The organism is Acinetobacter lactucae, assembly GCF_013122135.1.
GTDB classification, from domain to species: Bacteria; Pseudomonadota; Gammaproteobacteria; order Pseudomonadales; family Moraxellaceae; genus Acinetobacter; species Acinetobacter lactucae.
In genome coordinates this window covers 518,703-576,373 of the sequence record NZ_CP053391.1, presented here as the reverse complement: position 1 = coordinate 576,373, position 57,671 = coordinate 518,703, and the positions used below count along the sequence as shown (strand labels likewise).

Below are 57,671 nucleotides of genomic sequence, written 5' to 3'. Positions count from 1 at the left end.
CCGAGTTGAATTAAAACTTAGTAAAGACGCCTGAAAAATCAGGCGTTTTTTTTATTTTATTTTTACTATTTCAATTGGCATAAAATTTGTTTAATTTCTAAACATTCCTAAGTAAATAAAAGACTTTACTATGCCTGATCCCAAAAAATATGAGCGCATTCTGGACCGATTTGGTCATTATGCCGTTGAAGCTTTTCATTATTCAGCCTTGTTTATTATCGGGTGTATGGTGGCATGGTCCGCAGCCAATACAGTTTTTGAAATTCTGACCGTCAAGAAGTATGCTTCAATTGATGATATTTTATTATTATTTATCTACTTAGAACTTGGAGCAATGGTTGGAATTTACTTTAAAACCAATCATATGCCTGTGCGCTTTCTGATTTATGTCGCAATTACGGCCTTAACCCGTCTACTCATTTCAGATATTCAACATGACCACAAAGCAGATATCGATCAAGTCATTATTACTGGCTCAATTTTGATTTTAGCCTTATCTATTCTAGTCGTTCGTTTTGCATCTTGGAATTATCCTTCAGTGATGAAAGAGAAACATGCAAAAGCCTCAAACAATTTGAAAACTCCTCAACCACAAGATGACGAGTTAGCATAAAAAAAGGCCTCAATATTGAGGCCTTTTTTATTTTACATTTAACGAACTCGGTAAATATTGTGTCTCGAGTCTACTAATAAGTATTGATTAGGGGTTTTAACCCAGTGGTATCCACGTGGTGGCGCATATAAACGGTGTGCTCGCCAGTCCGAAACATAATAGCGGCTATGGCGATACTGAGTAGGAATACGTTCACCACGTTTAAAAGCAACATAGTTACCATAATGCTTGCCACGATCAGAATTCGACCAAGCTGGTGCTCGATGATCATTACGATAATCATGACGGCGATCATCACGATGCTCATATCGATCATGGTTTTTACCATGGTTATTATCCCAACGGTGTCCAGAATCGGCCATCGCGGTAGCTGATATACCTAACATTAATGTCGAAAGTACAAGAACGATTGGCTTTTTCATGGCCTATTTCCTTTTAATCTTGATATGAAGCTAGATTAGAAGAGACTCAAGGAGAAACCATGAATAAAACAGCTTTGATTGCTAAACTTTGTAATGACTATAAAGAAAATATGAAGAATCTGTATCTGTGCTACCATTAGCATTTTTCAAACTAGGTCAATTGCTGTGTCTGAAATCAGTTTTGAGCGTCTTCATCAATTTTTTTGTAAAGTTCCAAGTGTACAAGAAGCCCGAATTATGGCTCATGGAGCAGATGGCGAACATGCTTGGTGGTTTAAGTTCAGTATTGACGTAGAGCATGCCCTTGCATGGCAAACAGTACAAGAACTTGGTCATGTTTTAAATTATTTATCGACGAATGAACGTCTACCCACATTATTCTTCCCTGTTTCACCACCACCTTACATGAACGGTGAAGCCAAAGATTTTTTATCATGGATTATTCAATGTAATCATCCTGAATTTTCTCCAGATGTTGTCTGTGACTGGCTTGAAGCACGTTTACCGAATCCTGTTGAAGATGAGTCGCAGTGGAAAATTAAGACTGATTTGAGTGAAATAGAGAAGTTAGATGATAAGGCTTTGGATCAATTGATTCCGCCAGCGCCTTAAAATCATATTATTTACTTTTATTCTTCTTATTGCACAGCCGTTACTTACAGTGATGTTCTAATTTCTTTTGTATAGGCTAGTGCCTCACTTTTGAAAGGTCAAAAGTGACAAAAACCTTTGTTTCACTGATGTTGCTTCCCTGCAACACAGTGAAACGGCGACATCCATGTCGCCAATCACCTTGCCAGTTTTTGGAAAATTCCAAGACTGTTTTCGTTAGAAAGTCGACAACCCTGACCATTCCATAAAACGATAAATCCAATACTTCACTTTAGACTCATCTGCATACTTCGCGTAATCCACGCTCATCTGTCTATCTTTTAGGTTTGACCACGAGGTATTGAAGTAATCTTGCGCATCTTTAAAGAGTTGATCTTGAACTTTGCCAATGACCAACATATCCGTTTCAAGGTTATAATTTTTTAAATTACGGGCCGTAAAATTGGCCGATCCTACAATCAACTCAGCTTGTTGGCCATTATATTTCAAAATCATTTTGCTATGGTTTTGCTCACCGTGGGTATCACACCAACGGATTGGAATGCCGGCAGCATGTAACTCTGAAGCTACTTGACGGTTAGGAATACCATTCTTTTGTCGACCAAACGCATCTTTATTTGGGTCAAGCAAAACTCGGACAATAACGCCTCTCTCTTGAGCATTTTTCAGTGCTTGAATAATTTTACGTTCAGACAAATAGAACATACTTAAATCAAGGTGCTCTTTCGGCTTCGCTGAATTAATCAATTTCAATACAGATTGATAAATCGCCCCTTCAGTTAACACCTGAACTTGAGGTTTGGTTACGTCTTTTTCAAAGTCACCTAAAATGAGCGATGGAGAGCTACTGCCTGACATTTGCGCAACAGCAGCTTCAGTTTGAAGAACATCAGCAGCTGTCGCCCCTGTTACAACCAACGCGACATTAGAATGTCTAGAACTGCCATCGTGTGGATTTGCTGAGGTCACCAATGACTTCCAACCAGCATCGGTATCGACCACAACAGTCTTACGGTGATTGGCCTTAAAATTAAATAAGTTTAGATAGCTGCGCAGTGTAATTTTTTCATCACCAAAGGGATTTGGTAACCAGCCCTTTTCAGGATTATTGCCAATGTTTTGACAGCAGATGTACCAGAACCCAGACCAAAACGGGTTAGAAGCACGCAAAGGAGTTAAATTGGTTTCAATCACATCGACGCCTGCCTGACGTAACTGACGGTAGTGTTCGGGGCTTAGACCACCGTAGACTGAGTTAATCGGGTCGGTAATCATAACGATCTGAATTTGGCGGTTCTGTCTTTTCTTACTCACTAATGCATCGGTTAACTCTTGCATTAACGGTCTTTGCTTGAGTTTTGAGTCACCCACTTCAGAATTAAACAAAAACATATCCACCACAATCGTGGTTTTCGCCTCATCAATCATTTTCAAAATTTCATCAAAAATGTGCTGGTCAACCTGCTGTTGCCCTTTTGCATCAAGATAAGTTTTGTCTGCCAAAAATTTAACATCGGCATGTCTAAGCTTGCCACTAAAGTTAATCCCTTGTGGTAATGGTTTTACTGTGTGATAAATTGCTGACGCAAGATATGCAATAGCAACAACGCAAAGTAATACCGCCATATAACGACGCCCTGACCAATTTATTTTTTGATGAATTCGTTGAAAAATACGCATAAAAAAGACCTAACTTGATGGTTTCAAATTAGGTCTTTTGGATTGATTTTTCAAGTTTAGTTTCGTGTTAAAGCCTTAAAAACTAAAATCAACACCTACTGTAAAATTGCGTCCAACTTGTGGAATATTTGATAAGAACGAAGCATGTTGATAAACCTTGTCATCTAACAGGTTATTCGCTTTCATATAAACACGGTAATCTGTTTTTGCACCATATTGTCCAGAATATGCCACACCTAGATTAAGCATGTTATAGCCATCAGTTTCGGTCTCGTAAGCTGCGATCTTATCTTGATTAAAGACATGGTAGTACTCGGCAGAACCGCTAAAGCCATCGCCAAAATCTGCATCAACTTTAGTACCTAAACGTCCCGCTGGAATACGTGGAGCGTTTCCTTCTGCATCAATTTTACCGCGTACATAGTCACCAAAAGCACTGATCTTGTACATTGGGGTAATTTGATAACCAATTTCACCCTCAGCGCCATAGAAACGTGCTTTATCTTGAGTATATTGGACTAAACGGAAGTCTTTATAACGGTCAAGGGTTTGTGCATAGATGTAGTCGTCAAACCAGTTATGGTAAACATGAAGATGATAATCAAGTTTGTCATTATCAAAATGCAAACCTAATTCAACATTATTCGATTTTTCCTTACTGAGTTGATCATTCCCCAACTCATAAGTATTCGTCGCAAAATGTCCACCATTTGCATATAGCTCTTGAGCTAAAGGTAAACGCTCTTGATGTGATGCAACAAAAGACAGTTTATAGTTCGGTGCAAACTCCCAATTCGCAGCACCTGCATAAGAAAATGCCGAACCATCAAAATCTTGTTTAGAGTTATCGTCTACATCAATCTCTTGCTGATCTGCACGGGCAGAAAGCTCAAAATGTACGTCTTTCCATTGTTTATGTTCTAAAGCAAATACACTCCACTTTTTGGTAGTGGTCGGAGCCATAAATGCTTCTTCGCCAGTTAAATCCAATTTCTGTTGACCTAGCTGTGCGCCAATTACTCCTTCCCAACTTGCAATCGGGTTATGTACTAACTCAATACGACCATCATAGCCTTTGTTTTGGAATCGGGTCGCAATTGTTCCTTCTTCAATTTCGTCGTGCTGATAGTCAGTATAGCTCGCTTGTGCACGTAACTTTTGGAAGCCGGCGAATGGATCATTTAACTCGGTTTTAAAATCATAACGCTCAGATTTTAAATCAATCCATGGGCCGCCATGTTCGTGCCCATGTTCTTCATGCTCATGATCGTGACCTTCTTCACCCTCTTCATGTTCATGGTCTCCACAATGCAAATGCGGTCTTCCACCTAGATGAGCACTACAACTTTCGTATTCATGGCTATGCCCTGGTAAGCCATATTGGTCTCTGCGATTGCTATAAGAAATACCCGTATAACCACGGTCATAAATCCAAGACAAACCAACGTTAACTGAATCACCCTGAGCAAAAGTATTGTCTACACGGCGCTCTTTTTCACCTTCATGAATATAATTTGGTGCAATATAATTATTCGCATCACGAGTTAACCCCTCAACACGTAAAGCAACTTGGCTACCCAAGCCAACAGTTACGCCAGCGCTCGCCAGTTTTTCATCACTTCCAGTGTTGTAACGTAAGCCAACTTGTCCTTCATAACCGTTTTCAGGCATTTGCGTAGGGATCTTGTTATCAATGACGTTAACTAAACCACCGACAGTCCCCGCACCAAACAGTAAAGTTGAAGGACCCCGAATTACTTCGACTTGTTTTGCAAGCACAGGATCTACCGTTACGGCATGGTCAGGAGACAACGTCGAGACATCAATATTTTCTGATGAATTTTGGAGTACTTTAACGCGTGGTCCATCTTGTCCACGGATGACTGGACGACTCGAACCAGCTCCAAACTGATTGGCGTAAATTCCTACTTCACTACTCAGTGCATCCCCAATGGTAGCAGCGCCTTGCGTCAAATGCTTTTGATCAACAACAGTATCTGCCACAGCAAAATCTTGTGAAGTTTGCTCAAGTGGATGAGCCTTAATACGAATAGTTTCTAACTTTTCAACATTTTCACTTTCTGCTGCAAATACAGGTATCGATATTGCAGCCAAAATGGATATGGTCAAAATATTTTTATAGAACAACATGAGGTGATTCTCTGATCGCTACGCCTTTTGTTTTGTTATATTATAACATTTCAATTGTTTTGCAATAAAAAACATTTCTAAACAGATGATTCGTTAGACTGCCACTTAAATGATGTGAGTAATTTCTGATTTCTAATGCCTTTTACCATCTCTCATGCCGTTATAGCACCACCTCTTTCAAAGCTTAGCCAAAACACTTTACCAGTTGCAGCTTTAGCAATTGGCAGTATGACACCCGATCTTTACCGCTTATTTACGATGCAATCAGGTATGTTGACTCATCAATGGAAGGGACTTTTCTACCCAAACCTTGCATTAGGGTTATTATTCTGTGCAATTTGGTATTTACTTTACAGGCCTGTAATTTATCGTTTTTTCGGCATTCAACATGATCTTGGCCTCAACTCTTTAAAAGGTATTTTTTTATTTTTTATTGGAACATTACTCGCACTTATTTTAGGAATTGCGACACATTTAATCTGGGATGGTCTAACACACTCGGACTTTCGGACTTTTATATTTAAAGATGTATTAGCAACCACAGTTCATCTTTTTGGGCACCCTTATCCCTTACATCGTCTTTTACAGTTAGGCTCCTCTGCTCTTGCTTTACCTTTTATTGCTTGGATGTGTATTCACTATTATCAGCGCTATAAACAACACTGGAAAGTAAACTATAAAATTAAAAGTTTTGCATGGTGTCTGTTAATTCTATCTACAGTGCTAGGCCTATTTTCTTTTTGGGATTATGCCCGCTATATTCCTCATGAAGTTTGGCATGCCAATACCTATTATTTCACCGGCCGCTCTATTAATGAATTTATGCAAGGCTGGCTAAGTAGCTTTAGCTTAGGATGCTTACTATTCTTGGTTTTAGATCGGCAAAAAAGAATGGGATGAATAACTAAAAGTGCTGCCAAATTGCTCATTTTCGGGTTAATTTCTGCGGTTTTTTGATCTAGTTCTTGTGACAAACCATCCAACAAGGCATAATCGAAAACTTACTTTTTTGACGGTGCGCGGTTTACGCATCCGTCCTTTCAGCCAATATAGTTTGGATAATCTTCATCATGATGCGAACTCATTACTGTGGCTCTTTAACTGAAGCCCAAATCGACCAGACCGTTACACTATGCGGTTGGGTACATCGTCGCCGTGACCATGGCGGTGTTATTTTCCTTGATATGCGTGACCGTGATGGTCTCGTTCAAGTGGTTATTGACCCAGATACTCCAGAAGCATTTGCAACTGCAGATAAAGCACGTTCTGAATATGTATTAAAAATTACAGGTCGTGTTCGTCGCCGTTATGAAGGTACTGAAAACCAAAATATGGTGAGTGGTCAAATCGAAGTTTTAGGCAAAGAAATCGAAGTTCTTGCTGCTTCTGAAACTCCACCATTCCCGTTAAATGATGACACGATTAACGTGTCAGAAGAACACCGTTTAAAATATCGTTTCTTGGACATCCGTCGTCCAGAAATGTTAGATCGCTTACGTTTCCGTTCTAAAGTAACTAACTTGATCCGTAATTATTTAGACGATCACGGTTTCTTAGACGTTGAAACTCCGATTTTAACTCGTGCAACTCCTGAAGGCGCACGTGACTATTTAGTACCAAGTCGTGTACAAAATGGTAGCTTCTACGCACTTCCACAATCACCACAATTGTTTAAACAATTGTTGATGGTGGGTGGTATTGATCGTTACTACCAAATCGCGAAATGTTTCCGTGATGAAGACTTGCGTGCTGACCGTCAGCCAGAATTTACTCAAATCGACATTGAAACATCGTTCTTAAATGACGATGAAATTATGGATTTGATGGAAGGCATGACTGTTAAATTATTTAACGACTTGCTTGGCGTAAAATTTGAAAAATTCCGCCGTATGCCATATAGCGAAGCAATGCGTGACTATGCATCTGACAAACCAGATTTGCGTATTCCGTTGAAACTCGTTGACGTTGCAGACTTAATGCAAGAAGTAGAGTTCAAAGTATTCGCTGGTCCTGCAAAAGATCCTAAAGGTCGTATTGTTGCCTTACGTGTTCCAGGTGCAGCATCATTGCCACGTAGTGCAATCGATGAATACACCAAATTCGTTGGCATCTATGGTGCAAAAGGTTTGGCTTACATTAAAGTTAATGAACTTGCTAAAGGAATTGAAGGTCTTCAATCTCCAATCGTTAAATTCATTGAACCGATTGTACTTGAACTGTTGGAACGTGTTGGCGCACAAGATGGCGATATCGTATTCTTCGGTGCGGATAAAGCTAAAGTCGTAAATGATGCAATGGGCGCGCTTCGTGTCAAGATTGGTCACGACTTGAATCTTTCAACTTGTGAGTGGGCTCCACTTTGGGTTGTTGATTTCCCAATGTTTGAAGAAACTGACGATGGTAAATGGACTTCTGTTCATCATCCATTCACGCTGCCTAAATCTAGCGTAGAAGATGTGAAGAGCAATCCAGGTGAAGCACTTTCTGTTGCTTACGACATGGTATTGAACGGTACTGAAGTTGGTGGTGGTTCACTTCGTATTTACACATTAGAAATGCAAAAAGCGATTTTTGAAGCGCTTGGTATTTCTGATGAAGAAGCAGAAGAGAAATTCAGCTTCTTACTTAATGCACTTCGTTATGGCGCTCCTCCTCACGGTGGTTTGGCATTCGGTCTTGACCGTTTAGTTATGCTTATGACTGGCGCGACTTCAATTCGTGACGTTATTGCATTCCCGAAAACTAAGACTGCTGAATGTCCACTTACTCAAGCACCTGCTCCTGTTGAAGCAAATCAGCTTCGTGACTTGGGCATCCGCTTACGTGAAAAGCCAAAAGCTGAAGAATCTAAATAATTTTTTAGATTTTCAAATTAAAAAACCCTGCTTATGCAGGGTTTTTTATTAGACAGTATTAAACAAACATTCAATTTTCATAAGCTATGCTTTGCGAAAAAGCACGTCAGTGGCATAATAGGCTGCTTTTAATTAAGAGGTCAGCTTTATGGCTATGCGCCCTGATGTACGTCGACATGCTTTAGTGGTGATTGTATTCTCCCTCGCACAATGGTTTTTCATGCGCTATATCCTTGCAAATGAATTATTTAACATGACTACAAATCAACGAATTTTATTTTTCTGTGTAAGTAGCTTAGTTGGTGCATTGCTTATTTTTGTTGCATTGATTTATATGGTTTTAAGAGGAAATTCGGATAAATAGAAAGAAATTTTTATTTGTCATTTTGAGGTCGTCATGGGGTTACGAAAATCTACAAGAAAACTTTTTCGTTATTTAACATTTAATTTAAGGTTCTATAAAGATATAAGATTTAAGAATATTGACTCAGAGAATTTTGCAGATCCAATTATCTTAAATCCTTTGGTTAACCCCCCAATTATTATACCGAAAATAATTTGGATGTATTGGGACTCAAAAATACCTGAACTGGTAAAAAGATGTTTCAATCAAGTCAAGCAATTAAATCCAGAGTATCAAATTCATATTTTAAATACTGAAAATATATCAGAATTTTGTGATTTTGATTTTTCAGCTTATAAAAACTTAACTCCCCAACAGAAATCGGATTTGTTAAGATTTTATCTTCTTTATTATTATGGGGGAATATGGTTAGATGCAAGTATTATAACTTATACTAATCTGGACTGGATTACAGATATTTGTCAGAAAAATAAGACATCTGCTTTTGCATATTATCGAGCTGCAAATACTACTGTACAAGAATATCCAGTTATAGAGAATTGGCTACTTGCTTCAGAAAAAGGAAATATTTTCTTTAAAAAGTGGTTAGATGAGTTATCTTATGCCTTAAAACTTGGTGTTAAAGAATATATTTCTGAGATACGAAATACAAAAGAAAATTATTCAGAATATTTTCAGAATATAGGCTTACTTGAATATCTAATCGCTTATGTAGCTTGTCAAAAAGTCTTACGAGAAGTACCAATTAGTATCTCGCTAATTAATTGTGATAAGAATGCCTTTTTATACCAAAATATTGATTTAAAATGTAATATTTATTTTATTGAAGCTTTAGTCTTAAAACATAGACCAGAACGAATGCCTCATTTGATTAAATTAATTGGATCTGATCGCGCTCTTTTAACACCATATGTACTTAAAAATAAGTTTAAAAATAATTCTTTTTTAGACTTTTAAATTTATTTTTTAGATTTGAAAAAAGAGGTAATTAAATTACCTCTTTTTTCTTTAATTTATTTGTTAAAGGGATATTTTTTATATTTTAATTTCGCAAAATTATAGCTTATAGATTCACCATAACGGCTTTTAGGTAAATCAAATGACTTTACACGTTCTCCTTCAATCGCGCTTAATTGTGTATCTTTTTCACCTATATTAATTACAGGATGATCGATTAAATATGTCATCAAGATATGAGAGTTTTCGTTGAAATCAAATAAATAACTCCAGTCATCTGCTTTTCTAATTAATTGATGATAAGCAATTAAATTTTTTGCCATTTCTCGATCAACCACGTATGCAACAGCATAATTTACGCGATTATAAAAGTGAGGATGTACTTCTAACACCCCTTTATTAAATAATTTCTTTTCTTTTATTATGCCTCTAACTTTTAAACTTTCCTTCATTTGTATGCCACCTAAACTAAATAAAATATTTTGAGGCAAGTTGAAGTTTTTAAGTTCCGTTTCCAAATCTCTTAGGTTTAACTCTACAGGCAAAATAGCATCATCTTCAAAAATTAAAGCAAATTGCTCACTTGTTTCTAGAAACTTTTCTAAAGCTAAAAGATGAGACAAGGTACAGCCTAACTCTGCTGGAGTTAATGGTTTTGAGCGTCCTTTTACAGCTTTTTCAAAATATTCTTTTGCTGAAAGCTCTCCACCTTTAATTCCTATTTTTGTTATCGGCAAATTTCCTTGTTCAAAAAAGTTTTGATTGAGGAATTTACTTAAACGAGGTGATTTTTCATCTTCGATAGTTACAACATAAATCTTCATTAAGCTATTCCCCTTTTAAACAGCGAGTATCATATCTAATGTAAAATAGAGTTAATATATCTTTTTTATTTTCTTGTATTGTCATGATTCGTTCAATTCAAAAAAAATGGTACAAATACCAACAAGCAAAAAAAGCGAAAACTTTTGACTCTCATTGGTATATGCGTTTCGGCTGGCTAGAACAACCTTTTACAACACTTGAGCAATTAGACTCACTCTTTGAGATCCATTCCCCTAGAAAGTTCACATTTGCAGATAGCTTTTATGCTTATGAAAATGACCGTCATTTTATTTTTTTTGAAGAAGTCGATGATCAGCATCCAGTGGGCTTTCTTTCTGTTCTAGAAGTCTTTAAGGATGGCACTTACACACCACCTGAAACCATTTTAAAACTCGATTACCACCTCTCATATCCTTGCGTATTTAAAGTAGAAGACACTTGGTACATGGTCCCAGAAACATCTGCCAATAAAACGATTGAACTTTGGAAATGTACTAAGTTTCCACTGAAATGGGAAAAGCATTCTAATCTGATCGAGAATATCGAAGCGGTCGACAGCACGCCTTTTTATCATGAAGGTTTATGGTATCTTTTTACTTCAACGCGTCGTGATTGTAAGAAGTTTGGTGACCGTTTAGACCTGTTCTTTACCGAGGATATTTTAAATCCTAACTGGCAAGAACACCCAATGAATCCAGTGTGCCGGGGCAGTCAACAGTTCCGTATGGCGGGTAAACCTTTTATTTATAAAGGGCAACTGGTTCGACCAAGCCAAGATTCGTTAAAACGTTATGGCGGCAATATCGAATTAAAGGCAATTACTCAGCTTAGTCCAACAGCTTATGAAGAAAAATTACTAGAAGTGGTTTTACCAGACTGGAATCAAGCAGATGACGGTTGTCATACCATTAATGTAGAAGATAACTTCGTGGTACTTGATGCCATCCGCCTTACGCCAAAAAATAATTAAGTTTTCAGCAGGCCTTTATAAATATTAAGCGTCTGCTCGGCCATGGCTGGTACAGTCAGTTCAGCTTTGGCTCTTGCATATAAAGGGCTAAAATCATTTTGAGCCTCAGGTTGAAGTGCACATTGAATCGCTTTTGCTAAACCTTGTGCATCTCCAATTTCGGCTAGATATTGCTCTGGCAACCACTCGATCACACCGTTCACTTTAGTTGAAGCCATGGCTTTATCTGCCTGCAATGCTTCGACCATAACAAGTGGAAAACCTTCACGGTCTGACGATAAAACAACAATATCAGCCAACTGCACCAGATCACGTGCATCAGTTCTAAACCCAAGAAAAGCGACCCTATTTTGTATGTTTAATTCACTGACTTGTTTCTCTAAACTTGTTCGAAGTGAACCATCGCCTACAATCCATAAATTGGCATCAATCTGTTGCATCGACTCAATCAATAAACTGATATTTTTTACTGGTTCTAGACGGCCAATACACATAACAACTTTTTTCTTAGGGTCTAGCTCAGCAAAATCTTTTTGAATCGATTGAAGCAACTTTTCTTTATTTTCAGCAGTAAGTACGGGTTGAGGATATACACCGTTATAAACCACGTGTGCTTTAGCCTCTGGAATGCCTTGCGTGAGTGCTTGGCTCACCGCAATAACAGCATCACCTGCTAAATAGGCTGATTTATTCTTTTTAGTGCCATGTACCGTCGTTACAAACTTTGGTCCAGATAAAAATGGCTTAATGCGGGCAATCAGTTCTGCCGCCTTTCCTGCTTGTGCATGAACAATGGCAGGTTGAATTTGCTGTATCAGATTTTTAAGTTGCCAGAGTAGAAAAATATTCCAACGGCTACGGGCAAAATCGACCGCATGAAAATGTACTTGTTGGCTAAACTTGTCTACATAGCAAGGATGTGCAATCACATGTACTTCATGATTTAAAGCAAGCTCATTAACAAGGTTAAAAGTGTGCTGCTCTAAACCACCAACTCCACCACTAGTTGCCAATACCTGAACAATTCTCATAGCTTGCCTACTTATTTTTTATCTTTATTCATCGTCTGTTCAAACAGTTTGGCTTCTTTTAGAAATGCATAAAACGCGTTAATCATACTATTTACGAAACCACGCCAACCATTTAAGAAACTACGGCGAATAAAATAAGACTTCATAAAAGTCACTGGCATCACCAAAACCAATTTTGCAACGCTTGGAGACTTTCCTTTTTGGAATTTCTCTAATGCTTTTAAATTGGAATATTGGTTATTTTTTTCGACCTTAACGAAAATGCTCGACTCACCATAATGATAAATGTCGTGTTGGGCACGCTGAGATTCACCATCTACAACCACATTTTCATGGACTTTATTGGCAAGGTCGTAATGCCCTTTGGACTTACGAAAAAAACGCACCTTTGCATGTTTTTTAGTATGTTTACTGTTTGGAACACCTAAGAACACATCATTAATTGGTGTGATTAATGCATCAAGTTTGTTTTGCTGAATGGTCTCAATAATTTCTTGTTTTAACTCGTTAGATAAGACTTCATCGCCATCTAGATTGAGCACCCAATCATTTCGGCATTTTGCTAAAGCTAAACTTTTTTGCCCGACATAACCTTGCCAGTCTTGATGAGAAATTTGCGTATTTTCAAAGTGCTGAGCAATTTCATAAGTATTATCAGTACTGCCCGAATCTAAAATAATAACTTCATCGAATTCACTAACACTTTGCAAAGTCCGCTCTAACCAAGCACCACAGTTTAAAGTGACAATATAGACACTACATGGAATTTTATTCATAACTTATAACGTCCTTTAGCAAGGGCGATACGCATCTGTAAAGCATTCATGGCACCATGCGTGCTGACACGTGGAATATTAAATTGATTAACTGCTTCATATGCTTCGATTTTTTTACGAGTCGATACGGCATTTTTAAAGCCAATCTCTTGAGCCATTTTCTGGTGCTTTTCGTTAAATCGACCAAATGGATAAGCAAAGCTCGGACATTTTCCAACTAACGCTTCAACGTCACGTTTAGACTGAAGCATTTCATCGTAAGCGGTTTGATCATCAAGCTTAAGTAAGTTCACATGGTGTTGCGTGTGCGCACCAAACTCAATAAAACCAGAGTTGGCCATTTCATGAATTTGCTCATGAGTTAGCTTTTCAATTCCTTCAATTTGCGTTGCCAAATAAATGGTTGCTTTTGCATTGTATTTTTTAAGTAATGGATACGCATAAAGATAATTATCCATAAAGCCATCATCAAAACTTAAAGCAACCACATTCTTTTGATTACGGTATTGTTCAAGCTCAGAAACAAAGCAAAAAGTAGCCTTTTTACGCGTCAACAACTGTAAAAGTTGCTCAAACTTTTCAGGAGGCATGTTCATACCAGAGGCTGCATCTTTAGGGGTAACCTGATGCAACATCACAATGCGTGGTAGTTTACTCGAACGAAACGGGAGCCAGAATGTATAATTACCCAGCACATATAACAGTGCAGCAAGTGCTAGTAGGCCTACCGCAACGTACAAAAACCACATCATGCATACACCTCATGTGACCATTCATAATCTTCTGAAAGGGGCTGCTTAAATGTCACTTCAACCATAAATTGTGTGATGCGTTTAGCATTGAAAGACCTACGTGTTTTCTCCCAACCCTCTTTCGCTATTTTTTCAGCCTGCTCTGGATTTTGATCAAAGAATTGGATCTTCTTGGCCAAGTCAAACTGATCATCAAAGTAAACCACTTCCTGCTCAGTATAGAGCTTCTCAAAGCCCGGAATTCTTGGGCTAAAGGTAAGTAAACCATTACCAGTGAGCTGAACAATACGATCAGAGCTATATAAGGTTACATCATTACGACGTGAGTAATTAAGTCCCATTTTTGTTTCAGACAGAACTTTATAATACGCTTTACCATAAACACCAGGTTGTTCAAAACAACCATAATATTGATAGTTCACATGGCCTTGTTGTAAAGCATCTGCCAAGTCCTTTAAGAACTTCTCACGCTCAGGTTCTTTATAAACCACTCCACAAAAAATAAAGGTCTTATCCGTATTAGCATTTGAAAATTGCTGTAGTGTTTCTACATTACGATGCCCCACATTTGGCAAGTAGGCCACACTTAAATGAGGCTGTTTTAACTTTTGTAGATATTCACCACCTGTAGTACAGAAAATAGCATCTAAATACGGAGAGAATGCTTTAACAAAGTCGAGTTTGTTTTCAAGATAAAGCGGATCAACATACCAAAATGCAATTTTAGTATTTGGATAAGATTCTTTAATCTGTCTAAGAACATCTGGACTCATTAAGTCACTATGCCCAATCAGCACCAAGTCCGGCTCAATATTATTGATGACCTTTAGTACTTCTTTATTAGCCCAATTGGCACCCAGTTTTTTTGTTTTAAAAATGGTGCCCATTCGAGCCATGTCACGAAAACTAAAATCATAAACGAAATGGCCATTTTCAATTAATCCGGCAGAAATTTTACGGTCTGTGCAGTAAAAATGGGCGCCTTGTTTATTAAAGCCAAAATTTGCAATATGCAATATTTTCATTTATTTACTCAAAATAAAAAATTTAATTTTTTGATAAAAGATATGTTGCCACACGGTCTGCTTCTTTAAAAGCATAAGGTTGTGGTAACTGTACAACACAAGTCTGCTGTGAGATTAATTTTGATTCTAACATTTGGTCAACTGAGTGCGTAATCCGGTCGTCTTTCAAACGATCCATGGCCATCACCCCGACTCGACAACCCGCAGTAAGTGCCTCAAAAATCATAGAGACACTGTCTTCTGTTACCCAGACAGCTTCTGCTTTTTGCATTTCCTCGAAAATCCAGCCTTGGGGTGTTTGATCAACTGGAAATATGTGTAAATGCTGGGCAAAACTTTGTTGTCTTAAAATATCGACAAACTCTGCTGGGGTTCGACGAGAAGTGGTCAGAATAATTTCAGCGTCTGGATTATTCTCAGCAATTTTTTGAACACTGGTTAATACTTTATTTTGGTTCCATTGATGTCGTTTAGATGAACCACCTAAAGCAATTAAAACTCTCGCGGTTTGATGACGATTTTCATTACGGATAGGATTTAATGCACCACGCGTGACAATCACATGGTTATCGGCGTGAATACCGTCATGCTCCGGAATAACAGCATAATCAAAGCAACCAATAGGTAAACTTGGCTTCATTAAAATAATCGTTTTGGCCTTTTTGAAAATTCTACCGAGTAACCAAACACGAAAATGAGTGTGACTTCCTACGCCAAATACAAAGTCAGGCACTTGTTTAAATAAGGACTTTTTTGAAGAGAAAAGTGCTTGAATCAGAGAAATAATAGGTAAATCAGAAATTAGGGCCTCTTCAAAAGTTGTTTCTGGCTGTTGTCTTTGCATTGCCTGAAACAAGCCTAATGCTTGTGAGCGGTGTCCTGCCTTTCCATCAGACACATAGACAATATGCATAGAAGCTCCCTAAGCCAAAAAATAAAAAGGCGAAACTTATGTTCGCCTTTTTATGTTAACGGATTAACTTATTTTACGTAAGTTAACCAGTGTTCATATTTCGGATTTCTACCTTGAACCGCATCAAAGTAAGTTTTTTGGATTTCAGTGGTAATTGGGCCACGAGTACCCGAACCGATTGGACGGTCATCGTATTCACGAATTGGTGTTACTTCAGCAGCAGTACCTGTGAAGAATGCTTCGTCTGCAATATAGAATTCGTCACGTGTAATACGGCGCTCAACAACTTGGTAACCAAGATCTCTAGCGATTGTCATCACAGTTTGACGTGTAATACCATCAAGCGCACCACCAGCGATATCTGGAGTGTGTAAAACGCCATCTTTAATCAAGAATACGTTTTCACCTGAACCTTGGCATACATAACCTTGTGGGTCCATTAACATTGCTTCATCGTAACCAGAATGTGCAACTTCTTGGTGAGCAAGAATTGACAATGTGTAGTTACCAGATGCTTTTGCTTTACACATCGTCACGTTTGGATGATGGTGAGTAAATGATGAAGTTTTTACGCGAATACCTTTCGCCATCGCTTCATCACCAAGGTATGCACCCCACGCCCACGCAGCAACAGCAGCATGAATGGTGTTATTTGTTGCTGCAATACCTAGTTTCTCTGAACCGATCCAGATCAACGGGCGTAAATAGCAAGAAGCTAATTTATTTTCACGAACAACATCGATTTGTGCTTGTTCAAGCGTTGCTTGATCATATGGCACTTTCATTTGATAAATTTTTGCTGAATTTAACAAACGTTTAGTGTGGTCTTGAAGACGGAAAATGGCAGTACCTTTAGGAGTTTCATAAGCACGAACACCCTCAAATACGCCCATACTGTAGTGTAAAGTATGGGTTAAAACGTGAATCTTTGCATCACGCCAATCAATTAATTTTCCATCTTGCCAAATAAAACCATCACGATCAGCCAAATTCATGGAACACTCCAAATTGTTATAAAATCATTCACTATCCAACTCAACCGAAGCGGTTGGGTCTATTAATCTTTGCCATAAATTGCAAACGACCGCACGGGTACTACGCCAGTCCGCTGCGCTGACTTGCATGGATTGATTTGCAAGGGCTAAACGGTGGCTTTCGGCACGTTCACTAAGATAGGCTCGAATTAATGCTGTGGCATCTTCACTGGATAAGCAGTCTGCTTTAGCAGCATCTTCTAATATTCTTACATTATCAGAATAATGGGCGAGATCGGGTTTCGTCCCGCTCCATGCAAGTACAGCATACTGTGCCATAAATTCGATATCGACGATACCACCTGCGTCCTGTTTTAAATGAAAAATACCATGTTTTTTTTGTTCAGAAGACGAACCTAGGTGGTCTTTCATTTTCTGACGCATTTTCAACACTTCTTCACGAACATAAGCCTCATCTCTAGATTGAGTCAATATCTCGCGTCGAAATATTTCAAATTTTTGGCAAAGCACCTCATCACCTGCAATAGAGCGCGCACGTACTAATGCCTGGTGTTCCCAAAGCCATGCACTTTTCAACTGATAGTGTTCATAGGCTTTCAGGCTTGTTACCAATAAACCTGCTTCACCTGAAGGTCTTAAGCGTGTATCAATTTCATAGACACGACCATCTAGCGTTTGCGTAGTCATCAAAGACATAAACTTTTGAGCAACACGCATAGCAAATTCAAAACCACTAATTGACTTGGTTCCATCCGTATCGGATTGTTCATCTAGGTAATGAATAAAGACAAGGTCTAAGTCAGAACCATAGCCCAGCTCAATACCACCCACTTTGCCATAACCAATAACAGCAAAAGCTTTATAGTCGAGTGAACAGCGTTTCCCATCAACATCTTTAGGGTAACCATGGCGCTTCGCCACAGTTTGATAAGCTAAATGGAGGGTTGCATTAACACTAACTTCAGCAATATCTGTTAATGCATCAGATACCTTCATGAGAGGGCTTTCAGCTAGCACATCACTTGCAGCAACAGTTAATACATTGCTCTTTTTAAACAGGCGAAGTGCTCGCATTTGATCTTCGACTTGATCAATCTCAATACGAAGTAACTGCTGACGTAATGAGTCTTCTAAGTCCTTACGTTTTGGTAGCTCAAAGTCCATCGACAAAAACTCATCCAGCAGTACCGGATATTGAGTTAACTCTTCACAAATCCACGGACTTACAGTCGCCATTTTCACTAAGCGTTGTAATGCCCCTTTACTTTCAATCAGCATCACCAAATACACGGTTCGACGCATGACCGATTCAATAAGCGGCATTAAACGTAATAATGCAGTTTGTGGGTGTTCTGACTGCAAGATCGCTTCAATTAAATGAGGCCAAAACGTTTTTAAACGTTGCACAGCATTTGAAGGAAGTTTTTTGAGTGCATGCCCATGCCAAAACTCATGAATCAGATTTTTCGCATTGTCATCTAGTACTTCATCTAGCTGCTGCTCTAACTGCCCATAATTCTCTGTTGCTGCATTAGAGCTGGTATCTTCAATGAGTTGCTTAAATTGAACTTTTACTTTTTGACGTTTCTCATTGAGAACATCAATAAATTCATTCCAGCTTGCGAAACCCAAAGTATCTATAATGCGTTGTCTTAGGTCTAATTCTTCTGGTAATAACTGGGTTTGCTGATCGTTAAGAGCTTGAATTGCATGTTCAACACGGCGTAAAAACAGGTATGCATCTTCAAGTTCTAATACAGCTTGTTTTTCTAATAAACCTGCTTCGCCAATATGTTCTAAGCTGACTAAACATTGACGGTCTTGTAACTCACGTTTAGACCCGCCGTAAATAAGCTGAAAGACCTGAACAATAAACTCAATCTCGCGAATACCACCTGCGCCGAGTTTAATATCATCCTCAATATGACGGCGTAACACTTCACGCTCAATCATTGCTTTCATATCACGCATGGCAGCAAAGGCGGTGTAATCGACATAACGACGGAATACAAAAGGACGAGTCATCTCTAACAAGTCCTGCCCTTCTTTCCCACCGGTTACAACACGCGCTTTAATCCATGCATAACGTTCCCATTCACGCCCATGCTGACTTAAATATTTTTCTAAAGCGGCATGACTAATCGCTAATGCTGAGCCATCACCCCAAGGGCGCAAGCGCATGTCGACTCGAAACACAAAACCATCTGCGGTAATGTGCTCAAGTAAATAAATGAGTTTTTGTCCCCACAAAATACAGAACTGCTGTACATCAATGCATTTGCGGCCATTGGTTTCGCCTTGCTCATCAAAGGCAAAAATCAAATCGATATCACTCGATAAGTTAAGCTCTTGAGCACCAAGTTTACCCATGGCAACAACAATTAAATTTTGAACTTTGCCAGTGTAGCTCACAGGTTCACCGTGTTTGGCCACAAGTGCTACACGCGCAAAATCCTTTGCTGCACAGATACTGGCATCGGCAAAATCAGAAAGTTCACGAGTGAGTGTGACAACATCGGTAAGCTGATTGGCATCCTGCCAGATCCAACGGAACATTAAACGACAACGTAAAATGCGCAGACCACGCATCCAAAGCGTTTCATCATTAATTCCATCTAATGTGGTTTGTACGAACTGGTAAATCTGTTCGGTCGAGAGCGGCGCAGTAAATTGATCTATTTGATAATCTTTTTCTAAAACAGCTTGATGCAAGCCTAAAACTTGTTCTGCGTACTGACTCGCACGCAATGTTTTTTGTAACTGCTCCGCATTCATATAAAAAGCTCTTTTCCTCGTACTCTCTTTTTAGTTATAGCAGTTCGAGTAGTGCTAGGAAAAGGGATTAGACTAATTTTGCTTCCGATGTAGAATGATGTTCGGTAAGCGTCTCGTGACTTTCTTGAGCTGAAGGCAGTAAAACTTTAAATGTTGTTCCAACACCTTCTTTAGAACTAACGTCAATTTGTCCCTGATTAATCTCGACAAAACGCTTACAAAGACTCAAACCTAAGCCTGCGCCTTTTTCACCTGCGGTTCCTTTAAAACTGGCTGTAATACGGGGATGGAACAAATTTGTCATTTGTTTTTCGGTCATGCCTAAACCAGTGTCTCGAACTATTATTTCTATATTTTTATCAGCTTGCCGAGCTTCAATAAAAACTTTACCCGATCCATCAATGTCGGTAAATTTCAGCGCGTTTGACACCAAATTTTGGATTACAGAGGTCATCATATTGATATCGGCATAGATATTTAAATCATCTGGAACATCATTGACCAGTTCAATATTTTTCTTTAAAGCTAATGTGCGCAGTACATCGCAAACAATATTGCTGACTTGTCTAAGCTTAAAGTTAATCGGGTGATAAACAAAACGCCCTCCTTCTGCCATCGCCCATGTTAGTAAACTTTCAAGTAAGTTATAGGTCGATTGCGAGGTGTCGTATAAATAATCTGCAATATTTTGAATACTAGATTCATCTAAGGTTTCACGCTCTTTAGCGAGTACCTCTGAAAATCCGAGCAGTCCATGAAACGGCGCACGTAAGTCATGCGAAATAATTGAGAAAAACTTTGTTTTACTCGAATTAATCGCTACCTGTTGTTCATAGAGTTCGTTTAACTCTTCATAGTTAAACTTCAACTCGACTTGCTGCATAAAAGTAGAACAATAATCGAGCAGTAGTTGAATATCGTCATCTTCAAATGTTGCCGCATCGTCATCAAAAAAGACAGCAAAACCCATCGAGGTTTTATCAGGGTGTAAAAGATGCACGGCCAATGCCCTGCTGCACTCAATATTTAATTCTTTTAAATAATTGATTAAATTTTGATAAGAAGGATGTAAGTGATTAATGATCTGTTGTTTGGCGAAACACTGTTTTAAATGCTTTGATGGCTTAAACGAGATTGCCGTCATACCTTCAGGACAACGGTGCCAAAAGTAAGGTTCCTGATTAAAAGTCAATAAGGCTTTTTTACAATTCAAAAGACGAAGACTAAACCGGAAAAATTGCTCGATATAGTTCTGCTCGGCATTTAATCCAAGCAACAGAGATATCCTACAAGCACTTAACTGCTCAACCTGATTTAGTTCTAAACGTTGGAATGTCATTGCCCGCCTCACAGATTTTGTCGTTTTTGGTCGGAACCGCTCTCAATCAAGAAATGTACTTATAATCATTATGATCTACTACAAACTTTAACACAGTACATAAAAAGAGCAACGTTCTTTTCGAAATAGAAATGTGAAGTTTCAATTAAAGGTTTTCAGATACATAAAGTGGGTATGCTTTGGAAAAATACAACAAATGTTTGAAGGTAGAGAATTGTAAGATGTTAGAAATGCGAGTTCAGAATATTAGTAAAACATAGTGTAAAAAATAATATTTGAATAAGAGCTTAGATTTTTGATCAGTTTCACTTTTATCAAACTCATTTTGTATTTAAAGAAAAACTTCTTGAGCTTAAAAATTGAAAGATTTTTATAAACTCTAAATTTATGGCTAGAAATTCGAGCCCGACCCTCGGGATTAAATAATCATTTCATAATTTCTTAAGCTCTATCCACTTTTTTATATCCAACAAAAAACCCCTAAACCGTTAGTTTAGGGGTTTTCGTAGAATCATAAAATTCTGAATCTTGGTCCCGAGGGTCGGACTCGAACCGACACGTCATCTCTGACAGCGGATTTTGAGTCCGCCGCGTCTACCAATTTCACCACCTCGGGAGAGGAAGTATGTTTGTGTTGCGTATATTAGCGCGTTTGTAAAACTTGTCAAACCCTAAGTGAATATTATCGTTCACTTTTAGATCATTTAAACATTTTTCATGATTTAGGTTAGAAGCACAGCCATAAAAAAGCGAAAAAGTTTATACTAGGCGCAATTTTTGCGGTGTTTTTTCTCAAATATGCAACTGTCTGACTTTTCCTTTGAATTACCTGATGAACTTATTGCCCGTTACCCTCTTGAAACACGTAGTGCTTCACGGTTATTGCACCTAGATTCAAAGGGTCAATATCACGATCACATGTTCACAGACATTATCGATCTGTTCGAAGAAGGTGATCTGTTAGTGCTTAATGACACCAAGGTCATGAAAGCTCGACTTAAAGGAAAACGTTCTACAGGTGGTGCGATTGAGATTTTGGTTGAGCGCATGCTGAACCACACCACAGCGTATTGTCATATTAAATCAAGCAACTCACCTAAAGCAGGTGCCGAGCTTTTTGTCGGTGCCGACAATATTCCAGTGATTGTACGTGGCCGTCACGAAAATTTATTCGTGGTTGAGTTTTCACAGCCGATCTTGTCTGTACTTGAGCAATATGGGCAGTTACCTATTCCGCCTTACTTTAACCGTGAAGCAGAAGAAATTGATACGGAACGCTATCAAACGGTTTTCCATAATCCTGAAAAAATTGCCAGTGTTGCGGCTCCTACTGCGAGCTTGCACTTTGACGAAGAGTTACTAGCAAAGTTAGAGCAAAAAAATGTTCAAAAATCTTTTGTGACTTTACACGTCGGTGCTGGCACATTTATGCCTGTTCGTACTGATGACATTACCAATCATGTCATGCACAGTGAATGGTGTGATGTTCCTCAAGAAACTATTGATTTAATTTTGGCGACTAAAGCACGTGGCAATAAAGTGATTGCTGTAGGTACAACCGCGACACGTGCTTTAGAAAGTGCAGCTCAAGCTCATGGCGGTAAAATTGCAGCTTGGACTGGCGACACGCAAATCTTTATCTATCCAGGTTATGAGTTCTGCATCGTGGATCGTTTAATTACCAACTTCCATTTGCCAGAATCTACCCTGCTTATGTTGGTATCAGCACTATCAAATCGAGATAACATTTTAGCTGCCTATGAACATGCAGTTAAAAGCCACTATCGTTTCTTTAGCTATGGCGATGCAATGCTGATTGATAAACTTGAAGTTTAAAAATTAAAATTCTGATCGATATTGTTAATCATCTATATACGTTCTCTATGAAAGGATGTAAATATTTAGCAATATCGATTAGCTTTACCAAGCCGATTATAATTTTTACCAGCCTAAATTTTAGATATTTCCTTCTTTAAAATATCTATGCCATAAAACCTATCCTTAGTTTCTCCCATCTTTTTATATAACGGCTACATTTAGTAGTAGAACTACGTCGCAGAATCAAGGAAAATAGCCCTCTTTTTAGCAGCGAACTGTTTCTTCGCCTCTGCTCGTGTTCAGGATTTTTAGATGAAGTTTGAAAAATTAGGTCAGTCGGGGCGCGCCCGTCGTGGTCGTTTAACTTTAGAACATGGTGTTGTTGAAACACCTGTTTTTATGCCAGTGGGGACTTACGGCACAGTCAAAGGCATGTTACCTCGTGACATCGAAGACATTCAGGCACAAATTATTTTAGGGAATACCTTCCATTTATATTTGCGTCCGGGTCTTGAAGTGATTAAAGAACACGGTGGTTTGCATGACTTTATAAAATGGAATAAGCCAATTTTAACTGACTCTGGCGGCTTTCAGGTTTTTAGTCTTGGCGCAATGCGCAAAATCAAAGAGGAAGGTGTTACTTTCCGCTCACCGATTGATGGTTCAAAAGTGTTTTTATCACCTGAAATTTCTATGGAAATTCAGCAGGTCTTGAACTCTGATATCGTCATGATTTTTGATGAATGTACACCTTACCCTGCAACGCATGAAGAAGCACAGAAATCATTGCAGCTTTCTTTACGCTGGGCAAAACGTTGTAAAACCCATCACCATGATGAGCTCAAAAATCACAATGCGTTATTTGGCATTATTCAAGGCGGCATGTATGAAGACTTACGCGATGAGTCTTTAAATGGCCTTTTAGAAATCGGTTTTGATGGTTATGCCATTGGTGGTTTATCTGTTGGTGAACCTAAAGAAGAGATGATCAAAGTTTTAGATTATCTACCGAATAAAATGCCACATGATAAACCGCGTTATTTGATGGGCGTTGGTAAACCAGAAGATATCGTTGAAGCGGTGCGCCGTGGTGTCGATATGTTTGACTGTGTAATGCCGACTCGTAATGCTCGAAACGGTCATTATTTTGTCACGGATGGTCTGGTACGTATTCGTAATAGTAAATACCGTCATGACCAAAGTCCGCTCGATCCACATTGCGATTGCTACACTTGTAAGAACTTTACCCGTGCTTATCTATTCCACCTTGAAAAATGTGGAGAAATGTTAGCGTCTATGCTCGGTACTATTCACAACTTACGTTATTACCAACGTTTGACTGAAGGTATGCGTGATGCATTAGACAATGGCACATTTGATGAATTTGTTCAGGACTTTTATGCCCGTCGTGGTTTAGAAGTTCCGCCATGTCCTGTTGATGAATAAGCCAGATTTGCGCTCAACCTCAAGACAAGGTAAATTGCAAAACGAATTAGGATTATGTCAGTTATCTGACTCATATTTTTAACTTTAGGAAATCAAAATGAGCTTTTTAATTTCTGCTGCTCATGCAGCACCGGCAGCTGGCCCAACTACTGGTATTTTGCCGAACATCTTGATGATTGTCGTATTCGTTGCAATCTTTTATTTCTTAATTTGGCGTCCTCAAGCAAAACGCGCTAAAGAACACCGCACCTTAATCGAAAGCTTAGGTGTAGGTAGTGAAGTTGTTTTTGCTGGTGGTTTAATGGGCAAAGTGACCAAAATTGAGGGTGACTATGCAGTTGTTGAACTTAGCCGTGGTGTAGAAGTAAAAATTCAGCGTGCCAGCGTAATTTCAGTATTACCTGAAGGCACTCTAAATAACCTTTAATCATAAAACAGTCGTGCTTTAGCACGGCTTTTTCATTTAAGAAGAAAGCGAATGCGTTACCCTGCATGGAAATATTTACTGATTCTGGTTGTTCTGGTAATCAGTACATTATACGCACTGCCTAGTCTATATCCGGATGAGCCCGCTGTTCAAATTTCCGGTGCCAAAGCTGGTACCCAAATTGATCAAAGTGTGGTGAAAAAAGCAGAGCAAATTTTAAAAACAGCAAATATTGCAAGCCATGACAATACTTTTACAAATAATGCTGCCCTATTGCGTGTCAGTTCATCTGAAGCGCAGTTAAAGGCAAAAGAAGTATTACGTCGTGACTTAGGTGATGAATATGTTGTCGCCCTAAACCTTGCACCAACCACACCGGAATGGCTGCAAAAGATTGGGGCAAAACCAATGAAACTTGGTTTGGACTTACGTGGTGGTGTCCACTTCTTGCTTGAAGTAGATATGGACAAAGCCGTTGCCCAACGTATGGAAACCTCTGCCACCGATTTGCGTCGTCAGTTCCGTGAAAACAAGATCAAATTTAACAGTCTTGCATTAACGAATAATGTGATCACTGTTCAATTTGCTGACAATACTGACCGTGATGCAGCAATGGATTTTCTACGTCGTAATGGGAATGAATATACCCAACAGGCATTAGCAAGCTCTACAGGTTCTACTTTAAAGCTTACTTATACTGATGTACGTCGCCAAGAAATTCAGTCATATGCTGTAAATCAGAACTTAACAACATTACGTAATCGTATTAACGAACTTGGTGTTGCAGAAGCATTGGTACAAAGTCAGGGTAGCAACCGTATTGTTGTTGAATTACCGGGTGTACAAGATACTGCTGAAGCTAAGCGTGTTTTAGGACGTACAGCGAACCTCGAATTCCGTTTAGTTTCTGACCTAAATGATCAATATATTGATCCATATACCGGTAAATATAATGGCCAACCCTTACCTCCGGGCACAGAAGTTTTTGCTTATGAGTCTTTAGATAGCGGCCGTCAACTCTTGTTGCAACGTAACCGAATCTTGACTGGTGAGCGTGTTCAAAATGCGAGCTCTGGCTTTAGTCAGGACTCTGGCGGTGCCGAGGTAAATATTACGCTCGACAGTGCTGGCGGTAAGCTAATGTCTGATGCAACCCGTAATGCTGTTGGTAAACGCATGGCGGTATTGTTCATCGAGAACAAGCAAAAAATTAACTATGTCACAGATCCAAAAACTGGTGCACAAACAGAAGTTCGTACGCCATACACTGAGTCTGTAGTCATTAATGCAGCAACAGTTCAAGCTGTTTTAGGTTCAACTTTCCGTATTACCGGTTTAAGTTCTCCTCAAGAAGCATCTGAACTTGCATTAATGCTTCGTGCTGGTGCTTTAGCTGCACCAATGTACTTTGTTGAAGAGCGTGTAGTGGGTCCAAGCCTTGGCCAAGAAAACATTGATAAAGGTGTATTGTCTACTCAAATCGGCTTCTTGCTCGTTGCAATCTGGATGGTAGTCTTCTTCCGTCTATTCGGTTTAATCGCAAACTTTGCGCTTGTGTTTAACTTGGCAATGATTTTAACCGTGATGTCATGGATTGGAGCTTCCCTCACCTTACCGGGTATTGCCGGTATCGTTATTACCATTGGTATGGCGGTCGATGCGAACGTATTAATATGCGAGCGTATCCGAGAAGAAATACTCTGGGGGGCCTCACCCAAACAGGCCATTGTGGCCGGTTATGATCGAGCCTATAACACCATTTTTGACTCGAACTTAACCACGTTCCTCGTTGCATTCATTCTGTTTGCAATTGGTACAGGCCCAATTAAAGGTTTCGCCGTAACATTAATGATCGGTATTATTTGTTCGATGTTTACTGCAATTACAGTAACTCGTGCAATCGTACAAATCATTTATGGTAAACGCCGTAATTTGAAAAAGTTGAGCATTTAAGGAGATCGATGATGACTAAAGTGACTCAACAAGATTCAAAACAATATGGTCGTCCGGATGATGCAAAAATCATCCCGTTCATGAAGATTGCCAAACCTGCGGCAATCTTCTCGATCCTTATTACTTTGGCAAGTATTTTCTTTATTGCGACTAAAGGTCTTAACTTAGGTTTAGACTTTACGGGTGGTGTTTCAGCTGAGCTTAACTATGCTCAACCAGCAAATCAGTCTGAAGTTATTCAGGCGCTCGATAAAGCTGGTTTTAAAGATGCTGTAGTACAAACTTTAGGTAGTAATAAAGACTTACTTGTGCGTATGCCAGTACAAGAAGTTAAGGTTGAAGATCTTAATAACGCGATCACTAAGGCTGTACAATTACCAAATAATCCTGCCGAAGTTCATAAAGTGGATTCTGTAGGTGGTCAAGTTGGTAATGAACTCTATGTTCGTTCTGCTGGTGCCGTTGCACTTGCACTTATCTTAATGTTGATCTACGTGACCATTCGCTTTGAGTTTAAACTCGCGATGGGTGCCGTAATGTCTTTATTCCACGACATCATCATTATCATTGGTGCTTTTGCATTATTCCAATGGCCATTTGACCTTACAGTGTTAGCTGCGGTACTTGCTGTTATTGGTTTCTCGCTTAACGATAACATTGTAGTGTCAGACCGTATCCGTGAAAATTTCCGTAAAATTCGCGGTGCGACTCCTCGTGAAATCGTCGATATTGCTTTAACTGAAACTTTACGTCGTACCATTCATACATCAATGACGCTATTGCTAGTTGTTCTAGCGATGATGTTCTTAGGTGGTGATGGCCTACACTGGTTCTCTGTTGCAATGTTTGTTGGTGTATTTGTTGGTACTTATTCTTCGATTTATATCGGTACTGCATTTGCATTATGGCGTGGTCTTAACCGTCAAGACTTCATTGTTCAGGTTAAACCTGAATTTGAAGATGAAATCCCTTGATTGTCTAAATAAGACTATAAAAAAACCGCGATTTATTCGCGGTTTTTTATTTAAAACATATTATTTACGGCGCAGAGCATCCGAAATAGCTTCAACCAACTGCTGAGAAATTTCTTGTTTAGATGCTTTCTCTAACTCACGCTTTTTCATGTGATAGCTTTCAGCAAAGAAAACTGTCATCGCATTCTCATCAGAAGCAAATCCAATATCAGCACGTGATACATCGTTGCAGGCAATCATGTCTAGTTTTTTAGCAACAAGTTTCCCTGCCGCATATTCCTCAACATTTTGTGTTTCGGCTGCAAAGCCCACCATAAATGGACGTTTTTCCTGACCTGCGATTGTTGCCACAATATCTGGATTTTTTACAAGGGAAACGTTCAACTCATCCCCTGCTTTCTTAATTTTATGCTCAGCAACTTCTGCTACGCGATAGTCGGCGACTGCGGCAGTTGCAATAAAAATATCGCAGCCTGTTTCTAACGAGTCCATACTGACATCAAGCATCTGTCGTGCTGAGGCAACATTTACACGTTGAACACCATTTGGTGTATCTAAACTCACAGGCCCAGCAATCAGAGTCACTTGCGCACCAGCAGCATAACAAGCGGCAGCTAAAGCGAAGCCCATTTTGCCAGTACTATGGTTTGAGATATAACGGACAGGGTCAATCGCTTCACGTGTTGGTCCAGCAGTAATAACCACTCGCTTACCAGCCAACAAACCAAATTTTTCAGCAATGGCACGTTGAGCTTGATGGAAATAGCCAGCGACTTGGCGAGCAATTTCTTCTGGCTCTGGCATACGGCCTAAACCAACATCACCACATGCCTGTTCACCCGCATCCGGCATGATCACATGTACGCCATCTTCGACTAAGGTTTGTAAATTTCGCTGAGTTGCTTTAGCCGCCCACATTTGCTGGTTCATCGCGGGAGCTACCCAGACAGGAGATTTAGTTGCTAAAAATACTGTGCTGAGTAAATCATCGGCCAAACCATTTGCAAATTTAGCCAATGTGTCACAGCTTGCAGGTGCGACTAGTAATAAATCAGCCCAACGCGCTAATTCAATATGTCCCATACCCGCCTCAGCCGCCGGGTCTAGAAGTTCAGTATGAACAGGATTACCAGAAAGAGCCTGAAAAGTTAGTGGGGTAATAAATGCCTGAGCACCATGTGTCATCACCACTCGCACGTCAAAGCCATAATCTTTGAGGCGGCGGACTAAAATGGCACTTTTATAGGCAGCAATTCCGCCAGTAACAGCTAAAACAATGTTTTTATGAGGAATAACGCTTAGATCAAAGCTCACGAACAGGATACCTTTCTGTTGCAGTGGCGCTCACAATAGCATTAAATACGCGCAGACCCAAGATTGATTGGGCAAACAAAATAAAATTTTAAGCGAATTATGCTGGGGAATATGAATACTTCTATTAAAAATTGGCCTGAACAAGAACGGCCAAGAGAACGGTTATTACAACAAGGTCCACAAAGTCTATCAGATGCAGAACTGCTGGCGATTTTTCTTCGCTCAGGTTCAAGGCAACATTCAGCAGTCGAATTGTCACGTTTACTCATTCAACATTTTGGTAGCCTTAATGCAGTGTTTGATGCGCCATTAAGTGAGTTAACTCAATTTAATGGGATTGGAGCAACGAAATATTCACAATTACTGGCAGTCAAAGAACTAGGACGGCGTTATCTCGATCATCATTTTCAAAAAAATAATCTCAGCCTTCATTCATCTGACTTAGTTTTGGATTATCTGCGCTACGAATTAAAGGGCGAGAAACAAGAAGTTTTTGCGGTCTTGTGTCTAGACCCTGAACTCAGAAAACTCCATTTTAAAAAGCTATTCTTTGGTTCAGTTCAGCATTGTGCGGTTTCGGTCAATCAAACGTTAAGATACGCATTACAACAACATGCTTGTCAGCTCGTTATTGCTCACAATCATCCCTTTGGCTCACCACAACCATCTTCCGAAGATATAGCCTTAACTCAACAGCTTGAACAGGCTTGTCAACTTGTCGAAATTCGTCTGCTCGACCATTTTATTATCTCACCAGAAGGAAGCTTTTCCTTTGCTGAACAACAACTGCTCAACCCACCAACAATATCAGTTCAATGATATTGACAAAGTACGACTAAGCCTAGAAGATCAAAACAAAAATAGCGACGTTTAAAATAAAATGATTGTTCGGGAACAGCCTAGTATTTTCAAAGTATTATTCTCTTGGCGAGGCACAATTTTACCCAAAATTTTACCCTCCCTAGGCGTTGTAATGCTGATCTCGGCAATCATTGGTGGAGTGGAATACATCAATCTTTATCGCTTTCCAGAGATTCCTTTGGTTGGCTTTACACTCATTGGGGTCGTACTTTCTATTTTCCTAGGATTTAAAAATACTGCATGTTATGACCGTTGGTGGGAAGCCCGAAAATTATGGGGCGTTTTGATTGCAACTTCGCGTCATTTTGACCGAGACTGTCGTATTTTAACTCAAGCTCGCCGTGAGCGTGTGATTCAACACGTGATTGTTTTCGCAAATGTATTACGTGACCGTTTACGTCGCCAAACGGCGAATCCAACTGAGTTAATACAAACCAGTGGTATGAGTCAGCAAGCACTCACTCAACTCTACCAACAAAATAACGCCCCTCAGTACACACTTAGCCTCATTCACTGGGAATTGTTGCAAGCGCTTAAAGAAGGTGAAATCTCTGACATCATTTATGCACAAATGAATAAAAATGTTGCTGACTTAAGCGTCGTCCAGACTGGCTGTGACCGAATTGCCAATACACCCATTCCATTTGCTTATTCAGTTTTACTCAACCGCACAGTCTATTTTTTCTGTTTTATGTTGCCGTTTAGTCTGGGTTCATTGCTTGGATTAGCAACGCCTTTATTGGTGGGAATTTTGGCATACACATTCTTAGGTCTGGATGCACTAAGTTCTGAAATTGAAGAACCATTCGGTACTCAAAGTAATGATTTGCCGCTAGATGCTATGGTACGTAGTATCGAGATTGAACTGTTAGGGACACTCGGTAAACCTACTCCACCGCCTATTCAGGCTCAAGACAACAACTTATTGTAAAAAGTTTAAAGAAAACGTTTCCAAATCCCGTGCTGCTTATCAGTGGGTTTGGGCGTATTTCCGAGTTTAATCCATGGCATATTTTCACCATGAAAATCACTGCCAATCGAAACCGCCAACTGATATTGTTCAATCATTCGATCAATCATCTGGCGTGTGGATAGAGGTTCAATAGGTGGAGGTAATTCAATTGCATCTCCACCGGATGTCGCGAACAATTCAATTAAATAGCGAACGTTGGTTGCAGATAAATCATAACGAGTTGGGTGAGCTAATACGGCAAACCCTTTACTTTGATGAATCACATCAATGGTTTCTTTTAATCCTAAGCCCTCGAACTTTACAAAGGCACGCTTTCCTTCCTTTAAGAAACGGTCAAATGCTTGTTGAGGGCGAGCCACAACATTTTTTTCGACCAATGTTTTAGCAATGTGAGTTCTTGTTACTCTGTCCGCCTGATCTTCTACTTTTGCAAGAACATCATCATAAATCTGAAAACCAATACATTTTTCCAGCAGTTCACAAATCACTTTAGCTCTTTGCGCCCTAACTCTTTTTTGTTGTTCTAATGCTTCTAAAATTGGTGCTTCATCTTGCATATTTAAAGCAACAATATGTACCCCATAACTCTTCTTAGTGCTTGGACGCGACCACTGACTTGAAATCTCTGTGCCAGAAATAATATTTAAATCATGGCCTTGCGCAGCAATTTTTGCACGCTGCAACCCATCCATTGTATCGTGGTCAGTTAAAGCCAGTGTATGCAGGTTTACATCAATAGCAGCTTGCACCAGTAATTCCGGAGACAAAGTTCCATCAGAAATATTGCTATGTGTATGTAAATCTATGCCTTGCATCTTTTATACTATGCCATTCGCCAAACCTGATCAGATACTCTAACATGAAAGCACTTCTGGACTTTGTTCCATTAATTATTTTCTTCTATTTATATAAAACAGTTGATCCAACTGACACCCAGCATCCTTTACTGAAATTGATCGGGTCTGCTGGTGGGGTCGATAATAATAATATTCTTGTAGCGACGACTGGCTTAATTATTTCAATGCTTGTGGTATATGGTGCCCTATTTGTTTTCCAAAAATTTCGTCTAGATAAACAACAGTGGTTTGTATTGTTTATGACTATCATTTTTGGTGGCATTACCCTCATGTTAAGTGACGATTTCTATATTCGTCTCAAGGCTGCGATTTTAAATTTAGTTTTCGCTGGCGCATTCTTGGTATCTCCTTGGTTTGGTAAAGACCGTAAGCCACTCATTCAACGCTTATTTGACCCTATTTTAGATTTAAGTGAAAAAGGTTGGAAAAATCTTAACTTCGCTTGGGCAGCAATGTTTGTCGTGATGTCTTGTCTGCATGTATTCTTCGCATTTTTATTTCAAGGCGGAAAATATTGGGGCGAATTTACTGCATTTGGTGACATGATTGTGATGTTTTCATTTATCATTATTCAGTTCATTATTTTACGTAAGCATTTTAAGTCACCAGACGCTTAAAATGCTTCCAGATTGATTATAGAGATACGATTACATGCCTTTTTTTGTTCTAAGCTGTACCGATAACGAAGGAACTTTAGAAAAACGCTTGGCAGTACGCCCTCAGCATATCGACCGTTTACAAAAACTCGATGATGAAGGCCGCCTAGTTACAGCGGGTGCTATGCCAAAAGATCCTAATGATCCGCAAGCAGGCTTCTATGGCAGCACCATGATTGTTGAGTTCGACAGTCGCGAAGCATTAGATGAATGGTTAAAAGAAGAGCCATTTGTTAAAGAAGGCATTTATGCACACGTTGATGTAAAACCGTTTAATAAAGCATTTCCAAAAGGGTAATCGCATGCAGCTTGCAACCAAAAGCTTTCTTGGCTTGTGTTTGATATGTTCAACTGCTGGGGCAGTTGAACCTGCTGCAGCACCAGCAACGCCTTCTCCAAATGCACCTTCAACTCAAGCCGCTAAACCAGCTCCAACCCCTACAACTGGAGTCAAAACAGCAGCGACGACAGCACCAACTGCAACAAAACCGCTTACAGCAGAACAGCTCGCAAAGAACAAGCAACAGCAAGATGCAAAAATCAAAGCGTTAGTTCAAGATCAGGCATCTCGCTTAAAACAGCTAGAACATGCCAACCTTGAAGCGCTCGCCCAGAACCAAGAGTTACAGCTAAAAAATGATAACCTCTCTGTTCAGGTTCAAGTCTTACAAAGCGAACGAAGTGCTCAAATGTTTTTATATGGCGCTGTTACCTTAGCGGGTGGCGTATTGCTAGGTTTCTTTATTGCTAGTTATATTCATACAAAACGTCGACGCCAGTGGTAATTCCAAGCGATCTATTAAACTCAATGAACGTATCAAACCGTATCCAAACAGCAGAGCTGGACTGGGAATTTGTCGATGGTATCGAGATTCCCATTTCCAAACAATTTAGTGATGTCTACTTCTCTAAAGATAATGGCCTACTTGAAACACGACATGTTTTTCTAAATGGTAATGACTTATCAGAACGATTAGCCAATTTAAAAGAATTTGAATATTTCAGTGTAGGAGAAACCGGGTTTGGTACGGGTTTAAATATTCTTGCGCTATGGCAACTTTGGCAACAAGTCCGTCCTAATAATCAAAGCCATTTACATGCAATTAGCATAGAAAAATTTCCGTTAAGTAAAGCTGATCTTATTCGCGCTTTAAATGTCTGGGATGGGCTTAAACCGCTTGCGGATCAATTAATTGAACAATACCCCCTGCCTATTGCTGGATGTCATCGCTTAACGTTCCCTAAAGAACGTTTTAGCATCGATCTATGGCTTGGAGATGCGCAAGAAATTTTCCCAAGTATGGCTAAAACTAAAGCTGTGAATGCTTGGTTTTTAGATGGCTTTGCCCCATCTTGCAACCCAGACATGTGGGAACAAAATGTTTTAAACAATATTGTCCGTCTCTCGGATTATGGCACTACATTTGCCTCTTTTAGTGTCGCTGGTATTTTAAAACGGGGATTAAAAGCACACGGTATCGATATTTCTCGTCCGCGTGGTTTTGGACATAAACGAGAAATGCTTAAAGCGGTCTGGAAACTGCCTGAAACTAATGAAGAGCAGTCACAATTAAAGCAAATAGACTCACTCGGTCTCGGTACAGAACAACAGCATATTGCGATTGTAGGGGCTGGTATAGCAGGTTTAACCACGGCATGGGCATTTGCAGCACGTGGGCATCAAGTCACCTTATATGAGCAAACAGAAGCATTATCGGGTGCCTCTGGAAATCCTTTAGCCTTACTTAATCCAAAACTATGTCCAATTGAACAAAGTCATGAACATCTCATGACCTTAAGTTGGCAACATGCTTTAAATTTTTATAAAAATTTCAAAGCATTCCGTCCACTACAAATACAGCAAATTGCATTGAAAAATGCAGATGAACTTCTCGATTTGGTAAATCAGTATCCAGCTCAAGTTGTTACCAACTCAACGAACTTACTTGATACTAATTATTCAAGCATATTACTAACTGAGGCTGGTTCCGTTTCACCACATCAACTACGTGATGAAATTTTACAACACCCTTTAATTGCTCTAAAAATTGCCCATGTCAAAGCACTGGTTCCTTTTGAAAATAAAGTTCAATTGCATGCTGATAATGAGGTTATTGCTGAGGCAGACCATGTTGTTGTGTGCTGTGCTCGAGAAAGTGCTGCTTTATTTGAAAGCTATCCGCAGTTAAAACCAATACGTGGACAAGTGAGCTGGGTTGATAATACGTTTGCTCCCCTGCCTTTAAATGAAGCTTATAGCTATGGCGGCTATTGCATGCAACTGGATGCTTCACGGATAATTTTGGGTGCGTCTTTCTACCCAAATCGTGAAGATCAAGATGTACTTATCGAAGATCATGTGCATAACTTTGAATTAATCCACAGTGTATTCCCTGAATATGCAGAAAAGTTACCATCACCTTCGAGATGGCAAGGCCGTGCATCTATACGGGCACAAAGCTTGGATTATTTTCCTCTGGTTGGAAAAATGCAGGAGAATAGCCGAATTGCTACTTTTGCTGGTCTTGGCTCTAAAGGCTTCTTATTTGCCCCGCTGTGCAGTGAAATCTTAGTTGCTCAATTACTAGGAGAAGCTTGTCCAGTGCCGGACCGCCTATTACAAAAATTGAATCCTCAACGGTTCCAAAAGAAAGTGAAACCTAAAAAGCCTTATTTTAAGCCGCAATAATTTACTTCAATAAAAAAGCACCCGAAGGTGCTTTTTTTATGCGCCCTGCTCTAAGGGCAAGCCAGCATCACGAGCTGCACGTGTCCCGCCCATCAGCACGACATATTCACGCGAGGCATCCAATCCTTCTAGTTTCTCAGCTGCACGAGGAGCTTTGCTACCACCACCACATAAAATATAAATCGGCTGACCCGCAGAGACCTGGTTCAAAATATCAGCATTCAAATCATTAATTGGGCGATTCACCGCACCTTTAACATGCCCTTCTGCATAAGCATTAGTATCACGGACATCCCAGATAACAGCATTTTCTGGGAATTCAAATGTTGTAATTTCTTGTTTACGGATCATTGTGCACTCCTTTGATGTAAACAACACTTGGCAAATGAAGAAAACCCTCTTAGCATCTCAAATATTCTTTCACTTTGTAAAGGTCTAAACTATGCCTTCTTTCGATATTGTCTCTGAATTAGAGTTATTTGAAGTTAATCATGCTGTACAAAACACACAAAAAGAGATTGCAACACGCTTTGACTTCCGTGGTCATGATGTTTCAGTTGAAATAAACGAAAAAAATAAAGAAATCAAAATCAGTACCGAAAGTGATTTCCAGTGTGAACAAGTTTATAACATGTTAGAAAATCATTTTTATAAACGTAAAATTGATGTTCAAGCACTTGATCCACAAAAAGCCGCTGCTTCAGGCAAAAATTTTGTACAAGTTATTAAACTTAAAGACGGTCTTGACTCTGATACTGCAAAAAAAATTAATAAAGCCATTAAAGAAAGTGGCGTTAAAGTGCAATCTTCTATTCAAGGCGACAAAATTCGTGTGACTGATAAAAAGCGTGACACCTTACAACAAGTCATGACTTTTTTACGTGAACAACAATTCGGTGTGCCATTACAGTTTAATAACTTTAAAGATTAATATCTTGTCGGCCATTTAAAGCTAAGGTAATCCCATGTCTCAATCCAACCGTCTATCAAAACTAGTAAAAGCAACTTCAAAATTCCCTAAAGGTATTCGGAGCACGCTTTGGAGCAAGGCGTTTGGTCGTATCGTGCCAATGGTGGGTACAGCAAATATTCGCTATCTGGAAGTAGACTCAAACCACGTTATTGTCCGTTTAGATAACCAAAAAAATATGCAGAATCATATTAAGGGAGTGCATGCTGCGGCTATGGCTCTTTTAGCAGAAACTGCAACAGGCTTTCTAACCGGTTTACATATTCCTGATAATCGCATTTTATTAATCAAATCGTTACATGTAGATTATTTAAAAGTGGTTGAAGGCGGTTTGACTGCTACAGCGACATTGTCTGCTGAACAACAAAAGTTTATTGCAGATAATGAGAAGGGTGAACTTGTGATTCCTGTTACTGTGATTGATGACGCAGGCAATGAACCAATTCAATGCCAAATGCTGTGGGCATGGTTACCTAAACGTAAGAAATAATAACTAATCTAAAGTATTTTTAGATGGTTATTTACCTCAAGATATAAAACTAATATTTTGTATCTTGAGGTTAAAAATGAAAAAAATACTAATCCTTTCCTCTTTATTTACCAGTTTAATATTTACAACAATAAGTTCTCAGGCCACCGAACCCCACATTAAAATCAGTAAAGTAACTTCGGCTAAATCAGAAACAATTGATAAAGTAAGCGCTCAAAACAAAAGAATAGTGACCGACTTTTATGAAGGTGTCTTTTTAAAACATAAAGTCAAAGAATATGCAGACCGCTATATTGGTCAACAATACATTCAGCACAATCCTAATGTTCCAGATGGCAAAGCACCTTTTGTTAATTTCTTCACTGAAAAATTCCAAAAGAATCCGCAAGCTAAAAATGAGATTAAACGTGCAATTGCTGAAGGTAATCTTGTCGTTTTACATGTCCATTCGACTGAAAATGAAAAAGATCGAGGAAGAGCGATTGTTGATATATTTCGTGTAGAAAATGGAAAAATCGTAGAGCATTGGGATGTAATACAAAATATTCCTGAGCAAAGCAAAAATACAAATACGATGTTTTAATCCTAAAAATGAGTTCTTTGTCGAAATTAAAAATTAAAGCCTGAATACTGATATTCAGGCTTTATACGTTTTATTGAATATCTAAGAACTTTTGTCTCGCTTCTTCAGGTATTTGACGCTTATTACCTTTTACATCTACTGCTACAAAGGTAAAGACTCCTTCCGTAATGCGTATTGGCTCACGAGAGTCATCATGACTATCCCAAACTTCAATTCGCATCTGAATAGAAGTATTCCCAACTTTTAAAATCTTGGTATAGCAGCTAATGACAAAGCCAACTTTTACCGGAACCAAAAAGGTCATTTGATTAATGGAAATCGTAGCACAACGGCCACGACTGAAACGTTCTGCGTGAATTGCTCCAGCCAAGTCCATTTGTGACACAATCCATCCACCAAATACATCACCACTCCAGTTTGTATCTGCTGGCATGGCAATCGTTTGTAAGGATAAAATTCCTTCTGGTTTGGTATAAGCTTCTGACACCTTAGCTCCCGAAATTCGTTTGAAGTTGTTGATCGAGCCACTGTTGCAATTCAGGCGCACGTAATGCACCGCTAATACGCGCGACCTCTGTCGTTTTATTCATTAAGACAAGTGTCGGAATACTTCTCACATGAAAAGCTTGACTCAAGCGAGGAGATTCTTCGGTATCAATCTTGGCAAAGATAACGCCTGGATTTTGTTTTGCGACCTGCGCAAAATGTGGAGCCATCATTTTACAGGGTCCGCACCATTCTGCCCATAAATCTATAAGAATAGGTAGATCACTATTCGTGATGTAGTTACTAAAATTTTGTTCATTTAGCTCAATTGGTGCAAGCGGTAGTAATGGCTGATGACATTGCCCACAGCTTGGTTGCTCTGGAAGCTTTTCTTCCGGAACTCGGTTTTTAGCACCACACGATGCACATACAATAATCATTTACATCACTCCTATATGCTGATGTAAAAATTCTAATTGGGTTATCACTGCTTTTTCAAACCATGAACCGTGATAGATATCAAAATGTTTCATATCCCATTCATGATAACTCACAAAAGGCGCAATATTTGTCGCAGCTTCACGGCTTGACTCAATAGGAATAAGTGAATCTTTTTGAGCAGCAATAAATAAAACAGGAATATTAATCTGGCGCACAACTTGGATTGGACGGTATCGCATCAGATTAAAAAAGACACGAGCAGGAACTTCCCCACTCCAATAATAGTCAGGATTCACAATCGATAAATAGCCATAATAACTATCTGCAGTAGGCATAAAGCATAGGTTATGTTGATCAACAACAGGCAACCTCTTTGGATTAAGCCCCATCTTTGATCCCATATAATCCTGACTCGATAGCTTTAATGCTTGGGGATAGCGCTGCAAAGGATAGAGCTTGGCAGTTTCAGCGCCATCTACATAAGGAATTTGCACTAAAACCGCTTGAATATTCTTTAACTCAGAAGCTAGGCTTAGCGCATATCCCCCACTTAAAGAAGTTCCCCAAAGCACAATCCTTCGGTTATCTACGAGTTTACAAGTCGAAGCATACTGAATCACCGTCTTCCAATCTTCTAATTGTGAATTGATGGAGACCATTTCTCTAGGCTTGCCAGTACTGCCGCCCCAATATCTGTAATCAAACAAAATAACAGCGTAACCTGCTTGTGCAAATCGCTGGGCATATTGAATGAGTTTAAATTGACGCAATCCGGCAAAACCATGCGCCATGATAATTACCGCAGATTTATTATTTGTTTTTGGAATATAAAAGTCAGCTGCGATCATTTCCTGATCACATGGAACATATAAAGGCTCAACCGTATAAGCGTGCATATGTGCTCCGTGGCATTATGGTCGAAGTAATGAATTTACAAAAAACATCCTGATCGCCTTTTAAAAATCTAGAGCTGTTCTATGACATAAGTTTTATCTATGTAGGAACAACGTTTTAGTGTCTTGTATCTCAGGTTAAGCTTAATGCTATGATACAGCATAAGAGGTTTTGTTAAATTTTGGAGTGACGAAATGTCAGATAATGTTGGTTTCGCAGGTCAAATTGGTCCAGAACACGTTGGCCAAGTTGTAGAAAAAGGATTTAAATCTATTATTAATAACCGACCAGATATGGAAGGCGGCCCAGAACAACCTACAAGCGCCCAGATTGAAGAAGCTGCACGTCAGGTAGGCTTAGACTATGTTTATCAACCTGTTGTAGCTGGACAGATTACTGAGCTAGATGTACGTACTTTTGCTAATCATTATAATGAATTGCCAAAACCTGTACTCATGTTCTGCCGTACAGGAAACCGTTCAAATAATCTATATCAATTAGCAAAACAAATGGACTTATTAGACGATTAATTTTAAGAAATTAACTCTCTTGAAAACCCTATTTCTTCTTTAAAGTAGGGTTTTTGATAAATTGTTTTGCATATCTCTGCACGAACTCAACAGAACTAAAAATAATATTAATTTAGAGTATTTATATCTTTTGATTCATTTATTAATTCTCTATGAATAAATTTATATTCGTTCTTTTAAGCTGTTTAATCGTTACAGCATGCTCTTCAATGCAAGTACGTCCCACAGTAGGTGTAAGTATGGGTACACACCTTTAAAAAAAGAAGCAGCTTAAATGCTGCTTCTTTTTATATTAATTACCATTTGCACAATTTGGATCTATGCCATATGGGCTTAATATATTCGGGGCAATACGATCACTCACAGTGACATCCTTTTTCAAGTAATCTAAAGTAAGAGATGTAGACCCTTTAATTAAACTTCCCGAAACTGTAGATTTAGCCGTTAGCTGAACAGTTAACCAAGACGCATAAATTTTAGGATATTGAATCTTAAGGTCAAAGCGTCCGTTCCCGTCTGTTGTATATTTATTATTGGTTGCAGCAGTACCAGCATTATTAATATACGATACAACTTGTACTGTAGAATTTTCTTTAAGCGGCTTTAATTGGTTAATAACATCACCATTAATATTTACAGCTTGAACCGGTGAAGTACATGCGACTCTGATAGCAGGAAGATACTCATCTGGTTTACCATCTGCAGGATTAGAAGTGTCAAAAAAATCAAATATACCTTTATAGTAGGCAAGAGCATTAACTCCCATAACTACATCTTGATTTGGTATCGGTTTACCATCCACATCAGTTACTTGTACTGAGATATTTTTATAGTAATAGACTCCATCCGTTGTATCTTCCATAGTTGTCGGATTATATGCTACAGCAATTGCACCTACTGCGACTGGTACATCAGAATTAACGACATCGAGTTTATAAGTATAAATTTTTGTTGATTGACCAAAGTTAGCTTCTAAAACAAGATCATCTGTTACAAATTGAGCAACACTATATGATGAGGATCTTTGATTTTCATTAAAAGATAAAGTATAGGTGATCTGACCATTTGCATCAGTTTGTGTAGCATTTGGTGTAAATCTAACGCCGTTTGAGACTGAATTTTTAACTTTAAGTGTGATCGCTTGATTTGCTAAAGTTGCACCATTTGCATCTACAGCTGTTAATGTAACAGTTGTCTGGTCTCCCCTAACATTTAAAGAAGTTTTTGTAGCATCAAACAATACAATACTAGTGGTATCAGCCTCAACGGTACTATTGCTACCTGTTACTGTTACAGTCTGTTCTTGAGTAAGCGCACCATTATTTGTAGATACAATTAATTTAAAACCATTTTTCACCAACTCATTTATTGAACTTGATGTTTTTGGAGTTTTTATAATGTATACAGCATTACCTGCTGCATCTGTAGTTTGAGTTGATACCCCTTCTATAGATACATTATTTGTTGGATCAACTAACGCCAAAGTAATATTAGCACCAGCAACACCACCTTTATTTTTGTCTAAAGCTCTAACCGTAACTGTTAAAGTATCATTCGTCGCTGCAACTGATAATTTATCTAATTCGATCTTTAAAGCTGTAGCAGTGGCCTGCTGTGATCCACTGTTATTGTTTTCAGATGAATTACTATTGGATGAGCCATTTTGATAATAACCATCACCACCGCCCCCACCACAACTTGCTAACATAATTGATACAGCAATAGCTGACAACTTCAAGGTAAGTTGTTTTTTATACATACTTTTCATTTCCCCAATCTTTCCTAAAGGTATAAGATTTTTTAATTATTTATTTTATTAGTGTAATCATATTCACCACACTCTGTAAACATAAATTACATTATGTTTTATTATGTAACTCATTAAATGAAAAATTTATAGATATCAGGATTCATAATGTTCGATATTATTATTATTGGTGCAGGTACTGCTGGTATTAGCGCATATAAAGAAGCCGTTAAACATACTAATAAGATTTTAATTATAAATGATGGGCCATGGGATACCACTTGTGCTCGTGTAGGCTGTATGCCAAGTAAAGTTCTCATCTCTACAGCAAACAGAATGTTTGACATTCAAAATGCTCAAGAGGTTGCTTTGGATGTATCTGCAAAAATTAATACTGAACAAGTGATGGAGCATGTACAAACTTTACGTGATCGTTTTACACAAGCAACATTAAAAGATGTAGAACAATGGCCTGCAGAGCATAAAATTTCTGGTAAAGCACATTTTATTGATGCACAAACTGTAGAAGTTAATGGGCAACAGTATCGATCAAAAAGTTTTATTCTGGCGGTGGGTTCAACTCCTAATTATGATAAAACTTGGAAAAAAGAACTTGGAAACCGACTTATAACCACAGATCAAATATTTGAGTTGAAAACACTGCCTAAATCTATTGGTATCATTGGTAGTGGTGTGATTGCACTTGAAATCGCCCAAGCTATGCATCGTTTAGGGGTAGCAACTACAATCTTTGCTCGCAGTAAACGAATTGGAATATTAACTAGTTCTAGACTTCAACAACTTGCACAAAAAGAGCTCGGAAAAGAACTAACTATTCTATTCGAGACTTTACCAAGTGAAGTTAAATGCAGTGATGAAAGCGTTTTATTAAATTACAAACTTGAGAAAAAAGAGAAAACTCTTCAAGTTGAATATGTTTTATCTGCAACAGGCCGTACAAGTTTACTCGATACTTTAAAACTAGAAAATATTGATAATTCATTCAATGATATTAAGTTATTACCTATAAATGCTAAAACCAAACAGTTAAGTACATATCCAATTTTTATTGTCGGAGATGCTTACACCTCAACACCAATACAACACGAAGCAGCCCATGAAGGTAAAAAAGTTGTTTATAACTGTATGAATTATCCACAAGTTAATTCAATTAAAACACTTCCCCCACTAGGAATTGTATTTAGTGATCCTGAAATGGCGATCGTAGGAAAAAGTTATAAGCAACTAAAAGATGAAGGTATAGATTTTATTACAGGCGAAGCCTCTTATGAACGTCAAGGAAGAGCAATAGTTCTTGGAAAAAATAAAGGAGCGATTGAAGTTTATATAGAAAGAGAAAGCCAAAAGCTTCTAGGTGCTGAACTATTTACAGAAGCAACTGAACACATGGCTCATTTATTAAGCTGGATAATCGGGGAAGAGTTAACGTTAAACGATATTCTAGAGAAGCCTTTTTATCACCCGACTTTAGAAGAAGGCCTTCGAACTGCTCTAAAACATGCGCGTAGACAGCTGAAATAACCAATTTTAGAAGAGCCCTTTTAATTAAAGTTGGCTCTTCTATACATCACATTCCTTTTTTCTCTAATTAATTCATTTGATGAGAAATAATAACAACTAGTGGAGCATTCTTTTCAGATGAACTAGTATAAATCCATGTCTCTAAAACCTTTCCATCTTTAGAAATAATATAATTTGTTGTGGTTAAATTTTTATCTTTAGATATTTCCTTTTTATAAGTTAGACCAGTAGATTCAGGAGGCAACCAACTTTCCAAATTGTTTTGAATTTCAGTTGAATTTCCTTTATTTATAAATACTGAACATACTCCATTATCGAGTTGAGTAATAACAAATTTTCCTTCAGAAGAACTTATCATCCAAGCATGACCATTATAATTTTTTAGAAAATGTACAGCATATTCATCAGGCATTTGGATAAATCCCATATTTTTTGCTTGTTTATTTATTAATTCTGGATTTCCTCTCGAACTCACACAAATATTTAAAAAGGCTTTTGTACTATATAAACTTTTCTCAGTTTCATTAGCATATATAGAACTACAACTAAGTACTATAACCAATATGGAGGAAAATATTTTAAATCTTACAAATTTCATGATTAAAACTCTTATTATCATTTTAAATAATGTGTTTTATATCACAATTCATTCTAAAGTTAGTCAGATATTTAGATTTTTTTAGGCAATAAAAAAACACCCCCACTCAAAGAGTGGGGGTGTTTGTAATAATGAGCTGGCGATGACTTACTCTCACATGGGTAACCCCACACTACCATCAGCGCTAAGAGGTTTCACTTCTGAGTTCGGGAAGGGATCAGGTGGTTCACTCTTGCTATGGTCGCCAGCACAACTGGTATGGATACTTGCTTCGTTTTATTCACTGTGTGATACGTTGCGTTTTCCAAATCTTGACAGACGGGCTGATTGAATCTGAATTTGTTCATTTTAGCTAGTAGTATAACTAAATCAAGTTGCTTTGCATGTTTATGAATCGATTGATGCTTCATATACAACTGCTTGGGTGTTGTATAGTCAAGCCTCACGAGCAATTAGTATTGGTCAGCTTCACATATCACTATGCTTCCACATCCAACCTATCAACGTCCTAGTCTCGAACGGCTCTTTAGAGGAATAAATTCCTAGGGAAATCTTATCTTGAGGTAGGCTTCCCGCTTAGATGCTTTCAGCGGTTATCCCTTCCGAACATAGCTACCCGGCGATGCGACTGGCGTCACAACCGGTACACCAGAGGTTCGTCCACTCTGGTCCTCTCGTACTAGGAGCAGATCCTCTCAAATTTCCAGCGCCCACGGTAGATAGGGACCGAACTGTCTCACGACGTTCTAAACCCAGCTCGCGTACCTCTTTAAATGGCGAACAGCCATACCCTTGGGACCTGCTTCAGCCCCAGGATGAGATGAGCCGACATCGAGGTGCCAAACACCGCCGTCGATATGAACTCTTGGGCGGTATCAGCCTGTTATCCCCAGAGTACCTTTTATCCGTTGAGCGATGGCCCTTCCATACAGAACCACCGGATCACTAAGACCTACTTTCGTACCTGCTCGACTTGTGGGTCTCGCAGTTAAGCGCGCTTTTGCCTTTATACTCTACGCGTGATTTCCGACCACGCTGAGCGCACCTTCGTACTCCTCCGTTACTCTTTAGGAGGAGACCGCCCCAGTCAAACTACCCACCAGACACGGTCCTCGTCCCGGATAACGGGACAGAGTTAGAACCTCAACATTACCAGGGTGGTATTTCAAGGACGGCTCCATTGGAACTAGCGTTCCAACTTCAAAGCCTCCCACCTATCCTACACAAGTAAGGTCAAAGTTCAGTGTCAAGCTGCAGTAAAGGTTCACGGGGTCTTTCCGTCTAGCCGCGGGTACACTGCATCTTCACAGCGATTTCGATTTCACTGAGCCTCTGCTGGAGACAGCGCCGCCATCATTATGCCATTCGTGCAGGTCGGAACTTACCCGACAAGGAATTTCGCTACCTTAGGACCGTTATAGTTACGGCCGCCGTTTACTGGGGCTTCGATCAAGAGCTTCGCTTACGCTAACCCCATCAATTAACCTTCCAGCACCGGGCAGGCATCACACCCTATACGTCCACTTTCGTGTTTGCAGAGTGCTATGTTTTTAATAAACAGTTGCAGCGGCCTGGTTTCTGCGGCTGTCGTCAGCTCAGGAAGCAAGTTCCATCACCAACAACAGCGTACCTTCTCCCGAAGTTACGGTACCATTTTGCCTAGTTCCTTCAGCAGAGTTCTCTCAAGCGCCTTGGTCTACTCGACCTGACCACCTGTGTCGGTTTCGGGTACGATTCCTGTGTAACTGAAGCTTAGAGACTTTTCCTGGAAGCATGGTATCAGCCACTTCACTGTACAAGTACAGCTTGCTATCGGATCTCAGTATAGAGTACCCCGGATTTGCCTAAGATACATACCTACATCCTTCCACCTGGACAACCAACGCCAGGCTGACTTAACCTTCTCCGTCCTCTCATCGCATTACACAGAAGTATTGGAATATTAACCAATTTCCCATCGACTACGCCTTTCGGCCTCGCCTTAGGGGTCGACTCACCCAGCCCCGATTAACGTTGGACTGGAACCCTTGGTCTTTCGGCGAACGGGTTTTTCACCCGTTTTGTCGTTACTCACGTCAGCATTCGCACTTCTGATACCTCCAGCATACTTCTCAATACACCTTCATCGGCTTACAGAACGCTCCCCTACCACTTGACTAATGTCAAATCCGCAGCTTCGGCACATAGTTTTAGCCCCGTTACATCTTCCGCGCAGGCCGACTCGACTAGTGAGCTATTACGCTTTCTTTAAAGGGTGGCTGCTTCTAAGCCAACCTCCTAGCTGTCTATGCCTTCCCACATCGTTTCCCACTTAACTATGATTTTGGGGCCTTAGCTGGCGGTCTGGATTGTTTTCCTCTTGACTACGGACGTTAGCACCCGCAGTCTGTCTCCCGGATAGTACTCATAGGTATTCGGAGTTTGCATCGGTTTGGTAAGTCGGGATGACCCCCTAGCCGAAACAGTGCTCTACCCCCTATGGTATTCGTCCGAGGCGCTACCTAAATAGCTTTCGGGGAGAACCAGCTATCACCAGGCTTGATTAGCCTTTCACCCCTATCCACAAGTCATCCCCTGGCTTTTCAACGACAGTGGGTTCGGTCCTCCAGTTAGTGTTACCCAACCTTCAACCTGCTCATGGATAGATCGCCTGGTTTCGGGTCTATACCCAGCAACTAAACGCCCTATTAAGACTCGATTTCTCTACGGCTCCCCTATACGGTTAACCTCGCTACTGAATATAAGTCGCTGACCCATTATACAAAAGGTACGCAGTCACCGAACAAGTCGGCTCCCACTGCTTGTATGCATGCGGTTTCAGGATCTATTTCACTCCCCTCACAGGGGTTCTTTTCGCCTTTCCCTCACGGTACTGGTTCACTATCGGTCAGTCAGGAGTATTTAGCCTTGGAGGATGGTCCCCCCATATTCAGACAAGGTTTCACGTGCCTCGCCCTACTCGTCATCATTATGTGTGCCCTTTCGTGTACGGGAATATCACCCTCTACGTTCGCACTTCCCAGAGCGTTCCACTAAAACACACATAACTTAATGGGCTGATCCCCGTTCGCTCGCCGCTACTGAGGGAATCTCAATTGATTTCTTTTCCTAAGGGTACTGAGATGTTTCACTTCCCCTCGTTCGCCTTGCAACACTATGTATTCATGTTGCAATACCTACCTTAAAGTAGGTGGGTTCCCCCATTCAGAAATCTCCGGATCAAAGGATATTTGCCGCCTCCCCGGAGCTTTTCGCAGGCTATCACGTCTTTCATCGCCTCTGACTGCCAAGGCATCCACCACATGCACTTAATTACTTGACTATACAACCCCAAACAGTCGTCAACACCTACAAGTGAGTGTTGTCCGTGCGATTCTTCATCGCTACTATCTGTTGTCTGTGTACTTAAACACTGTACAGCTTCAATCTAAATTCATATACCAAAACGCTTGATTCAGTTAATTTGCTAGTTCTCAATTCATTCAGATTAATTGCTTAATCTAAACTCTTGAGTGAACAATTTATTTCAGACTCAATTTTGCCAATCTGTTAATGAATAAACATGCCTTCGTCAGGTCATGCTTAATACCGTGATACTTAAATCACAGAAGTTAATAAACCAAGATCCTAAAATCTCTATTTACTAATTTCTGTAATCCGAACTTCTCTTAAGTTCTGGTGGAGACTAGGAGAGTCGAACTCCTGACCTCCTGCGTGCAAAGCAGGCGCTCTACCAACTAAGCTAAGTCCCCAGCTTACATCATCAGTCATGTATCTTTTATCTATAACTTTAACCAGTCAAAGTCATGGTGGGTCTGACAAGACTTGAACTTGTGACCCCACGCTTATCAAGCGTGTGCTCTAACCAACTGAGCTACAGACCCTCAGATACATCTATGAAGAACAACTTGTTGTGGATTCTTACCAATCGTCAATCTTTCGTTAAGGAGGTGATCCAGCCGCAGGTTCCCCTACGGCTACCTTGTTACGACTTCACCCCAGTCATCGGCCACACCGTGGTAACCGCCCTCTTTGCAGTTAGGCTAGCTACTTCTGGTGCAACAAACTCCCATGGTGTGACGGGCGGTGTGTACAAGGCCCGGGAACGTATTCACCGCGGCATTCTGATCCGCGATTACTAGCGATTCCGACTTCATGGAGTCGAGTTGCAGACTCCAATCCGGACTACGATCGGCTTTTTGAGATTAGCATCCTATCGCTAGGTAGCAACCCTTTGTACCGACCATTGTAGCACGTGTGTAGCCCTGGCCGTAAGGGCCATGATGACTTGACGTCGTCCCCGCCTTCCTCCAGTTTGTCACTGGCAGTATCCTTAAAGTTCCCGACATTACTCGCTGGCAAATAAGGAAAAGGGTTGCGCTCGTTGCGGGACTTAACCCAACATCTCACGACACGAGCTGACGACAGCCATGCAGCACCTGTATGTAAGTTCCCGAAGGCACCAATCCATCTCTGGAAAGTTCTTACTATGTCAAGGCCAGGTAAGGTTCTTCGCGTTGCATCGAATTAAACCACATGCTCCACCGCTTGTGCGGGCCCCCGTCAATTCATTTGAGTTTTAGTCTTGCGACCGTACTCCCCAGGCGGTCTACTTATCGCGTTAGCTGCGCCACTAAAGCCTCAAAGGCCCCAACGGCTAGTAGACATCGTTTACGGCATGGACTACCAGGGTATCTAATCCTGTTTGCTCCCCATGCTTTCGCACCTCAGCGTCAGTGTTAGGCCAGATGGCTGCCTTCGCCATCGGTATTCCTCCAGATCTCTACGCATTTCACCGCTACACCTGGAATTCTACCATCCTCTCCCACACTCTAGCTAACCAGTATCGAATGCAATTCCCAAGTTAAGCTCGGGGATTTCACATTTGACTTAATTAGCCGCCTACGCGCGCTTTACGCCCAGTAAATCCGATTAACGCTTGCACCCTCTGTATTACCGCGGCTGCTGGCACAGAGTTAGCCGGTGCTTATTCTGCGAGTAACGTCCACTATCTCTAGGTATTATCTAAAGTAGCCTCCTCCTCGCTTAAAGTGCTTTACAACCATAAGGCCTTCTTCACACACGCGGCATGGCTGGATCAGGCTTGCGCCCATTGTCCAATATTCCCCACTGCTGCCTCCCGTAGGAGTCTGGGCCGTGTCTCAGTCCCAGTGTGGCGGATCATCCTCTCAGACCCGCTACAGATCGTCGCCTTGGTAGGCCTTTACCCCACCAACTAGCTAATCCGACTTAGGCTCATCTATTAGCGCAAGGTCCGAAGATCCCCTGCTTTCTCCCGTAGGACGTATGCGGTATTAGCATTCCTTTCGAAATGTTGTCCCCCACTAATAGGCAGATTCCTAAGCATTACTCACCCGTCCGCCGCTAGGTGATAGTGCAAGCACCATCACCCCGCTCGACTTGCATGTGTTAAGCCTGCCGCCAGCGTTCAATCTGAGCCATGATCAAACTCTTCAGTTAAAATCATTTTGCACCTTATTAAAGACAAGGTGCCAATTCTGGCTCATCAATTACTGACTTAAATTTCGCTCAAATAAACTTCGAGTAATTTAAACCAATCAATCAATGAAAATTATTTCGATTAATCAATCAGTAAAAATCCACACAAGTTGTTCTTCAATTCTCTTAATGATCTTCTTACTGGTTCGTCACCAGCAAGCTAGGTCGGCTATATTACTCTTAATCTCTTAAAAGTCAACAGGTAATTTCGATATTTTTAAAACTTATCCTCTAAACCAACTTCTCATCAAATTCATCACTTAAAGCAACCAATCTAATCACAAGTAACTGTTTTTCAACAAGTTTCTATCTGCATCACCGCCGATGGATGTGCATTATAGACCATCCAATTCCCTTTGCAACCCCTTTTTTAAATCAATACCATCAACTGGATACTTTTTAGGCTTTTTAGTCAATTTTAGATGAGATATTAAACTTTTTTTAAGTTATCAACTTCATGTAGAATAGATTATTCGTGCAATAGTTTGGCATTAACTCACCATGTGGCAGTTCGCTAAAAAAGTATTTGTTTGCATACTTGTAGTGTTTGCTACGAGTGGGCCTTGTTATGCCAATTCAAAACATAACTTCTATGTGCTTACTTTATCTATTTTAAGCTACAGTAAGTGGGAGAATGTAAATACCCCTACTCTTTGTGTGATTGATAACCCCTCTATTACATCTACCTTTCAGTCTTATATCCAGCAAATGTCTTATAATTATCGTGTTCAAACTGTAAACGCGAAAGATTTTGCCCGGTCCCATTGTCAGGCTGTCTATTTTTCTACAACCTCTCCACAACAACAGCAAAGCCTTATTCAGAGCTATCCTTATCGTTCTTTACTGTCTCTAAGCATTAATAATTCAGATTGCGAAATAGGAAGTATCTTTTGTTTATATACTCAAAATAATTACACTACTTTTAAAGTTAACTTAGATGCTTTAAGTCACTCCAAAGTTCATATTGATCCGAGAGTATTGCTCTTGGCTAAGAATGCGGAGTAAGGATGATGATATCAAAGTTGTATCAGTCCACTTCACTGCATGCATTATTTAGAAAATCTCAATTTACTATTTTTGCAATTACTTTTTTTATTTGCTCTTTTACATTTGTATCAATTTCTGTTTTTACAATGGAAACTTATGCTAAACAGAATTTACAATTGCTCAGCCATACTCTGTTGGAGCGTATTCAACCCGCAGTCGTATTCAATGATAAAATTACCATAGAACAAATTTTGAATGAGTATACGAATGACCATTCAATTCGTACTATTCATATTTATGATTCAGAACATCATTTAATTGCCCAAAGTTTTAAATTATCAAGTCAGACTTCAATTTTGGAAGGTTGGTTTGATCACTTATTTTTAAATGAGCCTGTTCATCTTAAAATTTATCATCATGAACAAAATGTAGGTGAACTTACACTTTTTGGTAGTTCTGAAAAAATATTGCAGTTCCTCAAAATGATTATGGTGGGGCTTGCGATTGCAATGTTGTTTATTGTTTGTGCTTTGTGGTGGTCAGTAAACTTAACGTATCGTCAAATTATGCAGGCTATTTATCCGCTTACTAATATTGCTCAAATTGTAAGTGAACAAAAAGCTTATAATCTTCGTTTTCCTTATAATCGAATTAAAGAATTTCAAGATTTGAATACCGTTTTTAACGAGTTACTTGAAGAAATTCAGATATGGGACAATCAGTTACAAAAGGAAAATCGCAAATTATCCTTTCAGGCTCATCACGACCAACTCACCTTATTGCCTAATAGACATTATTTTTACCAAATCCTTTTAGACATGTTTGAGGATAAAGGTTTCGATAATAAGTCTGCCCTATTATTTATAGATAACAATAACTTCAAATCGATTAATGACCAATTTGGTCATTTAGCTGGAGATGAAGTTTTAAAGGAAATGGCGAATCGCCTGCAAACTCGTTTACGTCATCAAGATTTTATTGCGCGGTTAGGTGGCGATGAATTTGCTGTCATTTTGCATTCCATTAGTCATGCTGATCATTTAATATCTATTGCTGAAAATTTACTCGAAAGCTGTAAGGAACCTTTGCATCTGAATGGTCAAACGATTTACTTCAGTTTTAGTGTAGGTATTGCTTTATCACAATATGCATCTAGCCCCGAAGATTTCATTATGCAAGCAGATCAAGCAATGTATAAGGCTAAAAATTCGGATGAACACTGGTTTATCTATAAACCTGAAAATTAAATTTAGGCTAATCTATGAATACAAGATATTTAAAACTCTCCTTTATTGCATTGATATGCATTACTCTTGCAGGGTGCCTGAGTTTTGGTCCATTAAAATATCGTCAAGTAAAATTGCTCAAAAAAGAAGGTTTTGTTCTTACTGATGAGGGATGGACTTTAGGTTTACCAGAACGTTTGTTATTTGACTTTAATAATGCAGAGTTAAAACAAAGTCATGAAGCTGAATTAGTGCGTCTAGCTAGTCAACTCAATAAATATGACCTCAATAAATTGAAAATTGTGGGTCACACTGATGATGTTGGTGATGCTACTTATAACCAAAAGCTATCTGAAGAGCGCGCACAAAGTGTGGCAAACCTTTTCTTAGCTCGTGGATTTAAAAAAGAAAATATTTATGTGATTGGTCGTGGTTCAACACAACCTTATGTGCCAAATACAACCAATGAAAATCGCGCAATTAACCGACGTGTTGCCATTGTCGTTATTCCATAAGTAAATTTAGTTCATAATAAAAAGCCAATCCTTTGTGATTGGCTTTTTTATTTTAAATTAGCTCAATAATATCAATGGTTGGCGGTACTCTAAACCGTAAAGGGATTCCAACCATTCCTGTGCCGACGGTTACAAAGACATCCGCATGCTCGTGAGAGTAAAATCCACGCTTATGACCTAAAATTGATACTTTTTTCATAATATAATTAGTCACCCATGGAAGCTCCACCTGCCCTCCATGAGTATGCCCAGATAACATTAATGGTCGACTCGGTAATTTAGGTACCATATCAACGGTATCTGGATTATGAGACAAAATTAACCAAGGCTTGTCTTGCGGTAAATCTGGCATAGAACGCATATCGGTTTTCCCTGCCCAGAGATCACCAATACCAATCAAACGAAATTCCTCAAAATCAACAATCTTTCCTTCGATATCAATTACTTCATTATAAAAAAGTGCATCTTTTAATAGTTGTTGAATCGGCGGTCCAGGATATTGCTCATCATGATTTCCTGGAACCGAATATACAGGCGCCTGAATTTCTTTTAAAACACTTAACTCTTCAATTAATCTATCTTCAGGTTCATATGTCCAATCACCCGCGACTACAACTAAATCAGGTTGCTGCTCATTTAATTTTCTAACTATAGTTTTGAGCTGACGTTCATGTCCTGAAAATAAACCAATATGTAAATCTGCAATTAGTGCTACTTTTACTGGCTTATCAAAACTACGGTCTGGGTTTAAGCGATATTGATGAGTATCGACACGGACTAGATGAGGCTCGATAAATCGGGCGTAAATTAGCACACCACTCAAGAAAAAGATGAAAATGCCTTGATGAATTGAGTAGTAACCAATCCAAGCGGCGTATAAATTAAAAAACCAGAGAGGGATAAGTAGATAAGAGAGATAAAATGCGAGTAGATGCACAAAAGCTTTAAATGGATGAATCGTCTCGGTTCGCGATTGATGAATCCAAGCCTCAGAAATTCCCCATAAAGCAAGTATTGAAAAAATAAAATAAAAACAAAAAATGATTGAATTTGGATTCCACATTACGACTCTCGACTTATCTTGTATTGATTGCTAGTAATCAAATTCAATATTTATCTTTCAATATGCACGAATTATACTCTAGCTCACCTTATCGTATGTACTGATTATGGCACAATCCTTTCCTTCCAAACAGCTTCAAACGAATCAACAAGCTAAAGGCTTTTTGATAAAAGCCTCTATAGTCCTATGTTCAAGTTTCGCTGTGGGTTTGACAGGATGTAGCACTCTGCCAAAGCATGGTGTTGAGCCAGTACAATATGCAAAAGATATTGACACCTCTGAGACTTCACTTGCCAAAATTATTACACCTTTACGTCAGCAGAATCCTAAGTTAACGGGTTTCCATGTTTTAAATGATCCGTTGGAGGCTCTAGCAGCCCGACTCAGATTAATTGATAAAGCTGAAAAGACTTTAGATTTACAATATTACATTTGGGACAATGACAAAGTTGGAGCTTTAGCCTTGCACGCAATTATTCGTGCAGCTGATCGAGGTGTAAAAGTCCGACTTCTTATTGATGATAATAATGCAAAAAAAATGGAAGGGATTTTACTGGCCCTTTCTCAGCATAAAAATATTGAAGTTAAACTTTTTAATCCATACCGTTTCCGCAAATACCGTGCAATGGATATGGTGCTGGATTTAAAACGTATCAATCGTCGTATGCACAATAAAAGTTTTATTGCCGACAATGAAGTTGCCCTTATTGGTGGGCGTAACATGACCAATCAATATTACAATGTCAGCGATAGCTATCAATTTTCTGATGTCGATGTAATGTTAGTCGGCGCTGCTGTTGATGATATCGTCAATTCGTTCGATGACTACTGGAATCATGAATATGCATATTCAGTTCAGAGTATTGTAAGTCCTGAGCAGCACCGTTTACGCTATGAAGGCTTAAAAGAACAACTTGAAGCGCATTACCAACAAGCTACGGTTCAAAACTTTCTAAATTTAACCTCAAAATCTCATGCATTTGATCAATGGTTAAATCACAATATTCGATTTGATTGGGTAAAAGCGGAAGTCGTTAAAGACTCACCTGATAAAATCAAATCAAAAGCTAAAAAAGAAGAGCACTTAAATTTTCAGTTAATTAATCACCTGGAAAAGCCAGAAAGTAACGTTGACTTAATCTCAGCCTATTTTATTCCTGAAAAACAAGGTGCTAAGATTTTAAGTACGCTTGCTAAAGACGGTGTTGAGGTTCGAGTTTTAACGAACTCTTTTAAAGCGAATGACGTCGCTGTCGTACATGCCTTTTATGGAAAATACCGTAAAGAGCTGCTTAAAAACGGCGTACAACTTTATGAGTTTTTACCGACACCCGATAAAAGAGATTTAAATAAAAATACGGATGAGCTTGCCACTAAAGCTAAAGTAAATATGAAAGGATTAAGCCGTTCAAGTTTGCATACCAAACTTATGGCATTGGATGAACAAGTTTTTATTGGTTCATTTAACTTTGATCCACGCTCAGCTTATTTAAATACTGAAATTGGTGTAATTTTAGATAGCCCCGCATTAGCTAAAACCATTCACCATACGATGGATGAAAATTTAAATAAGTATGCATATAAGTTAAAGCTCGATGCTAACAACCGTATTTATTGGCAGCAAGAAACTCCAAATGGTCCTGTAATTTATAGACAGGAACCAGAGATGAAGTGGTGGCAAAAAGCAAGCATGAAGTTTCTTTCATGGCTGCCAATCGAAGGATTTATGTAATTAATTTTTTGGCTTAAGTACTTTTTGATGTAGTTGGGCCAAACCTTCTACCATTTTTTCTTGAACTTCACGCGTTAGACTTTTGACATCATGTCCTTCCACTGAAATTGGAGACAAAGTTAACAAATGAGCGGTTACCTTCGGCATTTCAAGTACACGTTGAATATGTTCGGCAAAAGTCATGTCACCAATAAATGGCGCAACTTTATCTAGCTCTCCATCGCGGTTTACATAGCAAATCAAACATACTTGTACCGGACGTTGTGCTTCAATCGCTGCACCCAGTAATCGTCCATGAACTTTTTTAACAGAGTGCCCATCTGTAGTCGTCGCTTCAGGGAAAAATAATACTGGAATATTCTGTTTTAAAAATTCAGTAATTTGCTCACGAATTCTGACGGAATCGCCAGATCCACGTTTAATAAATAAAGTTCCACCACTTTTGGCTAAGTTTCCGAGAATAGGCCAATTTTCAATTTCAGCTTTAGCAAGAAAGAAAACTCGCGCACCTGAACCTAAAACCGCAACATCTAACCAAGAAATGTGGTTACTTACCCATAAAGCTGGTTCTCTCGGAATTGTGCCATGTACTTCTATATCTAAATTGAAAACCTGACATAAACGGCGGCAAAAATATTGGACATAACGTGTATTAACAGGATTATTAGGATCTTTATAAAGCCCATGTCGATAAACTAGATAAAAACCTTCACTAATTGCGGCCGTGGCAGAAGTGACCTTTTTTCCGTATAAACCTATTTTTGATAACTTCTTTAACGTTGAATTAACTATACTTTGCGTTTGAGCCATAAAATTTCACTAACGATTAATCTTTGTTATACCCATCTCAAGTCATTCTATACGTTTCAGAATAAACTTGCATTGACGTTAGAACACGGCAAATAAAATAAATCTGAACATTATATTGACTTCATATCACTAATCTAAAGGATAAGAACAAACGCTTTCCCCTTTTGCTTAAGTTTCCTCTAGAATAAAGTTTTCCCATTTTCAGGATTTATAGCCACGTGGAATATGTTGATCGGCATCAAGGCGGTGAACGCACAATCTTAGTGAGTGTTTCTGTACAATTATTAGATGATCTGGATGCCGAAGAGTTTGCTCTACTTGCACAGTCTGCGGGTGCAGATATCCTTGAACATATTAAGGTTCAGCGTAATAAGCCTAACCCTAAATTTTTTATCGGTTCAGGAAAAGTCGAAGAAATTGCAGAGCAAGTGCAGGAACTAGAAGCGAGTCTAGTTATTTTTGACCATGCATTATCCCCTGCTCAAGAACGAAATTTAGAAAGAATATTAAAATGCCGAGTTATTGACCGTACAGGCTTAATTTTAGATATTTTTGCGCTGCGTGCCCGCACGCATGAGGGTAAGTTACAGGTCGAACTTGCTCAGCTTAAACATTTATCTACGCGCCTTATTCGCGGTTGGTCTGCCGACTTTGAACAGCAAAAAGGTGGTATTGGCTTACGTGGCCCTGGTGAAACACAACTAGAAACAGATCGCCGTCTCATTCGTGTTCGTATTACCCAATTAAAAGATAAATTAGACAAAGTACATCAGACTCGTATGCAAGGACGTGCTGCAAGACAAAAAGCAGCCATTCCAACGGTTTCATTAGTAGGCTATACCAACGCGGGCAAATCGACTTTATTTAATATTTTAGCTAATAGTGATGTCTACGCAGCAGATCAACTGTTTGCAACTCTCGATCCAACCTTACGCCGTTTAGACTGGGATGGTATCGGGACTGTTGTGCTAGCAGATACAGTAGGCTTTGTACGAAACTTACAGCATGATTTGGTTGAATCATTCAAAGCAACACTTGAAGAAACACTTGAAGCTACCCTTTTACTGCATGTTATTGATAGTAATAGCCATGACATGCTCGACCAAATTGAAGCAGTTGAAGGTGTATTAAAAGAAATTGGTGCTGATGCTCCCGTACTTCGGGTATATAACAAAATCGATCTAAGTGGTGAAGAAGCCAAAATTATTTATGCTGAGCCACACGTCCCAGATCGAGTTTATGTTTCGGCTCATTCTGGCCAAGGCCTAGATTTACTTCAAAAAGCAGTACAAGAATGCTTAATGGGGCAAATTCAAAAGTTTTCACTCGTGCTTAAACCAGCTTATGGCAAATTGCGCACTCAGCTTTATGCCTTAAATGTGATTGAGTCTGAACATTATGATGATGCTGGCTTATTACATATTGATGTGAAGATTGCACCACATAAGTTGGAAAAGCTGATTCGCCAAGCAAAACTGCCCTTAGATGAAATATTGGGAGAACACGCGAGTCAATTTAAACGCCCCTTGGAAGAGTTTGAAATCAAGGGCGAGATCAGTTAAAACTTGATAAGTAAACTTTTAGAGATAAAAAATATGGATAAGATCAAAAGTATAGACTGGACAGCATGGATAATCACACTACTGCTCATTATTGGTTTTCGTGAAGGCTCTGTTGTCGTCATGCATACTTTTGGTCATCCAGAATTAGGTAATCTGGTCGGTTTAATCAGCTTACTTATTATTTTACTGATTTGGCGAAAGTTTAAAAAAATTCCACTTCGAATAGTTGATACCAATAATAAAATCATGAAAGAAAGTGGTTTCGCTTTTTTACCCATCTGTGCAGGCTCATTAATTATGTTGGTACATATGGGTAAGGAAATTCCATTATTTCTTTTCGTTTTAGTGGTCAGCACCCTTATACCTTTGTGGGTCTATGCAAAAATGGCAAAACGTTGGTTATAAGGGGAATAAAATGTTTACGATTTTCTATGGATTTTTGATCACACTTATTGGTTATCTTTGTGCAAAGCCTTTAAACCGACGTTTTCCGCAAGTTCCTCTTTTAGTCTTCGGTATGTTCATTGTAATTGGCTTACTTTCAATTCTACATGTGCCATATGAGCAGTATCGCCTTTATGTGAATGACTTATTTGGTCATCTATTAGGTTATGTCACCGTAGCCTTAGCTATTCCTTTAGCTGCGATGCGCTACGATGATCTTCCAATTAAATCGGTCATTGGTATTTTACTTTTTGCAAGTATTAGCGCCGTTGCCCTACCTATGGGGCTGGCATACTTGTTACATATGTCTGAACCTACCATTCTTGCATTTGCAACCCGTGCAGTAACTACCCCAATTGCCCTTAATATCGCAACTTTATTGCATGCTCCTGAAACACTGGTGACCCTTATTGTTATTTTGTCTGGAGTAATTGGCGCAGCATTCTCACCATTTTTACTTAAACATATTCATGATGAGAGAGCATCTGGATTAGCCTTAGGTTTAGCT

53 protein-coding genes, 3 tRNA genes and 3 rRNA genes (1 of these 59 only partly in view) are annotated in these 57,671 nt (G+C 39.3%); 31 read left to right on the top strand and 28 right to left on the bottom strand.

The window, feature by feature from the left end:
- Positions 1-130 precede the first annotated feature (130 nt).
- On the top strand, positions 131-613 hold the full coding sequence (locus HLV59_RS02840; protein ID WP_016143470.1) for a phosphate-starvation-inducible protein PsiE: 483 nt from the start codon (positions 131-133) through the stop codon (positions 611-613).
- A 38-nt stretch (positions 614-651) separates the two neighbouring features.
- Here the strand turns inward: HLV59_RS02840 and HLV59_RS02835 are convergent, their stop codons facing one another.
- Positions 652-1,035, bottom strand: a complete 384-nt coding sequence (locus HLV59_RS02835) for an RcnB family protein (RefSeq protein ID WP_031949292.1) — start codon at positions 1,033-1,035, stop codon at positions 652-654.
- 165 nt (positions 1,036-1,200) lie between these two features.
- Between HLV59_RS02835 and HLV59_RS02830 the strand changes: the two genes are divergently transcribed.
- A complete protein-coding gene (locus HLV59_RS02830; RefSeq protein WP_171429292.1) occupies positions 1,201-1,647 on the top strand; it encodes a hypothetical protein in 447 nt (148 codons plus the stop codon).
- Positions 1,648-1,863: 216 nt separating this feature from the next.
- On the opposite strand, the gene HLV59_RS02825 is transcribed toward HLV59_RS02830, so the two are convergent.
- Positions 1,864-3,327: a phospholipase D family protein gene (locus HLV59_RS02825; RefSeq protein WP_171429291.1), complete on the bottom strand. Its 1,464-nt coding sequence runs from the start codon at positions 3,325-3,327 to the stop codon at positions 1,864-1,866.
- A gap of 75 nt (positions 3,328-3,402) precedes the next feature.
- On the bottom strand, positions 3,403-5,478 hold the full coding sequence (znuD, locus tag HLV59_RS02820) for a zinc piracy TonB-dependent receptor ZnuD (protein WP_171429290.1): 2,076 nt from the start codon (positions 5,476-5,478) through the stop codon (positions 3,403-3,405).
- Between the two features lie 135 nt (positions 5,479-5,613).
- Here znuD and HLV59_RS02815 point away from each other — a divergent pair, with 135 nt between their 5' ends.
- From HLV59_RS02815 to HLV59_RS02800, 4 genes are all read left to right on the top strand, one after another.
- Positions 5,614-6,378, top strand: a complete 765-nt coding sequence (locus HLV59_RS02815; RefSeq protein ID WP_171429289.1) for a DUF4184 family protein — start codon at positions 5,614-5,616, stop codon at positions 6,376-6,378.
- 170 nt (positions 6,379-6,548) lie between these two features.
- Positions 6,549-8,333 (top strand): aspartate--tRNA ligase, encoded by a 1,785-nt coding sequence (gene aspS / locus HLV59_RS02810; RefSeq protein WP_005064200.1) that lies wholly within the window; start codon positions 6,549-6,551, stop codon positions 8,331-8,333.
- Positions 8,334-8,481: 148 nt separating this feature from the next.
- On the top strand, positions 8,482-8,697 hold the full coding sequence (locus HLV59_RS02805; RefSeq protein WP_171429288.1) for a hypothetical protein: 216 nt from the start codon (positions 8,482-8,484) through the stop codon (positions 8,695-8,697).
- 33 nt (positions 8,698-8,730) lie between these two features.
- The gene (locus tag HLV59_RS02800) at positions 8,731-9,654 is read left to right on the top strand and encodes a capsular polysaccharide synthesis protein (protein ID WP_171429287.1); all 924 of its coding nucleotides are present in this window, start codon (positions 8,731-8,733) and stop codon (positions 9,652-9,654) included.
- A gap of 56 nt (positions 9,655-9,710) precedes the next feature.
- Here HLV59_RS02800 and HLV59_RS02795 read toward each other — a convergent pair whose 3' ends face one another.
- The gene (locus HLV59_RS02795) at positions 9,711-10,478 is read right to left on the bottom strand and encodes a glycosyltransferase family 25 protein (RefSeq protein WP_171429286.1); all 768 of its coding nucleotides are present in this window, start codon (positions 10,476-10,478) and stop codon (positions 9,711-9,713) included.
- A gap of 83 nt (positions 10,479-10,561) precedes the next feature.
- On the opposite strand from HLV59_RS02795, the gene ghy reads away from it, so the two are divergent.
- Complete coding sequence (ghy, locus tag HLV59_RS02790) at positions 10,562-11,449, top strand: glycosyl hydrolase Ghy (protein ID WP_171429285.1); 888 nt, start codon at positions 10,562-10,564, stop codon at positions 11,447-11,449.
- On the opposite strand, the gene HLV59_RS02785 is transcribed toward ghy, so the two are convergent.
- The 9 genes from HLV59_RS02785 to HLV59_RS02745 all read right to left on the bottom strand — a co-directional run bounded on the left by HLV59_RS02785 (position 11,446) and on the right by HLV59_RS02745 (position 21,671).
- Entirely contained in the window at positions 11,446-12,480 is a 1,035-nt protein-coding gene (locus tag HLV59_RS02785; protein ID WP_171429284.1) for a glycosyltransferase, read from the bottom strand. The two genes, ghy and HLV59_RS02785, sit on opposite strands and share 4 nt — an antisense overlap.
- A gap of 11 nt (positions 12,481-12,491) precedes the next feature.
- Complete coding sequence (locus tag HLV59_RS02780) at positions 12,492-13,256, bottom strand: glycosyltransferase family 2 protein (RefSeq protein ID WP_171429283.1); 765 nt, start codon at positions 13,254-13,256, stop codon at positions 12,492-12,494.
- Positions 13,253-14,008, bottom strand: coding sequence for a polysaccharide deacetylase family protein (locus HLV59_RS02775; RefSeq protein ID WP_171429282.1), 756 nt, complete (start codon positions 14,006-14,008; stop codon positions 13,253-13,255). Before HLV59_RS02775 ends, HLV59_RS02780 begins: the two co-directional genes overlap by 4 nt.
- Positions 14,005-15,033, bottom strand: a complete 1,029-nt coding sequence (locus HLV59_RS02770) for a glycosyltransferase family protein (protein ID WP_171429281.1) — start codon at positions 15,031-15,033, stop codon at positions 14,005-14,007. The genes HLV59_RS02775 and HLV59_RS02770 overlap by 4 nt, the downstream gene beginning before the upstream one ends.
- A gap of 22 nt (positions 15,034-15,055) precedes the next feature.
- Positions 15,056-15,946 carry a mitochondrial fission ELM1 family protein gene (locus tag HLV59_RS02765; protein ID WP_171429280.1) on the bottom strand — a complete coding sequence of 297 codons (891 nt, stop codon included), beginning with the start codon at positions 15,944-15,946 and terminating at the stop codon, positions 15,056-15,058.
- 68 nt (positions 15,947-16,014) lie between these two features.
- Complete coding sequence (locus tag HLV59_RS02760) at positions 16,015-16,941, bottom strand: branched-chain amino acid transaminase (RefSeq protein WP_004705670.1); 927 nt, start codon at positions 16,939-16,941, stop codon at positions 16,015-16,017.
- A gap of 24 nt (positions 16,942-16,965) precedes the next feature.
- Entirely contained in the window at positions 16,966-19,716 is a 2,751-nt protein-coding gene (gene glnE, locus HLV59_RS02755) for a bifunctional [glutamate--ammonia ligase]-adenylyl-L-tyrosine phosphorylase/[glutamate--ammonia-ligase] adenylyltransferase (RefSeq protein ID WP_171429279.1), read from the bottom strand.
- A 67-nt stretch (positions 19,717-19,783) separates the two neighbouring features.
- A complete protein-coding gene (locus HLV59_RS02750) occupies positions 19,784-21,055 on the bottom strand; it encodes a sensor histidine kinase (protein WP_016143488.1) in 1,272 nt (423 codons plus the stop codon).
- 529 nt (positions 21,056-21,584) lie between these two features.
- A tRNA-Leu gene (locus HLV59_RS02745) sits at positions 21,585-21,671 on the bottom strand.
- A gap of 182 nt (positions 21,672-21,853) precedes the next feature.
- Here HLV59_RS02745 and queA point away from each other — a divergent pair.
- The 5 genes from queA (at position 21,854) to secF (ending at position 27,673) form a co-directional block, all read left to right on the top strand.
- The gene (gene queA, locus HLV59_RS02740; RefSeq protein WP_151748767.1) at positions 21,854-22,891 is read left to right on the top strand and encodes a tRNA preQ1(34) S-adenosylmethionine ribosyltransferase-isomerase QueA; all 1,038 of its coding nucleotides are present in this window, start codon (positions 21,854-21,856) and stop codon (positions 22,889-22,891) included.
- A 294-nt stretch (positions 22,892-23,185) separates the two neighbouring features.
- Complete coding sequence (gene tgt / locus HLV59_RS02735; protein ID WP_002116306.1) at positions 23,186-24,319, top strand: tRNA guanosine(34) transglycosylase Tgt; 1,134 nt, start codon at positions 23,186-23,188, stop codon at positions 24,317-24,319.
- Between the two features lie 97 nt (positions 24,320-24,416).
- Positions 24,417-24,746, top strand: a complete 330-nt coding sequence (yajC, locus tag HLV59_RS02730; RefSeq protein ID WP_016143490.1) for a preprotein translocase subunit YajC — start codon at positions 24,417-24,419, stop codon at positions 24,744-24,746.
- A gap of 51 nt (positions 24,747-24,797) precedes the next feature.
- On the top strand, positions 24,798-26,699 hold the full coding sequence (secD, locus tag HLV59_RS02725) for a protein translocase subunit SecD (protein ID WP_171429278.1): 1,902 nt from the start codon (positions 24,798-24,800) through the stop codon (positions 26,697-26,699).
- Between the two features lie 8 nt (positions 26,700-26,707).
- Positions 26,708-27,673, top strand: coding sequence for a protein translocase subunit SecF (gene secF, locus HLV59_RS02720; protein ID WP_025470486.1), 966 nt, complete (start codon positions 26,708-26,710; stop codon positions 27,671-27,673).
- 60 nt (positions 27,674-27,733) lie between these two features.
- Here secF and coaBC read toward each other — a convergent pair whose 3' ends face one another.
- Positions 27,734-28,987, bottom strand: coding sequence for a bifunctional phosphopantothenoylcysteine decarboxylase/phosphopantothenate--cysteine ligase CoaBC (gene coaBC, locus HLV59_RS02715; protein ID WP_057105036.1), 1,254 nt, complete (start codon positions 28,985-28,987; stop codon positions 27,734-27,736).
- A 99-nt stretch (positions 28,988-29,086) separates the two neighbouring features.
- Here coaBC and radC point away from each other — a divergent pair, with 99 nt between their 5' ends.
- On the top strand, positions 29,087-29,806 hold the full coding sequence (gene radC / locus HLV59_RS02710; RefSeq protein WP_080648585.1) for a RadC family protein: 720 nt from the start codon (positions 29,087-29,089) through the stop codon (positions 29,804-29,806).
- 61 nt (positions 29,807-29,867) lie between these two features.
- On the top strand, positions 29,868-30,779 hold the full coding sequence (locus tag HLV59_RS02705; RefSeq protein ID WP_005064169.1) for a bestrophin family protein: 912 nt from the start codon (positions 29,868-29,870) through the stop codon (positions 30,777-30,779).
- A gap of 5 nt (positions 30,780-30,784) precedes the next feature.
- Here the strand turns inward: HLV59_RS02705 and HLV59_RS02700 are convergent, their stop codons facing one another.
- The gene (locus HLV59_RS02700; RefSeq protein ID WP_171429277.1) at positions 30,785-31,636 is read right to left on the bottom strand and encodes a PHP domain-containing protein; all 852 of its coding nucleotides are present in this window, start codon (positions 31,634-31,636) and stop codon (positions 30,785-30,787) included.
- A 44-nt stretch (positions 31,637-31,680) separates the two neighbouring features.
- Between HLV59_RS02700 and HLV59_RS02695 the strand changes: the two genes are divergently transcribed.
- The 4 genes from HLV59_RS02695 to mnmC are packed head-to-tail and all read left to right on the top strand — an operon-like array spanning position 31,681 to position 35,023.
- Positions 31,681-32,295, top strand: coding sequence for a septation protein IspZ (locus tag HLV59_RS02695; protein WP_016143496.1), 615 nt, complete (start codon positions 31,681-31,683; stop codon positions 32,293-32,295).
- Between the two features lie 34 nt (positions 32,296-32,329).
- Positions 32,330-32,632: a YciI family protein gene (locus tag HLV59_RS02690; protein WP_171429276.1), complete on the top strand. Its 303-nt coding sequence runs from the start codon at positions 32,330-32,332 to the stop codon at positions 32,630-32,632.
- Between the two features lie 4 nt (positions 32,633-32,636).
- The gene (locus tag HLV59_RS02685; RefSeq protein ID WP_171429275.1) at positions 32,637-33,119 is read left to right on the top strand and encodes a hypothetical protein; all 483 of its coding nucleotides are present in this window, start codon (positions 32,637-32,639) and stop codon (positions 33,117-33,119) included.
- Positions 33,120-33,142: 23 nt separating this feature from the next.
- Entirely contained in the window at positions 33,143-35,023 is a 1,881-nt protein-coding gene (gene mnmC, locus HLV59_RS02680; RefSeq protein ID WP_171429274.1) for an FAD-dependent 5-carboxymethylaminomethyl-2-thiouridine(34) oxidoreductase MnmC, read from the top strand.
- Positions 35,024-35,059: 36 nt separating this feature from the next.
- On the opposite strand, the gene HLV59_RS02675 is transcribed toward mnmC, so the two are convergent.
- Positions 35,060-35,374, bottom strand: a complete 315-nt coding sequence (locus HLV59_RS02675; RefSeq protein ID WP_002116171.1) for a rhodanese-like domain-containing protein — start codon at positions 35,372-35,374, stop codon at positions 35,060-35,062.
- Positions 35,375-35,465: 91 nt separating this feature from the next.
- On the opposite strand from HLV59_RS02675, the gene HLV59_RS02670 reads away from it, so the two are divergent.
- The 3 genes from HLV59_RS02670 (at position 35,466) to HLV59_RS02660 (ending at position 37,066) form a co-directional block, all read left to right on the top strand.
- Complete coding sequence (locus HLV59_RS02670) at positions 35,466-35,954, top strand: YajQ family cyclic di-GMP-binding protein (RefSeq protein WP_016143499.1); 489 nt, start codon at positions 35,466-35,468, stop codon at positions 35,952-35,954.
- Between the two features lie 34 nt (positions 35,955-35,988).
- Positions 35,989-36,483, top strand: a complete 495-nt coding sequence (locus HLV59_RS02665; RefSeq protein WP_016143039.1) for a DUF4442 domain-containing protein — start codon at positions 35,989-35,991, stop codon at positions 36,481-36,483.
- Positions 36,484-36,559: 76 nt separating this feature from the next.
- Positions 36,560-37,066 (top strand): nuclear transport factor 2 family protein, encoded by a 507-nt coding sequence (locus tag HLV59_RS02660; protein ID WP_016143500.1) that lies wholly within the window; start codon positions 36,560-36,562, stop codon positions 37,064-37,066.
- A 70-nt stretch (positions 37,067-37,136) separates the two neighbouring features.
- On the opposite strand, the gene HLV59_RS02655 is transcribed toward HLV59_RS02660, so the two are convergent.
- Genes HLV59_RS02655 through HLV59_RS02645 form a run of 3 tightly spaced genes read right to left on the bottom strand, consistent with a single transcriptional unit; the run spans position 37,137 to position 38,889 of the window.
- Positions 37,137-37,553, bottom strand: coding sequence for an acyl-CoA thioesterase (locus HLV59_RS02655; protein WP_171429273.1), 417 nt, complete (start codon positions 37,551-37,553; stop codon positions 37,137-37,139).
- 1 nt (position 37,554) lies between these two features.
- Positions 37,555-37,992: a thioredoxin TrxC gene (gene trxC, locus HLV59_RS02650; RefSeq protein WP_003655112.1), complete on the bottom strand. Its 438-nt coding sequence runs from the start codon at positions 37,990-37,992 to the stop codon at positions 37,555-37,557.
- Positions 37,993-38,889 carry an alpha/beta hydrolase gene (locus HLV59_RS02645; protein WP_032005586.1) on the bottom strand — a complete coding sequence of 299 codons (897 nt, stop codon included), beginning with the start codon at positions 38,887-38,889 and terminating at the stop codon, positions 37,993-37,995. It lies immediately after the preceding gene.
- Between the two features lie 192 nt (positions 38,890-39,081).
- Here HLV59_RS02645 and HLV59_RS02640 point away from each other — a divergent pair, with 192 nt between their 5' ends.
- Together HLV59_RS02640 and HLV59_RS18820 are read left to right on the top strand one after the other, a co-directional pair.
- The gene (locus HLV59_RS02640) at positions 39,082-39,417 is read left to right on the top strand and encodes a TIGR01244 family sulfur transferase (protein ID WP_002116083.1); all 336 of its coding nucleotides are present in this window, start codon (positions 39,082-39,084) and stop codon (positions 39,415-39,417) included.
- A 152-nt stretch (positions 39,418-39,569) separates the two neighbouring features.
- Positions 39,570-39,674: a lipoprotein gene (locus HLV59_RS18820; RefSeq protein ID WP_373358513.1), complete on the top strand. Its 105-nt coding sequence runs from the start codon at positions 39,570-39,572 to the stop codon at positions 39,672-39,674.
- Positions 39,675-39,709: 35 nt separating this feature from the next.
- On the opposite strand, the gene HLV59_RS02635 is transcribed toward HLV59_RS18820, so the two are convergent.
- A complete protein-coding gene (locus HLV59_RS02635) occupies positions 39,710-41,185 on the bottom strand; it encodes an Ig-like domain-containing protein (RefSeq protein WP_171429272.1) in 1,476 nt (491 codons plus the stop codon).
- 147 nt (positions 41,186-41,332) lie between these two features.
- Here HLV59_RS02635 and HLV59_RS02630 point away from each other — a divergent pair, with 147 nt between their 5' ends.
- Entirely contained in the window at positions 41,333-42,706 is a 1,374-nt protein-coding gene (locus tag HLV59_RS02630; protein WP_171429271.1) for a dihydrolipoyl dehydrogenase, read from the top strand.
- A 67-nt stretch (positions 42,707-42,773) separates the two neighbouring features.
- Here the strand turns inward: HLV59_RS02630 and HLV59_RS18815 are convergent, their stop codons facing one another.
- The 6 genes from HLV59_RS18815 to HLV59_RS02595 all read right to left on the bottom strand — a co-directional run bounded on the left by HLV59_RS18815 (position 42,774) and on the right by HLV59_RS02595 (position 48,785).
- Positions 42,774-43,304 carry an NMCC_0638 family (lipo)protein gene (locus tag HLV59_RS18815; RefSeq protein ID WP_407646321.1) on the bottom strand — a complete coding sequence of 177 codons (531 nt, stop codon included), beginning with the start codon at positions 43,302-43,304 and terminating at the stop codon, positions 42,774-42,776.
- Positions 43,305-43,438: 134 nt separating this feature from the next.
- Positions 43,439-43,553 (bottom strand): 5S ribosomal RNA (gene rrf / locus HLV59_RS02615).
- Between the two features lie 182 nt (positions 43,554-43,735).
- A 23S ribosomal RNA gene (locus HLV59_RS02610) occupies positions 43,736-46,626 on the bottom strand.
- A gap of 354 nt (positions 46,627-46,980) precedes the next feature.
- Positions 46,981-47,056, bottom strand: a tRNA-Ala gene (locus tag HLV59_RS02605).
- Positions 47,057-47,111: 55 nt separating this feature from the next.
- Positions 47,112-47,188: transfer RNA gene (locus HLV59_RS02600), tRNA-Ile, on the bottom strand.
- Positions 47,189-47,247: 59 nt separating this feature from the next.
- Positions 47,248-48,785: ribosomal RNA gene (locus tag HLV59_RS02595) — 16S ribosomal RNA — on the bottom strand.
- The 16S, 23S and 5S rRNA genes sit together here with 2 tRNA genes alongside, the layout of an rRNA operon.
- Positions 48,786-49,325: 540 nt before the next feature.
- Between HLV59_RS02595 and HLV59_RS02590 the strand changes: the two genes are divergently transcribed.
- The 3 genes from HLV59_RS02590 to HLV59_RS02580 are packed head-to-tail and all read left to right on the top strand — an operon-like array spanning position 49,326 to position 51,552.
- Complete coding sequence (locus HLV59_RS02590) at positions 49,326-49,829, top strand: YfiR family protein (protein ID WP_016143507.1); 504 nt, start codon at positions 49,326-49,328, stop codon at positions 49,827-49,829.
- A 5-nt stretch (positions 49,830-49,834) separates the two neighbouring features.
- Positions 49,835-51,058, top strand: coding sequence for a sensor domain-containing diguanylate cyclase (locus HLV59_RS02585; protein ID WP_016143508.1), 1,224 nt, complete (start codon positions 49,835-49,837; stop codon positions 51,056-51,058).
- Positions 51,059-51,072: 14 nt separating this feature from the next.
- Positions 51,073-51,552 (top strand): OmpA family protein, encoded by a 480-nt coding sequence (locus HLV59_RS02580; RefSeq protein WP_031949374.1) that lies wholly within the window; start codon positions 51,073-51,075, stop codon positions 51,550-51,552.
- Positions 51,553-51,604: 52 nt separating this feature from the next.
- Here the strand turns inward: HLV59_RS02580 and HLV59_RS02575 are convergent, their stop codons facing one another.
- Positions 51,605-52,615 (bottom strand): metallophosphoesterase, encoded by a 1,011-nt coding sequence (locus HLV59_RS02575; protein ID WP_087090368.1) that lies wholly within the window; start codon positions 52,613-52,615, stop codon positions 51,605-51,607.
- A 106-nt stretch (positions 52,616-52,721) separates the two neighbouring features.
- Here HLV59_RS02575 and HLV59_RS02570 point away from each other — a divergent pair, with 106 nt between their 5' ends.
- Positions 52,722-54,347, top strand: coding sequence for a phospholipase D family protein (locus tag HLV59_RS02570; protein WP_062849463.1), 1,626 nt, complete (start codon positions 52,722-52,724; stop codon positions 54,345-54,347).
- Here HLV59_RS02570 and HLV59_RS02565 read toward each other — a convergent pair whose 3' ends face one another.
- Positions 54,348-55,157: a lysophospholipid acyltransferase family protein gene (locus HLV59_RS02565; RefSeq protein ID WP_171429270.1), complete on the bottom strand. Its 810-nt coding sequence runs from the start codon at positions 55,155-55,157 to the stop codon at positions 54,348-54,350.
- Between the two features lie 218 nt (positions 55,158-55,375).
- On the opposite strand from HLV59_RS02565, the gene hflX reads away from it, so the two are divergent.
- The 3 genes in view from hflX to HLV59_RS02550 are tightly spaced (at most 33 nt apart) and all read left to right on the top strand, a layout consistent with a single transcriptional unit that may run on beyond the window.
- Positions 55,376-56,719 (top strand): ribosome rescue GTPase HflX, encoded by a 1,344-nt coding sequence (gene hflX, locus HLV59_RS02560; protein ID WP_031949376.1) that lies wholly within the window; start codon positions 55,376-55,378, stop codon positions 56,717-56,719.
- Positions 56,720-56,752: 33 nt separating this feature from the next.
- On the top strand, positions 56,753-57,124 hold the full coding sequence (locus HLV59_RS02555; RefSeq protein ID WP_151748718.1) for a hypothetical protein: 372 nt from the start codon (positions 56,753-56,755) through the stop codon (positions 57,122-57,124).
- Positions 57,125-57,134: 10 nt separating this feature from the next.
- A protein-coding gene (locus HLV59_RS02550) for an LrgB family protein (protein ID WP_031949380.1) crosses the window boundary here: on the top strand, positions 57,135-57,671 show its 5' portion. Its footprint extends 138 nt past the window's final position; 537 of the gene's 675 nt are visible here — the first part of the coding sequence; the start codon lies at positions 57,135-57,137; its stop codon lies off the right edge, out of view.

Excerpts from the sequence above, each read along its gene's own strand:
- znuD (WP_171429290.1), bottom strand. The coding sequence starts at position 5,478 with ATGTTGTTCTATAAAAATATTTTGACCATATCCATTTTGGCTGCAATA.
- HLV59_RS02690 (WP_171429276.1), top strand. The coding sequence starts at position 32,330 with ATGCCTTTTTTTGTTCTAAGCTGTACCGATAACGAAGGAACTTTAGAA.
- queA (WP_151748767.1), top strand. The coding sequence starts at position 21,854 with ATGCAACTGTCTGACTTTTCCTTTGAATTACCTGATGAACTTATTGCC.
- HLV59_RS02575 (WP_087090368.1), bottom strand. The coding sequence starts at position 52,615 with ATGTGGAATCCAAATTCAATCATTTTTTGTTTTTATTTTATTTTTTCA.
- tgt (WP_002116306.1), top strand. The coding sequence starts at position 23,186 with ATGAAGTTTGAAAAATTAGGTCAGTCGGGGCGCGCCCGTCGTGGTCGT.
- mnmC (WP_171429274.1), top strand. The coding sequence starts at position 33,143 with ATGAACGTATCAAACCGTATCCAAACAGCAGAGCTGGACTGGGAATTT.
- aspS (WP_005064200.1), top strand. The coding sequence starts at position 6,549 with ATGATGCGAACTCATTACTGTGGCTCTTTAACTGAAGCCCAAATCGAC.
- HLV59_RS02555 (WP_151748718.1), top strand. The coding sequence starts at position 56,753 with ATGGATAAGATCAAAAGTATAGACTGGACAGCATGGATAATCACACTA.
- HLV59_RS02695 (WP_016143496.1), top strand. The coding sequence starts at position 31,681 with ATGAAAGCACTTCTGGACTTTGTTCCATTAATTATTTTCTTCTATTTA.
- HLV59_RS02815 (WP_171429289.1), top strand. The coding sequence starts at position 5,614 with ATGCCTTTTACCATCTCTCATGCCGTTATAGCACCACCTCTTTCAAAG.
- HLV59_RS02800 (WP_171429287.1), top strand. The coding sequence starts at position 8,731 with ATGGGGTTACGAAAATCTACAAGAAAACTTTTTCGTTATTTAACATTT.
- trxC (WP_003655112.1), bottom strand. The coding sequence starts at position 37,992 with ATGATTATTGTATGTGCATCGTGTGGTGCTAAAAACCGAGTTCCGGAA.
- HLV59_RS02580 (WP_031949374.1), top strand. The coding sequence starts at position 51,073 with ATGAATACAAGATATTTAAAACTCTCCTTTATTGCATTGATATGCATT.
- HLV59_RS18815 (WP_407646321.1), bottom strand. The coding sequence starts at position 43,304 with ATGAAATTTGTAAGATTTAAAATATTTTCCTCCATATTGGTTATAGTA.
- glnE (WP_171429279.1), bottom strand. The coding sequence starts at position 19,716 with ATGAATGCGGAGCAGTTACAAAAAACATTGCGTGCGAGTCAGTACGCA.
- HLV59_RS02835 (WP_031949292.1), bottom strand. The coding sequence starts at position 1,035 with ATGAAAAAGCCAATCGTTCTTGTACTTTCGACATTAATGTTAGGTATA.
- HLV59_RS02590 (WP_016143507.1), top strand. The coding sequence starts at position 49,326 with ATGTGGCAGTTCGCTAAAAAAGTATTTGTTTGCATACTTGTAGTGTTT.
- HLV59_RS02825 (WP_171429291.1), bottom strand. The coding sequence starts at position 3,327 with ATGCGTATTTTTCAACGAATTCATCAAAAAATAAATTGGTCAGGGCGT.
- HLV59_RS02775 (WP_171429282.1), bottom strand. The coding sequence starts at position 14,008 with ATGATGTGGTTTTTGTACGTTGCGGTAGGCCTACTAGCACTTGCTGCA.
- HLV59_RS02645 (WP_032005586.1), bottom strand. The coding sequence starts at position 38,889 with ATGCACGCTTATACGGTTGAGCCTTTATATGTTCCATGTGATCAGGAA.
- ghy (WP_171429285.1), top strand. The coding sequence starts at position 10,562 with ATGATTCGTTCAATTCAAAAAAAATGGTACAAATACCAACAAGCAAAA.
- HLV59_RS02795 (WP_171429286.1), bottom strand. The coding sequence starts at position 10,478 with ATGAAGATTTATGTTGTAACTATCGAAGATGAAAAATCACCTCGTTTA.
- HLV59_RS02670 (WP_016143499.1), top strand. The coding sequence starts at position 35,466 with ATGCCTTCTTTCGATATTGTCTCTGAATTAGAGTTATTTGAAGTTAAT.
- HLV59_RS02705 (WP_005064169.1), top strand. The coding sequence starts at position 29,868 with ATGATTGTTCGGGAACAGCCTAGTATTTTCAAAGTATTATTCTCTTGG.
- HLV59_RS02585 (WP_016143508.1), top strand. The coding sequence starts at position 49,835 with ATGATATCAAAGTTGTATCAGTCCACTTCACTGCATGCATTATTTAGA.
- HLV59_RS02570 (WP_062849463.1), top strand. The coding sequence starts at position 52,722 with ATGGCACAATCCTTTCCTTCCAAACAGCTTCAAACGAATCAACAAGCT.
- HLV59_RS02640 (WP_002116083.1), top strand. The coding sequence starts at position 39,082 with ATGTCAGATAATGTTGGTTTCGCAGGTCAAATTGGTCCAGAACACGTT.
- HLV59_RS02630 (WP_171429271.1), top strand. The coding sequence starts at position 41,333 with ATGTTCGATATTATTATTATTGGTGCAGGTACTGCTGGTATTAGCGCA.
- HLV59_RS02765 (WP_171429280.1), bottom strand. The coding sequence starts at position 15,946 with ATGCATATTGTCTATGTGTCTGATGGAAAGGCAGGACACCGCTCACAA.
- HLV59_RS02805 (WP_171429288.1), top strand. The coding sequence starts at position 8,482 with ATGGCTATGCGCCCTGATGTACGTCGACATGCTTTAGTGGTGATTGTA.
- secF (WP_025470486.1), top strand. The coding sequence starts at position 26,708 with ATGATGACTAAAGTGACTCAACAAGATTCAAAACAATATGGTCGTCCG.
- HLV59_RS02635 (WP_171429272.1), bottom strand. The coding sequence starts at position 41,185 with ATGAAAAGTATGTATAAAAAACAACTTACCTTGAAGTTGTCAGCTATT.
- HLV59_RS02750 (WP_016143488.1), bottom strand. The coding sequence starts at position 21,055 with ATGACATTCCAACGTTTAGAACTAAATCAGGTTGAGCAGTTAAGTGCT.
- HLV59_RS02840 (WP_016143470.1), top strand. The coding sequence starts at position 131 with ATGCCTGATCCCAAAAAATATGAGCGCATTCTGGACCGATTTGGTCAT.
- HLV59_RS02760 (WP_004705670.1), bottom strand. The coding sequence starts at position 16,941 with ATGAATTTGGCTGATCGTGATGGTTTTATTTGGCAAGATGGAAAATTA.
- yajC (WP_016143490.1), top strand. The coding sequence starts at position 24,417 with ATGAGCTTTTTAATTTCTGCTGCTCATGCAGCACCGGCAGCTGGCCCA.
- HLV59_RS18820 (WP_373358513.1), top strand. The coding sequence starts at position 39,570 with ATGAATAAATTTATATTCGTTCTTTTAAGCTGTTTAATCGTTACAGCA.
- HLV59_RS02785 (WP_171429284.1), bottom strand. The coding sequence starts at position 12,480 with ATGAGAATTGTTCAGGTATTGGCAACTAGTGGTGGAGTTGGTGGTTTA.
- HLV59_RS02660 (WP_016143500.1), top strand. The coding sequence starts at position 36,560 with ATGAAAAAAATACTAATCCTTTCCTCTTTATTTACCAGTTTAATATTT.
- HLV59_RS02675 (WP_002116171.1), bottom strand. The coding sequence starts at position 35,374 with ATGATCCGTAAACAAGAAATTACAACATTTGAATTCCCAGAAAATGCT.
- HLV59_RS02700 (WP_171429277.1), bottom strand. The coding sequence starts at position 31,636 with ATGCAAGGCATAGATTTACATACACATAGCAATATTTCTGATGGAACT.
- HLV59_RS02665 (WP_016143039.1), top strand. The coding sequence starts at position 35,989 with ATGTCTCAATCCAACCGTCTATCAAAACTAGTAAAAGCAACTTCAAAA.
- HLV59_RS02685 (WP_171429275.1), top strand. The coding sequence starts at position 32,637 with ATGCAGCTTGCAACCAAAAGCTTTCTTGGCTTGTGTTTGATATGTTCA.
- HLV59_RS02770 (WP_171429281.1), bottom strand. The coding sequence starts at position 15,033 with ATGAAAATATTGCATATTGCAAATTTTGGCTTTAATAAACAAGGCGCC.
- HLV59_RS02780 (WP_171429283.1), bottom strand. The coding sequence starts at position 13,256 with ATGAATAAAATTCCATGTAGTGTCTATATTGTCACTTTAAACTGTGGT.
- secD (WP_171429278.1), top strand. The coding sequence starts at position 24,798 with ATGCGTTACCCTGCATGGAAATATTTACTGATTCTGGTTGTTCTGGTA.
- HLV59_RS02565 (WP_171429270.1), bottom strand. The coding sequence starts at position 55,157 with ATGGCTCAAACGCAAAGTATAGTTAATTCAACGTTAAAGAAGTTATCA.
- radC (WP_080648585.1), top strand. The coding sequence starts at position 29,087 with ATGCTGGGGAATATGAATACTTCTATTAAAAATTGGCCTGAACAAGAA.